Origin of the sequence: Heyndrickxia sp. NPDC080065 (assembly GCF_050281185.1) — a bacterium.
GTDB lineage: Bacteria > Bacillota > Bacilli > Bacillales > Bacillaceae_C > Heyndrickxia.
Window position 1 is genome coordinate 1 of record NZ_JBNNWS010000013.1, and the last position, 57,671, is coordinate 57,671.

The 57,671-nt window shown below is 35.0% G+C and carries 55 protein-coding genes, 1 tRNA gene, 1 pseudogene and 2 other annotated features (1 of these 59 running past the window's edge); of the genes and pseudogenes, 53 read left to right on the top strand and 4 right to left on the bottom strand.

What is annotated here, in order from left to right; all coding sequences use genetic code 11:
* Nucleotides 1–75 precede the first annotated feature (75 nt).
* From ACQKP0_RS16120 to yihA, 14 genes and pseudogenes are all read left to right on the top strand, one after another.
* Nucleotides 76–165 (top strand): annotated as a pseudogene (locus ACQKP0_RS16120) (DNA-binding response regulator); the annotation flags it as partial.
* 272 nt (nt 166–437) lie between these two features.
* A complete protein-coding gene (locus ACQKP0_RS16125; protein WP_427406862.1) occupies nt 438–896 on the top strand; it encodes a MarR family winged helix-turn-helix transcriptional regulator in 459 nt (152 codons plus the stop codon).
* Nucleotides 897–906: 10 nt separating this feature from the next.
* The gene (gene racE, locus ACQKP0_RS16130) at nt 907–1,710 is read left to right on the top strand and encodes a glutamate racemase (protein ID WP_427406863.1); all 804 of its coding nucleotides are present in this window, start codon (nt 907–909) and stop codon (nt 1,708–1,710) included.
* Nucleotides 1,711–1,816: 106 nt separating this feature from the next.
* Nucleotides 1,817–2,875 (top strand): GerMN domain-containing protein, encoded by a 1,059-nt coding sequence (locus ACQKP0_RS16135; protein WP_427406864.1) that lies wholly within the window; start codon nt 1,817–1,819, stop codon nt 2,873–2,875.
* A 94-nt stretch (nt 2,876–2,969) separates the two neighbouring features.
* Nucleotides 2,970–3,728: a ribonuclease PH gene (gene rph, locus ACQKP0_RS16140; RefSeq protein ID WP_427406865.1), complete on the top strand. Its 759-nt coding sequence runs from the start codon at nt 2,970–2,972 to the stop codon at nt 3,726–3,728.
* A 4-nt stretch (nt 3,729–3,732) separates the two neighbouring features.
* The gene (locus ACQKP0_RS16145; protein WP_427406866.1) at nt 3,733–4,347 is read left to right on the top strand and encodes an XTP/dITP diphosphatase; all 615 of its coding nucleotides are present in this window, start codon (nt 3,733–3,735) and stop codon (nt 4,345–4,347) included.
* Nucleotides 4,344–4,853, top strand: coding sequence for a metallophosphoesterase (locus ACQKP0_RS16150; RefSeq protein ID WP_427406867.1), 510 nt, complete (start codon nt 4,344–4,346; stop codon nt 4,851–4,853). Before ACQKP0_RS16145 ends, ACQKP0_RS16150 begins: the two co-directional genes overlap by 4 nt.
* Before the next feature lie 139 nt (nt 4,854–4,992).
* Nucleotides 4,993–5,066, top strand: a tRNA-Arg gene (locus ACQKP0_RS16155).
* A gap of 382 nt (nt 5,067–5,448) precedes the next feature.
* Nucleotides 5,449–6,462 carry a tetratricopeptide repeat protein gene (locus ACQKP0_RS16160; protein WP_427406868.1) on the top strand — a complete coding sequence of 338 codons (1,014 nt, stop codon included), beginning with the start codon at nt 5,449–5,451 and terminating at the stop codon, nt 6,460–6,462.
* Nucleotides 6,463–6,609: 147 nt separating this feature from the next.
* Entirely contained in the window at nt 6,610–7,896 is a 1,287-nt protein-coding gene (gene tig, locus ACQKP0_RS16165; protein ID WP_427406869.1) for a trigger factor, read from the top strand.
* A gap of 510 nt (nt 7,897–8,406) precedes the next feature.
* A complete protein-coding gene (clpX, locus tag ACQKP0_RS16170; protein ID WP_427406870.1) occupies nt 8,407–9,675 on the top strand; it encodes an ATP-dependent protease ATP-binding subunit ClpX in 1,269 nt (422 codons plus the stop codon).
* Nucleotides 9,676–9,827: 152 nt separating this feature from the next.
* On the top strand, nt 9,828–11,495 hold the full coding sequence (lonB, locus tag ACQKP0_RS16175) for an ATP-dependent protease LonB (RefSeq protein ID WP_427406871.1): 1,668 nt from the start codon (nt 9,828–9,830) through the stop codon (nt 11,493–11,495).
* A gap of 278 nt (nt 11,496–11,773) precedes the next feature.
* Nucleotides 11,774–14,098, top strand: coding sequence for an endopeptidase La (lon, locus tag ACQKP0_RS16180; RefSeq protein WP_427406872.1), 2,325 nt, complete (start codon nt 11,774–11,776; stop codon nt 14,096–14,098).
* Complete coding sequence (yihA, locus tag ACQKP0_RS16185; protein WP_427406873.1) at nt 14,095–14,676, top strand: ribosome biogenesis GTP-binding protein YihA/YsxC; 582 nt, start codon at nt 14,095–14,097, stop codon at nt 14,674–14,676. Before lon ends, yihA begins: the two co-directional genes overlap by 4 nt.
* A 69-nt stretch (nt 14,677–14,745) precedes the next feature.
* Here the strand turns inward: yihA and ACQKP0_RS16190 are convergent, their stop codons facing one another.
* Nucleotides 14,746–15,231: a LiaI-LiaF-like domain-containing protein gene (locus ACQKP0_RS16190; protein WP_427406874.1), complete on the bottom strand. Its 486-nt coding sequence runs from the start codon at nt 15,229–15,231 to the stop codon at nt 14,746–14,748.
* Between the two features lie 222 nt (nt 15,232–15,453).
* Between ACQKP0_RS16190 and hemA the strand changes: the two genes are divergently transcribed.
* The 8 genes from hemA (at nt 15,454) to ysxE (ending at nt 24,353) form a co-directional block, all read left to right on the top strand.
* A complete protein-coding gene (hemA, locus tag ACQKP0_RS16195) occupies nt 15,454–16,782 on the top strand; it encodes a glutamyl-tRNA reductase (protein ID WP_427406875.1) in 1,329 nt (442 codons plus the stop codon).
* A 139-nt stretch (nt 16,783–16,921) separates the two neighbouring features.
* A complete protein-coding gene (locus ACQKP0_RS16200; protein ID WP_427406876.1) occupies nt 16,922–17,755 on the top strand; it encodes a cytochrome c biogenesis protein in 834 nt (277 codons plus the stop codon).
* Nucleotides 17,756–17,768: 13 nt separating this feature from the next.
* Complete coding sequence (gene hemC / locus ACQKP0_RS16205; RefSeq protein ID WP_427406877.1) at nt 17,769–18,698, top strand: hydroxymethylbilane synthase; 930 nt, start codon at nt 17,769–17,771, stop codon at nt 18,696–18,698.
* A 2-nt stretch (nt 18,699–18,700) separates the two neighbouring features.
* Nucleotides 18,701–19,501: a uroporphyrinogen-III synthase gene (locus ACQKP0_RS16210; RefSeq protein WP_427406878.1), complete on the top strand. Its 801-nt coding sequence runs from the start codon at nt 18,701–18,703 to the stop codon at nt 19,499–19,501.
* Nucleotides 19,498–20,475 carry a porphobilinogen synthase gene (gene hemB, locus ACQKP0_RS16215; RefSeq protein WP_427406879.1) on the top strand — a complete coding sequence of 326 codons (978 nt, stop codon included), beginning with the start codon at nt 19,498–19,500 and terminating at the stop codon, nt 20,473–20,475. Before ACQKP0_RS16210 ends, hemB begins: the two co-directional genes overlap by 4 nt.
* A 51-nt stretch (nt 20,476–20,526) precedes the next feature.
* Complete coding sequence (gene hemL, locus ACQKP0_RS16220; RefSeq protein WP_427406880.1) at nt 20,527–21,816, top strand: glutamate-1-semialdehyde 2,1-aminomutase; 1,290 nt, start codon at nt 20,527–20,529, stop codon at nt 21,814–21,816.
* Nucleotides 21,817–22,001: 185 nt separating this feature from the next.
* Nucleotides 22,002–23,297, top strand: coding sequence for a LysM peptidoglycan-binding domain-containing protein (locus ACQKP0_RS16225; protein WP_427406881.1), 1,296 nt, complete (start codon nt 22,002–22,004; stop codon nt 23,295–23,297).
* Between the two features lie 24 nt (nt 23,298–23,321).
* A complete protein-coding gene (gene ysxE / locus ACQKP0_RS16230; RefSeq protein WP_427406882.1) occupies nt 23,322–24,353 on the top strand; it encodes a spore coat protein YsxE in 1,032 nt (343 codons plus the stop codon).
* 31 nt (nt 24,354–24,384) lie between these two features.
* On the opposite strand, the gene ACQKP0_RS16235 is transcribed toward ysxE, so the two are convergent.
* Entirely contained in the window at nt 24,385–24,576 is a 192-nt protein-coding gene (locus ACQKP0_RS16235; RefSeq protein ID WP_427406883.1) for a hypothetical protein, read from the bottom strand.
* A 174-nt stretch (nt 24,577–24,750) separates the two neighbouring features.
* Nucleotides 24,751–25,020 (top strand) — a binding site (T-box leader).
* Nucleotides 25,021–25,090: 70 nt separating this feature from the next.
* Here ACQKP0_RS16235 and ACQKP0_RS16240 point away from each other — a divergent pair.
* From ACQKP0_RS16240 to pheA, 22 genes are all read left to right on the top strand, one after another.
* Nucleotides 25,091–27,736: a valine--tRNA ligase gene (locus ACQKP0_RS16240; RefSeq protein WP_427406884.1), complete on the top strand. Its 2,646-nt coding sequence runs from the start codon at nt 25,091–25,093 to the stop codon at nt 27,734–27,736.
* 99 nt (nt 27,737–27,835) lie between these two features.
* Complete coding sequence (locus ACQKP0_RS16245) at nt 27,836–29,122, top strand: bifunctional folylpolyglutamate synthase/dihydrofolate synthase (RefSeq protein ID WP_427406885.1); 1,287 nt, start codon at nt 27,836–27,838, stop codon at nt 29,120–29,122.
* 168 nt (nt 29,123–29,290) lie between these two features.
* Nucleotides 29,291–30,994, top strand: coding sequence for a sensor domain-containing diguanylate cyclase (locus ACQKP0_RS16250; protein ID WP_427406886.1), 1,704 nt, complete (start codon nt 29,291–29,293; stop codon nt 30,992–30,994).
* 97 nt (nt 30,995–31,091) lie between these two features.
* The gene (locus ACQKP0_RS16255; RefSeq protein WP_427406887.1) at nt 31,092–31,850 is read left to right on the top strand and encodes a prepilin peptidase; all 759 of its coding nucleotides are present in this window, start codon (nt 31,092–31,094) and stop codon (nt 31,848–31,850) included.
* Nucleotides 31,851–32,013: 163 nt separating this feature from the next.
* Entirely contained in the window at nt 32,014–33,000 is a 987-nt protein-coding gene (locus tag ACQKP0_RS16260; RefSeq protein ID WP_427406888.1) for a hypothetical protein, read from the top strand.
* Between the two features lie 146 nt (nt 33,001–33,146).
* Nucleotides 33,147–33,710, top strand: a complete 564-nt coding sequence (locus ACQKP0_RS16265; RefSeq protein WP_427406889.1) for a Maf family protein — start codon at nt 33,147–33,149, stop codon at nt 33,708–33,710.
* A gap of 49 nt (nt 33,711–33,759) precedes the next feature.
* On the top strand, nt 33,760–34,452 hold the full coding sequence (radC, locus tag ACQKP0_RS16270; protein ID WP_427406890.1) for a RadC family protein: 693 nt from the start codon (nt 33,760–33,762) through the stop codon (nt 34,450–34,452).
* A 181-nt stretch (nt 34,453–34,633) separates the two neighbouring features.
* Complete coding sequence (locus tag ACQKP0_RS16275; protein ID WP_427406891.1) at nt 34,634–35,653, top strand: rod shape-determining protein; 1,020 nt, start codon at nt 34,634–34,636, stop codon at nt 35,651–35,653.
* A 112-nt stretch (nt 35,654–35,765) separates the two neighbouring features.
* Nucleotides 35,766–36,617 carry a rod shape-determining protein MreC gene (mreC, locus tag ACQKP0_RS16280; protein WP_427406892.1) on the top strand — a complete coding sequence of 284 codons (852 nt, stop codon included), beginning with the start codon at nt 35,766–35,768 and terminating at the stop codon, nt 36,615–36,617.
* Nucleotides 36,617–37,135, top strand: coding sequence for a rod shape-determining protein MreD (gene mreD, locus ACQKP0_RS16285; RefSeq protein WP_427406893.1), 519 nt, complete (start codon nt 36,617–36,619; stop codon nt 37,133–37,135). The genes mreC and mreD overlap by 1 nt, the downstream gene beginning before the upstream one ends.
* An 81-nt stretch (nt 37,136–37,216) precedes the next feature.
* A complete protein-coding gene (gene minC / locus ACQKP0_RS16290) occupies nt 37,217–37,897 on the top strand; it encodes a septum site-determining protein MinC (RefSeq protein WP_427406894.1) in 681 nt (226 codons plus the stop codon).
* Between the two features lie 2 nt (nt 37,898–37,899).
* The gene (minD, locus tag ACQKP0_RS16295; protein ID WP_427406895.1) at nt 37,900–38,706 is read left to right on the top strand and encodes a septum site-determining protein MinD; all 807 of its coding nucleotides are present in this window, start codon (nt 37,900–37,902) and stop codon (nt 38,704–38,706) included.
* Between the two features lie 207 nt (nt 38,707–38,913).
* A complete protein-coding gene (locus tag ACQKP0_RS16300; RefSeq protein WP_427406896.1) occupies nt 38,914–39,684 on the top strand; it encodes a peptidoglycan DD-metalloendopeptidase family protein in 771 nt (256 codons plus the stop codon).
* The gene (locus ACQKP0_RS16305; RefSeq protein ID WP_427406897.1) at nt 39,677–40,543 is read left to right on the top strand and encodes a M50 family metallopeptidase; all 867 of its coding nucleotides are present in this window, start codon (nt 39,677–39,679) and stop codon (nt 40,541–40,543) included. The genes ACQKP0_RS16300 and ACQKP0_RS16305 overlap by 8 nt, the downstream gene beginning before the upstream one ends.
* A gap of 106 nt (nt 40,544–40,649) precedes the next feature.
* A complete protein-coding gene (locus tag ACQKP0_RS16310; protein ID WP_427406898.1) occupies nt 40,650–42,125 on the top strand; it encodes an Rne/Rng family ribonuclease in 1,476 nt (491 codons plus the stop codon).
* A gap of 82 nt (nt 42,126–42,207) precedes the next feature.
* Nucleotides 42,208–42,287 (top strand) — a sequence feature (ribosomal protein L21 leader region).
* A 13-nt stretch (nt 42,288–42,300) separates the two neighbouring features.
* Complete coding sequence (rplU, locus tag ACQKP0_RS16315) at nt 42,301–42,609, top strand: 50S ribosomal protein L21 (RefSeq protein ID WP_427406899.1); 309 nt, start codon at nt 42,301–42,303, stop codon at nt 42,607–42,609.
* Between the two features lie 12 nt (nt 42,610–42,621).
* Nucleotides 42,622–42,951 (top strand): ribosomal-processing cysteine protease Prp, encoded by a 330-nt coding sequence (locus tag ACQKP0_RS16320; RefSeq protein WP_427406900.1) that lies wholly within the window; start codon nt 42,622–42,624, stop codon nt 42,949–42,951.
* 12 nt (nt 42,952–42,963) lie between these two features.
* Complete coding sequence (rpmA, locus tag ACQKP0_RS16325) at nt 42,964–43,254, top strand: 50S ribosomal protein L27 (protein ID WP_427406901.1); 291 nt, start codon at nt 42,964–42,966, stop codon at nt 43,252–43,254.
* 129 nt (nt 43,255–43,383) lie between these two features.
* On the top strand, nt 43,384–43,917 hold the full coding sequence (locus ACQKP0_RS16330; RefSeq protein ID WP_427406902.1) for a Spo0B C-terminal domain-containing protein: 534 nt from the start codon (nt 43,384–43,386) through the stop codon (nt 43,915–43,917).
* 81 nt (nt 43,918–43,998) lie between these two features.
* A complete protein-coding gene (gene obgE / locus ACQKP0_RS16335; RefSeq protein ID WP_427406903.1) occupies nt 43,999–45,291 on the top strand; it encodes a GTPase ObgE in 1,293 nt (430 codons plus the stop codon).
* 168 nt (nt 45,292–45,459) lie between these two features.
* Nucleotides 45,460–45,915 carry an ACT domain-containing protein gene (locus tag ACQKP0_RS16340; RefSeq protein WP_427406904.1) on the top strand — a complete coding sequence of 152 codons (456 nt, stop codon included), beginning with the start codon at nt 45,460–45,462 and terminating at the stop codon, nt 45,913–45,915.
* 32 nt (nt 45,916–45,947) lie between these two features.
* On the top strand, nt 45,948–46,799 hold the full coding sequence (gene pheA / locus ACQKP0_RS16345; protein WP_427406905.1) for a prephenate dehydratase: 852 nt from the start codon (nt 45,948–45,950) through the stop codon (nt 46,797–46,799).
* Nucleotides 46,800–46,904: 105 nt separating this feature from the next.
* Here pheA and ACQKP0_RS16350 read toward each other — a convergent pair whose 3' ends face one another.
* A complete protein-coding gene (locus ACQKP0_RS16350) occupies nt 46,905–47,450 on the bottom strand; it encodes a transcription repressor NadR (protein ID WP_427406906.1) in 546 nt (181 codons plus the stop codon).
* A gap of 228 nt (nt 47,451–47,678) precedes the next feature.
* A complete protein-coding gene (locus ACQKP0_RS16355) occupies nt 47,679–48,806 on the bottom strand; it encodes an IscS subfamily cysteine desulfurase (RefSeq protein WP_427406907.1) in 1,128 nt (375 codons plus the stop codon).
* A 96-nt stretch (nt 48,807–48,902) separates the two neighbouring features.
* Here ACQKP0_RS16355 and nadB point away from each other — a divergent pair, with 96 nt between their 5' ends.
* From nadB to ruvB, 9 genes are all read left to right on the top strand, one after another.
* Nucleotides 48,903–50,486, top strand: coding sequence for an L-aspartate oxidase (gene nadB, locus ACQKP0_RS16360; RefSeq protein ID WP_427406908.1), 1,584 nt, complete (start codon nt 48,903–48,905; stop codon nt 50,484–50,486).
* A complete protein-coding gene (gene nadC, locus ACQKP0_RS16365; protein WP_427406909.1) occupies nt 50,455–51,294 on the top strand; it encodes a carboxylating nicotinate-nucleotide diphosphorylase in 840 nt (279 codons plus the stop codon). The genes nadB and nadC overlap by 32 nt, the downstream gene beginning before the upstream one ends.
* A 21-nt stretch (nt 51,295–51,315) precedes the next feature.
* Nucleotides 51,316–52,425, top strand: a complete 1,110-nt coding sequence (gene nadA, locus ACQKP0_RS16370; protein ID WP_427406910.1) for a quinolinate synthase NadA — start codon at nt 51,316–51,318, stop codon at nt 52,423–52,425.
* Nucleotides 52,426–52,604: 179 nt separating this feature from the next.
* The gene (gene safA / locus ACQKP0_RS16375) at nt 52,605–53,747 is read left to right on the top strand and encodes a SafA/ExsA family spore coat assembly protein (protein ID WP_427406911.1); all 1,143 of its coding nucleotides are present in this window, start codon (nt 52,605–52,607) and stop codon (nt 53,745–53,747) included.
* Entirely contained in the window at nt 53,740–54,708 is a 969-nt protein-coding gene (locus ACQKP0_RS16380) for a phosphotransferase (protein WP_427406912.1), read from the top strand. Before safA ends, ACQKP0_RS16380 begins: the two co-directional genes overlap by 8 nt.
* A 273-nt stretch (nt 54,709–54,981) precedes the next feature.
* A complete protein-coding gene (locus ACQKP0_RS16385) occupies nt 54,982–55,701 on the top strand; it encodes a YhcN/YlaJ family sporulation lipoprotein (RefSeq protein ID WP_427406913.1) in 720 nt (239 codons plus the stop codon).
* Between the two features lie 186 nt (nt 55,702–55,887).
* Nucleotides 55,888–56,415 (top strand): BofC C-terminal domain-containing protein, encoded by a 528-nt coding sequence (locus ACQKP0_RS16390; protein WP_427407032.1) that lies wholly within the window; start codon nt 55,888–55,890, stop codon nt 56,413–56,415.
* A gap of 98 nt (nt 56,416–56,513) precedes the next feature.
* The gene (gene ruvA / locus ACQKP0_RS16395; RefSeq protein ID WP_427406914.1) at nt 56,514–57,119 is read left to right on the top strand and encodes a Holliday junction branch migration protein RuvA; all 606 of its coding nucleotides are present in this window, start codon (nt 56,514–56,516) and stop codon (nt 57,117–57,119) included.
* Nucleotides 57,120–57,183: 64 nt separating this feature from the next.
* A protein-coding gene (gene ruvB, locus ACQKP0_RS16400) for a Holliday junction branch migration DNA helicase RuvB (RefSeq protein WP_427406915.1) crosses the window boundary here: on the top strand, nt 57,184–57,671 show its 5' end (the start). 514 nt of this gene lie beyond the right edge of the window; the window shows 488 of its 1,002 coding nt (coding positions 1–488); the start codon lies at nt 57,184–57,186; its stop codon lies beyond the right edge, outside the window.

The window sequence follows — 57,671 nt, forward strand, 5'->3', positions numbered from 1 at the left end:
GTTGTTTATCCTGATGGTAAGTTGGACTTTAATTACAAATTTGAGCTTTAGTTTTTTATGTGTTTGTGATTGGTATACATCACAAATGCCATGCAAAAGCTTGGAGTCAAGGGGCGTTCTCAAGCTGTGGTTGAGTTACTTCGCATGGGAGAATTAAAGCTTTAACCTGAAACCGACTGCAAATAGGCAGTCGGTTTTGTTATGGAGCTAAATATTGGATCTTAAGATAATAAATCGTTCTTGAATTTTTAATAAAAAAAAGCGACAATATTTTTAATAGATATATTACAATATATTATATTAACCAGGAGGCAACAATGTTAGGCAATCTGGAATTGGAATAAGTAAAATGACTTACCCTCAATTTACGAAAATCCATCCTCCAACCTCTGACCTCTAGCCTCCGACTTTCTGAATTGATAGGGGGTTCTTCATTAATGAATAATGAAGGAAAAGTGCAACAACATGAAAATGAAGTTGTTGCAACAATAGAAAAAGATCTGCGATATATCGCAGCGATTATCAAACAAAAAGGAAGAGAGCTATTAAGCAGCTATACTATTACACCTCCACAATTTGTAGCCTTGCAATGGTTATTTGAAGAAGGAGACATGACAATTGGAGAATTATCAAATAAAATGTATTTAGCCTTTAGCACAACGACAGATTTAATTGATCGAATGGAAAAAAATGAATTAGTCGTTCGTGTAAAAGATCCGCATGATCGAAGAGTGGTGCGTATACATCTCCTTGAAAAAGGAGAAATAATGATTGATGAGGTTATTCAAAAGCGACAAGGGTATTTACATGATATTCTTATGAATTTTTCAACAGATGAGGTCATTCATTTAAAAGACAGCCTCATAAAATTACATCATGAAATGAAAGCAGAATGAGGCGAGATAGTTGAACCAACCAATTGGATTAATTGATTCGGGTGTAGGAGGATTAACGGTAGCAAAAGAAGTGTTAAAACAATTACCAAATGAAAGTATAATATATGTTGGTGATACTGCGCGTTGTCCGTATGGTCCTAGACCCATAGAGGAAGTTAAAGCTTTTACATGGCAAATGACAAGATTTTTATTAAAAAAAAATATTAAGATGTTAGTTATTGCATGCAATACTGCTACAGCAGTAGTGTTAGATGAAATTCGCTCGCAATTGAAAATTCCGGTATTAGGTGTTATTTATCCTGGTGCAAGAGCCGCGCTTAAGACAACTAAAAGTTTTAAAATTGGTGTTTTAGGAACTATCGGTACCATTGGAAGCGGGGCCTATGAAAAAGCATTAAAATCAATTAACAGAAAGATAAGTGTTACTTCACTTGCGTGTCCAAAGTTTGTGCCATTAGTTGAAAGTGGAGAATATAAAAGCTCAATTGCAAAAAAAATTGTAGCAGAATCCTTATCTCTTATTCAAAAAAGTGATATAGATACATTGATACTAGGTTGTACCCACTATCCATTATTAGAAGGCTTAATAAAAAATGTAATGGGAGAAAATGTACAAGTTATTAGCTCTGGAGACGAAACAGCTAGAGAAATAAGTACGATATTATATTTTCGTCATATTATGAATACAGATGAAACTTCACCTAAGCACCATTTTTTTACAACAGGATCAAGCAGCATTTTTTCTAAAATCGCATCGACTTGGCTTGAACAAGATATTACAGAAGTAGAAACCATATATTTAGGAGAGGAATAACTCCTAAATATATGGTTTTATTTATTTTTTAACATGAAAAAACGGTCTATTTTATAAAAAGGCTCGTATACATAATAGTACAAACTGTTCTTAGGGGGAGTACCTTATGTCTAAAAAAACAAAAGCTACTGTAGCAATTACTTTGCTAGCATCAAGTGTTTACTTGTCAGGCTGTGGGTTATTTGGCGGCGGGAAATTGGACAAAATTGATCCACCACCAAAGGTTACATCTTTAAGTAAAGGTGAGTCTTTGGATGAAGGGAGTAAAAATAAGTTAACTGCTGCTGAAAAAGAAAATTCAATCATGACAGAGTTATATTTGATTGATAAAAATGGTTATGTCGTTTCCCAAACCTTGCCATTACCGAATGAGAAAGGAATTGCGACGAAAGCATTAGAATATTTAGTAGTTGATGGACCAGTTCAAGACATGATCCCAAATGGTTTTCGTGCTGTAATTCCAGCTAATACTAATATTAGTGTAAATGTGGTGAAAGATGGAACAGCTATTGTCGATTTTTCAAAGGACTTTAAGAATTATGATAAAAAAGATGAAGAGAAAATCCTTCAATCGATTACATGGACATTAACCCAGTTTGATTCTATCAAAAAAGTCCAACTCCAAGTAAATGGTCATCCTTTGAATGAGATGCCGGTAAATGATACTCCTATTAATCCGGATGGTCTAACAAGAGCAGATGGTATTAATAATGACTTTTCTGATGTAATAGATATTACGAATACACATGCATTGACCGTTTATTATTTAGCTGATAATGCAAAATATTTTGTTCCTGTTACAAAGCGGGTATCAAATACCGAAACAAATGATGCTAAAGCAATAATTAATGAGTTGGTTAAGGGGCCTGATCAACGTTCAACGTTAGTATCCGCATTTAACCCTGATGTAGCTTTGTTAAATGATCCTGTAATTCAAGAAGGGAAAGTAACCTTGAACTTTAATGAAAATATACTCGGCGGCTTTGAAGAGAAAATAATTTCTGATAATGTATTAAAACCACTCGTTTATTCTTTAACAGAGCAAAAAGGAATAAAAAGTGTTGCGGTAGAAGTAAATGGCAGTACGAAGCTGCTTGATGAAAATGGGAAACCATTAACAGAACCGGTTACTCGACCCGAAAAGGTAAACACAGGTAGTTTTTAATCATAGAAATTTGATATACTATATACTGTATATAAGGAGGTTGGCAGTTTGCCGCCTCTTCTTTATTAGTTTAAACACAAGGGAGGTTCTACTATTGAGAGTTGACGGTAGAGAGAAAATACAATTAAGACCAATACATATAGAAACAGACTATTTAATGCATCCTGAAGGCTCTGTACTTATCATTGTTGGAAATACAAAGGTAATTTGTACTGCGAGTATAGAAGAAAGAGTACCCCCATTTATGCGTGGAAGCGGCAAGGGCTGGATTACCGCAGAATACTCAATGCTGCCACGAGCAACGGATCAACGCAATATACGTGAATCTTCAAAAGGAAAAGTGTCTGGACGTACGATGGAAATCCAAAGACTAATTGGGAGAGCTTTACGTGCTGTAGTAAATTTAGACAGCATTGGTGAGAGGACTATTTGGATTGATTGTGATGTTATACAAGCGGATGGCGGAACTCGTACAGCTTCTATAACAGGTGCTTTTGTTGCAATGACACAGGCACTAGCAAAACTACATGAGAATAAAGTAATAAAAAATTTCCCTGTAACCGACTATTTAGCAGCAACAAGTGTGGGGATCATTCAAAATATTGGAACTGTACTAGACTTAAACTATGCCGAAGATAGTCAAGCATTGGTTGATATGAATGTAGTCATGACTGGTGCAGGTAAATTTGTAGAATTACAAGGAACAGGAGAGGAAGCAACGTTTTCTCAAGATGAACTACAACAATTACTTGATGCAGCAAAACATGGGTTAACAGAGCTGTTTACTATTCAAAAACAGGCTCTTGGCGAAATTTCAGCAAAAATAGAAAAAAATAAAAATGGTGAGGAATAGCATTATGGAAAATCAAGTAATCATTGCGACTAAAAATAGTGGCAAGGCTAAAGAATTTGAAAAAATGTTTTCAGAATATAACATAAAAGTGAAGACATTACTCGATTTCCCAGAGGCTATAGATGTAGAGGAAACTGGTTCAACGTTTGAAGAAAATGCAATATTAAAAGCAGAAACCATTTCAAAACAATATAATATCATGGCGATTGCAGATGATAGTGGACTCGTTATTGATGCTTTAGACGGCAGACCAGGGATTTTTTCTGCAAGATATGCAGGAGAAGAGAAAAATGATGAAGCGAATATTGAGAAAGTATTAAAAGAGATGGAGCATATCCCTGCGGAGGATCGAACAGCAAGATTTTATTGTGCTTTGGCACTTGCTAAACCAGATGAAAAAACGATTACAGTTTCGGGAACTTGTGAAGGAAATATTATCAATGAAAGAAAAGGTAATAATGGATTTGGTTACGATCCGATCTTTTTTATCAAAGATAAAGGACTTACGATGGCTGAACTACCATCATCAGAAAAAAATCTTATTAGTCATCGAGCAAAGGCCTTACAAAAGCTTAGAGTTGTATTAAAGGATATACTGGATATTGGTGATGAACAATGAAATTATTAATTGTAAGTGATAGTCACGGATTGCATGAAGAATTGAAACAGCTCAAAGAGAGATACGAAAAGACCGTAGATGCTATGATTCATTGCGGTGATTCAGAACTGATGGCAAGTGATGATGAAATTAAAGGATTTCTAATAGTCCGAGGCAATTGTGATTATGATAAGCATTTTCCTCTTGATATTTTACAAAATATTGATGGAAATAATATTTTTATTACCCATGGTCATCATTATAATGTGAAAATGACGCTCTTGAACCTTTCATATAAAGCAAAAGAAGTAGCAGCAGACTTTGTATTCTTTGGGCATTCGCATACTCTTGGGGCAGAAATGATCAACGGAACCTTATTTTTAAATCCAGGCAGCTTTTTAATGCCGCGCGGACGAAAAGACAAAACCTATGCGATCGTTGAAAAAAACGAAAATATAATTACTACGAAATTTTTTAACCACAATGATGAAGAATTAGTAGAACTCCGACAGACTTTTAACATATAATTATCTTTAATTGCAGCCATTTTAGGCTGCAATTAAAAAAAAAAATAAAAATCGAAAAAACTATTGACTTATTGTTGCTACACTACTATAATAAAAAATGTCCTGATAATAACAACGACAAAAAATACTAAAATATTATGTCCCAGTAGCTCAGCAGGATAGAGCAACAGCCTTCTAAGCTGTGGGTCGGGGGTTCGAATCCCTCCTGGGACGCTAAAATTAAAAAGAAAAATCCTTGATGTATCAAGGGTTTTTCTTTTTTTGTTTTTACAACGCAATACTCTAAATCCAAGGATTTTTCTCTTTTTTGAATAAGTTTTGTGATATCTTTACTAAGCTTAATCAACTTTTACCAGTCAAATAATATTATAACTCTATAACACTTATCATATTTCTGTTTATATCGGTCAAATCAAAGCGTTTTGGTTCGCCGTTTCTCAAATCGGATACTTTCACGTTTTTTTCTTCTATGGTTGGAGAACATTTTTGCTTGAGGCTAATCATGGCGCTTCCGCATTTAGAATTTTGAAATTGATCTCATACATATGCTAAACTAATTAGGCTCTCTTAATTGTAATAAAAGGCGGTTTCGTACATGAAGAAAAAAGATAAAGGGTCGAAGGATCAAAATATTGTTCTTTTTCCTGGGCTTAAGGATCGTCTTCTTGAATTCGGTCTGAAGCATTTAGATAATCATCAATATGATGAAGCGGTGAATCTACTTAGACAAGCGTATGAAATAGATCCGGAAAATGAAGAAATTGGTATGGGATTTCTATTAGCGCTATATGAAAGTAGCAATTATGAAGAAGCAAAAGATGTTTGTAAGGAACTTTTACATAAAGGAATAGGGAGCTATTTTGAGATTATTGACGTATATTTAATGATTTTGATCCAACTAAGCAATCATAATGAAGTCGTACATACAATTAAAGCATTACTAGATGAAAATGAAGTGCCGATGGAAAAAGTGGACCATTATGAAAAATTACTGCAATTTAGTCAAAATCGAGTGATAACGGACAAACAACCCATAGATACACATCTGAATAAGAAAATGGAACCATTATTTTTGAATGGGGATATGAAGGAAAGTATTTTTAAAATTGCCGGATTAGCCAATCAAAATATTTTTCCTCATCTTACTGAGTTAACAAATTATCTTGAAAATGAGTCAGCACATCCTTTTTTACAAACGATGGTACTAAACCTGTTGAGAGAGCACGGTATTGATAAAAATATTGTAGTGAAGAAATTTCATTATGAAGAAACATTGATACCGGTCAATCTGAATGCGGTTTTTGAGACACCATTTTATTTAGTATTAATTGACTATATGAAAGAAAAAATTGAAAACGAAAATCCGACTTTATTTAATCAAATCAAAGAAATGGCGGACCGTCACTTATTCCTGCTTTATCCGTATGAATTGATTCCTAATAAAAAAAATTTATGGACAGCTGCGTATCACAGTTTTGGTCATGAGTTATATGGAGAAAGTATGGATTTGAATAGAAAAGCAAAAGACTATGAAGTTGACGTTTCTAGTCTAGTAAATGCAATTGGATTTATAAAAAAACTAGAAGAAATTTCTTTACCGATTGTATAGCTCCTTCTTGAAACAGAAAAAACGTATGTTATAATGAAAGGGTTGTAATGTATTTTCATTTAAATCAGTAATGGCAATAACTTAGAAAGTTTATCTATTAAAAATGTTCATTACACTATCAAAATATAGATTGTTGGAGGGAAAGGTATGTCAGCAAAATGGGAAAAACTCGAAGGAAACCAAGGCGTATTAACTGTAGAAGTTGATGTGGAAACTGTAAACACTGCATTGGATGGTGCCTTCAAAAAAGTCGTGAAACAAGTAAATATTCCAGGATTCCGTAAAGGTAAAATTCCTCGTGGAATGTTCGAACAACGTTTCGGTGTAGAATCATTATATCAAGACGCATTAGATATTATTTTACCTGAAGCATATGCACAAGCAATTGATGAAACTGGAATTGAACCTGTGGATCGTCCTGAAATTGATATTGAGCAAATGGAAAAAGGTAAAGAACTAATTTTCAAAGCAACTGTTACTGTAAAGCCTGAAGTAAAATTAGGTGACTACAAAGGGTTAGAAGTTGAAAAGCAAGATACTGAAGTAACAGATGAAGATGTAGAAAATGAATTAAAAACACTTCAAGAGAAACATGCAGAGCTTGTTCTTAAAGAAGAAGGAACTGCTGAAAACGATGATACAGTTGTTATTGACTTCGAAGGATTTGTGGATGGAGAAGCATTTGAAGGCGGAAAAGGAGATAATTACTCTTTAGTTCTAGGTTCTGGAAGCTTCATCCCTGGTTTTGAAGATCAATTAGTTGGTGTAAAAGCTGGAGAAGAAAAGGATGTAGAAGTTACATTCCCAGAAGAATATCATGCAGCTGAATTAGCAGGTAAAGCAGCTACATTTAAAGTAACTGTTCATGAAATTAAAACAAAAGAACTTCCTGAATTAGATGATGAGTTCGCAAAAGATGTTGATAGCGAAGTTGAAACAATTGCTGAACTTAAAGAAAAAACTAAAAAGAACCTAAAACATTCGAAAGAGCATGAAGCAGAACATGCCGTTCAAGACGCAGTTGTAGAAAAAGCAGCTGAAAATGCGGAAATCGATATCCCTGAAGCAATGATCAATAATGAAGTTGATCGTATGATGCAAGAATTCGAACAACGCCTTCAAATGCAAGGGATGAATCTTGAACTTTATTTCCAATTCTCTGGTCAAGACGAACAAGCACTGCGTGATCAAATGAAGGAAGACGCTACAAAGCGTGTTCGTAGTAACCTTACTTTAGAAGCAATTGCTGAAGCTGAAAAAATTGAAGTTTCAGATGAAGAAGCAGAAGAAGAAATTACAAAAATGACAGAAATGTACAATATGTCTGCTGAAGATATCAAAAAAGCACTTGGTGGATTAGACACAGTTAAAAAAGACGTGAAAATCCGTAAAGCAGTAGAATTTCTTGTACAAAACAGTAAAACTGTTGCATAATATATAGAAAAGCGAAAAGCACCATGGTCAGCCCCGAAGAGCAAATGTTATTTGCCACGAGGCGTTGGAGCTGGATCAATAAAAATAAAAAAAGAATAAACAATATAAAAACAAGGCGCGACTTTTTCGTGCCTTGTTTTATAAAAAATACATACATATTTTTAAGCTTATTTCAAAAAAATGTACATATGAAGAATATAAAACTTATTTTCGGGAAACTCTTGAGTAAGTAGGAATTTACCTCTTCAATGGCGAAAATAATAAGAGTAAGGCTTAAAATTTCCTGTCCAATATAGAAATATGATACAATCCAATACATAATTAATTTTAAAGAAAACGAATAGCTACTTTTTTGAAAAGTATTAAATAACTGGTTCTGCAAAAAGGTGAACCTCAAAACTTTATTATGGTTTTACTGAAGTTAGCTAGACTTTACACAATATATGCTTTTCAAAAAATTGGCAAATTATGAAGTAAGAAAGAAAGTTTTTTAATAAGGGGTGAATCTCATTGTTTAAATTCAACGATGAAAAACAACAATTAAAATGTTCGTTTTGTGGTAAAACACAAGATCAGGTCCGAAAATTAGTTGCAGGACCAGGTGTTTATATATGTGATGAATGTATCGAGCTTTGTACCGAGATCGTTGAAGAAGAACTTGGTACTGAGGAAGAAGTTGAGTTTAAAGATATTCCAAAGCCGCAAGAAATTAGGGAAATCTTAAGAGAATATGTTATTGGACAGGATCAAGCCAAAAAATCACTTGCTGTTGCAGTATACAATCATTACAAACGAATTAATACAAACAGCAAGATTGATGATGTTGAGCTGGCAAAAAGTAATATTAGTTTAATTGGACCTACGGGAAGCGGAAAAACCCTACTTGCACAAACTTTAGCAAGAATTTTAAATGTTCCTTTTGCCATTGCAGATGCTACTTCTTTAACTGAAGCTGGGTATGTAGGAGAAGATGTTGAAAACATCCTTTTAAAATTAATACAAGCAGCTGATTATGATGTTGAGAAAGCAGAAAGAGGAATTATTTATATTGATGAAATTGATAAAGTTGCACGTAAATCTGAAAATCCATCGATTACAAGAGATGTTTCGGGTGAAGGTGTACAACAAGCCTTGTTAAAAATTTTAGAAGGTACAGTTGCAAGTGTACCACCTCAAGGTGGCCGTAAACATCCACATCAAGAATTTATTCAAATCGACACAACCAATATATTATTTATTTGTGGCGGAGCATTTGATGGTATTGAACAAATCATTAAACGCCGTTTAGGCCAAAAAGTTATTGGTTTTGGAGGCGAGAATAAACAACAAGACATCGATGATAAAAAATTATTATCAAAAGTATTGCCAGAAGACCTTTTGAAATTTGGATTAATCCCTGAATTTATAGGGCGTTTACCAATTATTGCAAGCTTAGAGCCGCTTGATGAAGAAGCGCTAATTGAAATTTTAACTAAACCAAAGAATGCTTTAGTTAAGCAATATAGAAAAATGCTTGAGCTTGATGATGTCGAATTAGAGTTTGAAGAAAGTGCATTAAAAGAAATTGCTCGCCGTGCAATTGAGAGAAAAACTGGAGCACGTGGATTACGCTCTATTATTGAAAGTATCATGTTGGACGTAATGTTTGACTTACCGTCGCGAAAAGATATTAAAAAATGTATCGTTACAAAAGAAGCCGTTCTTAACAACGAACCGCCTAAACTAGTTCTTGAAGATGGAACTATTGTAGAAGGTGACGAACAAACGAAAACAGCTTAATCAAGGAAAAAGTCTAGTAGATGCTTTATTTTACTAGGCTTTTTTAGTTTTGTGCGTAATAAATGCACATAAAAAATTGGTTTATTCCCACACCCTCAAGGAAATACTAGCTTATATATATTTATTCTATAAAGCATCTTGGAGGGAATACGATGAGTTGGACAGGGATAGCATTATTAATTCAATTATTTTTTGGAGTGATTATCGGTTTATATTTCTGGAACTTGCTTAAAAGCCAAAAAACACAAAAAATATCTATAGATCGGGAATCTCGTAAGGAAATGGAGCAATTACGAAAAATGCGTTCCATTAAGTTAACTGAACCGTTAGCAGAGAGGGTACGCCCATCCAACTTTGAAGATATAGTTGGGCAAGAAGATGGCATTAAATCATTAAAAGCAGCTCTTTGTGGACCAAATCCGCAACATGTAATAGTATATGGTCCTCCAGGCATAGGGAAAACAGCTGCAGCTAGATTAGTACTTGAAGAAGCGAAGAGAAATGCAAAATCTCCTTTTAAACAAGGAGCAGTTTTTATTGAACTAGATGCAACCACAGCAAGATTTGATGAACGTGGCATTGCTGATCCTCTAATTGGCTCAGTACATGACCCGATATATCAAGGTGCTGGGGCCATGGGGCAAGCCGGTATTCCACAACCAAAGCAAGGTGCTGTGACAAATGCACATGGTGGTGTTCTATTTATTGATGAAATTGGAGAACTTCATCCGATTCAAATGAATAAGCTTTTAAAAGTATTAGAGGATCGAAAAGTCTTTCTAGACAGTGCTTATTATAGTGCAGAGAATTCACAAATCCCTTCGCATATTCATGATATTTTTCAAAACGGGCTACCTGCAGATTTCCGTTTAATTGGGGCAACTACTAGAACACCAAATGAAATCCCTCCTGCTATCCGTTCAAGATGTATGGAGGTGTTTTTTCGGGATTTGGAACAAGATGAAATTGCTAAGGTTGCTAAAAAGGCTGCTGAAAAAGTCAATTTATCAATTTCTGATTCTGGATTACATATTCTTGCCTCATATGCCAGGAATGGACGTGAAGCGGTTAATATGGTTCAAATAGCTGCTGGGCTAGCAATCCAAGAGGAACGAAGTTTTATAAATGATGCAGAAATTGAATGGATTATTCAATCTAGCCAATTAACACCAAGATTTGAAAAGAAAATTGGAGAAAAATCTACTATAGGCCTTGTGAATGGATTAGCAGTTACAGGCCCTAATAGTGGAATATTACTTGAAATTGAAGTAACCGTAATTCCTGCGAAAGAAAAGGGAACAATTAATATTACAGGAATTGTAGAGGAAGAAAGCATTGGCGGTCAGGGGAAATCAATTCGAAGAAAAAGTATGGCCCGAGGTTCTATTGAAAATGTAATTACTGTTTTGAGAACAATGGGTGTGCCCGCTGACCAATATGACATTCACGTTAATTTTCCTGGTGGCATCCCGATTGATGGACCATCTGCAGGAATTGCTATGGCAACAGGTATTTATTCCGCAATATATAAGATCCCTGTTGACCATTCAGTTGCAATGACTGGTGAAATAAGTATACATGGAAATGTAAAGCCGGTTGGAGGAATCTTTGCAAAAGTAAAGGCTGCAAAACAAGCAGGTGTCAAAACCGTCATTATTCCAGCTGAAAATATGCAGTCAATTTTAAAGGAAATTGATGATATTACGATTATCCCTATTTACCAATTTGAAAAAGCCATTGAATTAGCTTTAATCAATAGATTTGAAGGAGAATCTTCTTTTACTAATACAATTGAGGAAATGGACAAAAAAAGTGTGTGAAATTTCGAATCGATTTGGTTCACTCCAAATCGATTTTTTTTTAATAATTCCTTTAGAATGTACAATACTAAGGAAGGTTATAAGATTTCATTATTTTAATTTCATAACACAATTAAATAGGTGATAGGTTCAATCATCTATGTGTTCTTTAAAATGGACACGGTTATTTAAATACGTTAGAATTGTAAAAAGATTCACCAATAAATCCTATTTAAACAGGGGTATATTGGTAACAATAAGTACGAAACGTCAGGGTTTTTATTTGGAGGTGCACGATTTTGACAAAGAAAAAAGAATACACCGTTCCTCTTCTTCCATTACGAGGATTGCTTGTGTACCCAACGATGGTCCTTCATTTAGATGTAGGACGTGAGCATTCAGTCCAAGCGTTAGAATTAGCAATGATGAATGATCATCTCATTTTTTTAGCAACACAAAAGGATGATTCTATAAATGAACCAACTGAAGAAGATCTTTATCATATGGGTACATTAACAAGGGTAAAGCAAATGCTTAAATTACCTAATGGAACCATCCGTGTATTGGTAGAAGGATTATTTCGAGCAGAAATAAAGAAATTTTATGATAACAATAATTATTTTTCAGTTACACTAAAAACATATGAAGGCAACGACAAAAACGATGTAGAAACAGTGGCATTGATGAGAACCATGCTTGATTATTTTGAGCAATACATAAAGCTTTCAAAGAAAATTTCTGCAGAAACTTTTGAAACTGTTGCAGATATCGAGGAACCAGGCAGAATGGCAGATATTATTGCTTCTCATTTGCCTCTAAAATTAACTCAAAAACAAGAAATATTAGAAACGGTCGAAATAAAAGACCGCTTAAATAAAGTTATTGAAATTATTCATAATGAAAAAGAAGTTTTAAATTTAGAAAAGAAAATTGGTCAGCGTGTTAAAAAGTCTATGGAACGGACACAGAAAGAATATTATCTGCGTGAACAAATGAAAGCCATTCAAAAAGAACTAGGTGACAAAGAAGGCAAGACTGGTGAAGTCGCCGAAATTACTGAGAAAATTGAAACCGCAGGAATGCCAGAACACGTTAAGAAAACGGCATTTAAAGAATTAGACCGGTACGAAAAAGTGCCATCAAGCTCGGCTGAAAGCTCAGTAATCCGCAACTATCTTGATTGGTTAATCGCACTTCCATGGTCAAAAGCAACAGAGGATGATTTAAATATTACGAAAGCAGAAAGTATTTTGAATCGAGAGCATTATGGTCTCGAAAAGGTGAAAGAGCGTGTTCTTGAATATTTAGCCGTTCAACAACTAACTCAAGCGATAAGAGGACCAATTCTTTGCTTAGCTGGACCTCCAGGTGTTGGTAAAACGAGCTTAGCGAAATCGATTGCAGAGTCCTTAGGTAGAAAGTTTGTAAGAGTATCCCTCGGTGGTGTTCGAGATGAATCAGAAATTCGCGGTCACCGAAGAACATATGTAGGTGCGATGCCCGGTAGAATTATTCAAGGTATGAAAAAGGCAGGTACCATCAATCCAGTATTTTTATTGGACGAAATTGACAAGATGTCAAATGACTTTCGCGGTGATCCTTCTGCTGCAATGCTGGAAGTATTAGATCCTGAACAGAACAATAGTTTCAGTGACCACTATATTGAAGAAATGTATGATCTATCAAAAGTAATGTTTATTACGACCGCAAATGATCTATCTGCTATTCCAGGACCATTACGAGATAGAATGGAGATCATCTCGATTCCCGGTTATACTGAACTAGAAAAAATTCATATAGCTAAAGATCACTTGCTACAAAAAGAAATGACCGAACACGGCTTAGCGAAAGGACAATTGCAAGTGAGAGACGATGCTTTTCAAAAAATTGTCCGTTACTATACACGCGAGGCCGGGGTAAGAAGTTTAGAACGTGAAATTGCCTCTATCTGTAGAAAAACAGCTAAAATTATTGTCTCTTCAGAGCGAAAACGAGTGATCGTAACTGAAAAGAATCTTGAAGAGTTTCTAGGAAAGCTAAGATTTAGATATGGACAAGCAGAAATAGAAGATCAAGTAGGTGTAGCTACAGGGTTAGCCTATACGACAGTAGGGGGAGATACATTACTCATTGAAGTTTCTCTTTCTCCAGGAAAAGGTAAATTGGTTTTGACAGGTAAATTAGGAGACGTGATGAAAGAATCAGCTCAAACGGCTTTCAGCTTTGTTCGTTCTAAAGCAGCCGAATTTAACCTAGAAGAAAACTTTTACGAAAAATATGATATTCACATTCATGTTCCTGAAGGTGCTGTACCAAAGGATGGGCCATCTGCAGGAATTACGATTGCAACTGCGTTAACCTCTGCATTAACTGGTATACCAATTCGCAAAGAAGTTGGGATGACAGGAGAAATTACTCTACGTGGACGTGTATTGCCGATAGGTGGATTGAAAGAGAAAACATTAAGTGCCCATCGAGCAGGGCTTACAACAATTATATTACCAAAAGACAATGAAAAGGATATTGATGACATTCCTGAAAGTTTGAGAAATGATCTTAAATTAATACCTGTTTCACATATGGATGAAGTCTTGAAGGTAGCTTTAGTAGGTGATAAAAAATGAAAGTAAATCAGGCAGAATTAGTTATAAGTGCTGTAAGAAAAGAACAATATCCAGACGAACATTTTCCCGAATTTGCACTGGCGGGTCGTTCAAACGTAGGAAAATCTTCATTTATTAATAAAATGATCAATCGAAAAGCTTTGGCGAGAACATCGTCAAAGCCAGGAAAAACCCAAACTCTAAATTTTTATAAAATTGAGGACTCATTATTTTTTGTAGATGTTCCTGGTTATGGATTTGCTAGAGTTTCAAAAACGGAACGTGAAGCATGGGGGAAAATGATTGAAACATACATCACAACTAGAGAACAGCTTTGTGCTGTTCTCCTAATTGTTGATTTACGGCATCCTCCAACAAAAGACGATGTATTAATGTATGATTTTCTAAAGCACTATGAAATTCCTTGTGTTGTCATTGCCACAAAGGCAGATAAAATTCCCAAAGGAAAATGGCAAAAGCATTTAAAAGTTACAAAAGAAACACTCAATTTTGACCCAAACGATGATATGATACTTTTCTCCTCCGAAACAGGCGAAGGAAAAGACAAAGTTTGGGGAACTCTAAAAAAATGGATGTAAAAAAAGACCCAACTTGGGTCTTTTTTCTTGTCTAGCTCCAGCGCCTATCGGCTAGCGGATTTCTTGGTATTATTTACGTTTAAAGAATAAAAGATAGAGTCCGATTGCTATTAATAAAAAGGGCCAAAAATTTAAAATAGAAGCAAACTTAGTATCTAATAATCCCATCCATTTGAACACTTCATTATAGAATAAAAGAATAATAGATATAATTAAAAATAAAATTCCATGAAACAAGCCATTTCTTGTTTTTTGGAAACGTAATAAAAAGCCTAATGAAATAATTAAAATAAACACACCAATATGATCAGGCCATATGGAAAGCTTCCCGGCAATATGAAAATGAAGACCGAAACCGACAAGAATAACACCAGGTAAAATTGCTTCATAATCTTTTCCCCCGTATCCTTGTCCTAAAAAACCAATACCGACAAGAATAAGAAGTGTTGGCCATGTATAATAGTCTTTAAACATTTCAATATGATTTTGTTGGAGAAAAAAATACAAACCAAACCCTAGTAAAATGATTCCTGGGAAAATTTTTTGACTTTTCATAATTAACCTGCTTTCGTTTCATTTACTTGATTCCGTTATGAATTTTTGATACGGTACTAATGGACTTAATTAATATATAATTCCTTTAGTAATTACTATAGCATAGGTTTCATTTTCTTTTCACATTTATTAAGTAGAGCAGAAATTGGACATGATATAATATATATATAGGAAATTGAAAGTCAGCCTTCTTTCAAAATTTTTTGGGGGTGCAATTTTAAAATGTACATCGTAGCAGTTGGGTTAAATTATAAAACAGCCCCTGTAGAGATACGTGAAAAGCTAAGCTTTAATGAAGCAGATTTATCTGCTGCAATGACAGCTTTAAAAAATAAAAAAAGCATATTAGAAAATGTAATTGTTTCTACATGTAATCGAACAGAGGTGTATGCAGTTGTTGATCAGCTGCACACGGGACGGTATTATATTAAAGATTTCTTGTCTGAATGGTTTCATATCGATAAAGAGGAATTCTCCCCATATTTGTTTATTTATGAACAAGAAGGAGCAATGGAACATTTATTTAATGTTATTTGTGGTTTGAATTCCATGGTTCTTGGAGAAACGCAAATTTTAGGCCAAGTAAAGAATAGCTTCTTTATTGGTCAAGAAGTTTCTTCAACAGGGACAATATTTAATCAACTTTTTAAACAAGCTATAACAGTAGCAAAAAAGGCTCATTCAGAAACTGAGATTGGATCTAATGCTGTGTCTGTAAGTTATGCAGCAGTGGAGCTTGCTAAAAAAGTCCTAGGTGATCTAAAAAATAAACATGTCCTAGTAGTGGGCGCTGGAAAAATGGGAAAGCTTGCTATAGAAAATTTATATGGAAGCGGAGCAACGAAAGTTTCCGTTATCAATCGTACATTTGAAAAAGCTCAGGATCTTGCAAAGCAATTCCATGGAAAAGCAAAAACTTTGCAGGAACTTCAGTGTGCGATTATGGAAGCAGATATTTTAATCAGCTCAACGGGTGCTAAAGATTATGTCGTAACAAAAGATATGATGATGGCTATTGAAAGAATGAGAAAAGGTCGGCCTCTTTTCATGGTTGATATCGCTGTTCCACGTGATTTGGATCCAAAAATAGCAGAGCTTGAAAGTGTCTTTTTATATGATATTGATGATTTAGAAGGCATTGTTGAAGCTAATCTTGCTGAAAGAAAAAAAGCAGCTGAAAAAATAATGATTCTTATTGAAAAAGAAATTGTTCAATTTAATGAGTGGGTTAACATGTTAGGGGTTATTCCTGTCATTACAGCATTACGGGAAAAAGCGTTATCCATACAGGAAGAAACTATGAAAAGTATTGATCGAAAAATGCCTAATCTTACAGAACGCGAACGAAAGATTTTAAGTAAGCATACAAAAAGCATTGTGAATCAATTGATAAAAGACCCTGTATCACAGGCAAAAGAGATTGCTGTACAGCCGAATGCTGCAGAACAGCTTGAATTATTTAAGAAAATATTTAATATCGAAGGTCATAATGAACAACCAGTAAAAACAAGTGAAAAAGCTTCGCTTCAATTGAATGTTCAGCCTTTATAATAATGCAATAATACTTTTTTTTATATAAAATATAAAGGAATAAGGAAATCGGCTAATATCCGATTTCCTCAAATCTACCTCTGACCTCTATCCTCTAGAAGATCGTAATGCGATTTTCTGAAGAAAGGTTGAATGTTCTATGTTTGATATTGTTATGACAAAGCTTCATGAGCTAATGATCATATTATATGCGATTAGTATTTTACTTTATTTTATAGACTTTTTACATCAGAATCAGAAGGCTAACCAATATGCTTTTTGGCTGCTTGCAATTGTTTGGGTTCTTCAAACAATTTTTTTGTTTATGTATGTGTTTCGAACGGGGAGGTTCCCAGTCCTCACATTATTTGAAGGACTTTATTTTTATGCATGGGTGTTAATTACTTTATCACTCGTCATTAATAAGATATTAAGAGTAGATTTCACCGTTTTTTTCACAAATATCATTGGATTCATTATTATGGCTATTCATACATTTGCACCAGTGCAGATGCCGAGTGTGGCAATGTCGGAAAGATTAATTTCTGAATTGTTATTTATCCACATTACCATGGCTATTTTTTCATATGCGGCTTTTTCCTTTTCATTCGTCTTTTCTTTATTGTATTTACTGCAGTATAAATTATTGAAGAAAAAGAAGTGGAGTCATCGCCTATGGCGATTAAATGATCTTTCAAAGCTTGAAAAGATGTCATATGTATTAAATATGATCGGTGTACCTATGCTGATATTAAGCTTAATACTCGGTTTACAGTGGGCATTTATTAAGCTATCAACTTTCCATTGGTACGATTCGAAAATCATTGGTTCCTTCATTGTATTAGTGATTTACAGTTTTATTTTATATTTTCGCGAGCGTAAAAATATGTTTGGAAAATCATTGGCATTGTGGAATGTTGCTGCATTTCTTGTCGTATTGATTAATTTCTTTTTAATTAGTCGCTTATCAGCATTTCATTTTTGGTATTCGTAGGAGGATATAATAAGTGAGAAAAATAATTATTGGTTCAAGAAGAAGTAAGTTAGCGTTAACACAAACAAAATGGGTTGCTGAACAGTTGAAAAAACTAGGTGTCCCTTTTGAATTCGAAGTGAAAGAGATTGTTACGAAAGGGGATAAAATATTAGATGTGACTCTTTCAAAGGTTGGCGGCAAAGGTCTTTTTGTAAAAGAGATTGAACAAGCATTACTAAATAAAGAAATTGATATGGCTGTACATAGTATGAAAGATATGCCAGCGGTCTTGCCTGAGGGACTAACCATTGGTTGTATACCAGATCGTGAAGATCATCGAGATGTTTTAATTTCCAAAGGTCATATGACACTTCGTGATTTGCCAAAAGGAGCGAAGGTTGGCACAAGCAGTTTACGTCGCAGTGCTCAATTACTTGTTGAGCGTCCAGATTTAGAAATTAAATGGATACGAGGGAATATTGATACAAGATTAGAAAAGCTTGAAAATGAGGATTATGATGCTATTATTTTAGCGGCAGCAGGACTTTCCAGTTTAGGCTGGAGCAGTGAGGTAGTAACAGAATATCTAGAACCGGAAGTTTGTTTGCCAGCTGTTGGGCAAGGCGCATTAGCGATAGAATGCCGGGAAGATGATAAGGAATTGCTTGAGCAATTATTAAAATTAACTTCGCCGGAAACGAAAAAAACAGTAACTGCCGAGCGGGCATTCCTTCATAAAATGGAAGGGGGATGTCAAGTTCCGATTGCTGGCTTTGCAAAGATGACAGAAGATCATCAAGTTGCATTAACTGCACTCGTTGCTGATCCGAATGGTCAAACGATTTTTAAAGAAACAGTTGTCGGTGATAATCCCGAAGCTGTTGGTGAAAAAGCTGCGGAATTGCTTACAAGCCAAGGTGCAAAAGAGTTAATTGATCGTGTGAAGCAGGAGTTAGAGTAATCATGATTGATGGATTGCCACTACAAGGCAAAAAAATTTTAGTCACACGGGGTGGAGAAAAAGGGAATAACCTTGCGAGTAAAATTACGGAATTCGGAGGAGTTTCTTTTGTTACTCCCTTAATTGATTTTGAGTTAAACCAAGATTTGAATGCTGCTACATATATAGAAAAGCTTGATTTCTATGATTGGATTATATTTACAAGTCAAAATGGTGTAGATTTTTTTTTCAAAGAGCTTAAACGTCTTTATCCCGGATTAACTCCATCCAAGATAAAAAATCATATTGCTGCAGTTGGCAGTAAAACAAAGAAAGCCATTGAAAAATATCATGTATATGTAGATTTTTATCCTAAAAAATTTAGTGCAGCAGATTTTCTAGTTCAGTTTATAGAAGAAGTGCCTTTACCGAATCAAGTATTGATTCCTAAAGGAAATTTAGCTAGTAAGACCATTGCTGAAGGACTAGAGAAAAAAAAGGTAATCGTAGATGAGTGGATTGTATATAACACATTTTTTCCTAAAGAGAATAAGGAAAAGTTAGTCGAGATCTTACAAAAAAACGATTTCAATTATGCCACTTTTACTAGTCCTTCTACTTTCCATCATTTTATGGAAATCGTAAAGGAATATTCATTACAAAAACAAATTAGCGGTATAGAGTTTGTTACCATTGGGGCTGTCACAAAGAAAACGGTTGAGGATTACGGGTATTCGGTAGCAGTCAGTCCAGAGATATATACGATTGATTCAATGCTTGATCGTTTATGTAGATTAACCATTCAGGAGGAGGAAATTAAATGAAAGACTTGCAGTTTAAACGTCATAGGAGACTACGTTCTTCAGCAAATATGAGAGCTTTAGTGCGTGAAACACATTTACATGTAGAGGATTTTATTTATCCGATTTTCGTCGTTGAAGGAGAAAATATTAAACACCCAGTTTCATCGATGCCTGGAGTTTACCAGATCTCACTCGATCATTTAAAAGCTGAAATGGATGAAGTAGTAGATTTGGGAATCAAATCAGTTTTATTATTTGGAATACCGTTAGAGAAGGATGCCGAAGGATCAGGGGCATTCCACAATCATGGGATTGTACAAGAAGCAACTCGTTTTATTAAGAAGGAATATCCTGAAATCATTATTATAGCCGATACTTGTCTTTGTGAATATACTGATCACGGTCACTGTGGAGTGATTGAAGAAGGAAAAATCCTTAATGATCCAAGCCTTGATTTGTTGGCAAGGACAGCGGTCAGTCAAGCTGAAGCAGGGGCTGATATTATTGCACCATCAAATATGATGGATGGTTTCGTTGCGGCTATCCGTAAAGGTTTAGACGAAGCTGGATATGAGGACATTCCAATTATGTCATACGCTGTTAAATATGCTTCTTCTTTTTATGGTCCTTTCCGTGATGCGGCCGGCAGCGCTCCACAATTTGGGGATCGAAAAACATATCAAATGGATCCTGCTAATCGACTTGAAGCTCTTAGGGAAGCTCAATCAGATGTCGAAGAAGGTGCAGATTTCTTAATTGTGAAGCCAACCCTTTCTTATCTGGATATAGTTAGAGATGTAAGAAATGAATTCCAATTACCTGTCGTTGGTTATAATGTTAGTGGAGAATATTCATTAGTTAAAGCTGCTGCCGAGAATGGCTGGATTGATGAAAAAACAATGGTGTTAGAAATGCTAACGAGCATGAAACGTGCTGGTTGTGATTTAATTATCACATATTTTGCTAAAGATGCTGCTAGATGGTTAGCAGAATAAAGAAATTTTTTGTTAATTAAATATACTTGTGACCTAATGGGGGTTGTAAAATTGCGTTCATATGAAAATTCTAAAAAAGCATTTCAAGAAGCAGTAACACTTATGCCTGGAGGAGTTAATAGTCCTGTTCGTGCATTTAAGTCGGTCGATATGGATCCGATTTTTATGGAAAAAGGCAAGGGATCGAAAATTTACGATATTGACGGTAATGAGTACATTGACTATGTCTTATCATGGGGACCACTTATTTTAGGACATACGAATGAGCAAGTTGTGGAAGCATTGAAAAAAGTGGTAGAGGAAGGGACAAGCTTTGGGGCACCAACTTTGGCTGAAAACAAGCTGGCAACCCTTGTTAAAGAACGTGTACCATCCATTGAAATTATCCGTATGGTCTCTTCGGGTACTGAAGCAACGATGAGTGCTTTAAGACTTGCCCGTGGATTTACAGGTCGAAATAAAATCTTGAAATTCGTAGGCAGCTATCATGGTCATGGGGATTCACTATTAATAAAAGCAGGTTCTGGTGTTGCTACTTTAGGTTTACCTGACAGCCCAGGAGTCCCTGAAGGAATTGCAAGCAATACGATTGCTGTTCCGTATAATGATTTAGAAGGAGTCAAAACGGCATTTCAACAATTTGGAGAAGATATTGCTTGTATTATTGTTGAACCAGTTGCAGGGAATATGGGAGTAGTCCCTCCTCAGCCTGGGTTTTTAGAGGGATTACGTGAAATCACTACACAATATGGCGCACTATTAGTTTTTGACGAAGTCATGACTGGTTTCCGTGTTGATTACAATTGTGCTCAAGGTTATTACGGGATTACTCCTGATTTAACATGCTTAGGTAAAGTTATTGGTGGAGGTCTTCCTGTTGGAGCTTTTGGCGGAAAAGCAGAAATTATGGAGAAAATTGCTCCTAGCGGTCCAGTTTATCAGGCAGGAACATTATCAGGAAATCCATTAGCGATGACAGCTGGATATGAAACACTTGTACAGTTAACACCAGACACGTATAAGGAATTTATTAGAAAAGCAGATAAGCTTGAACAAGGATTACATCAAGCGGCTCTTAAATATGAGATTCCACATACAATTAACCGTGCAGGATCGATGATTGGTATTTTCTTAACGAATGAAAATGTCATTAATTATGACACAGCTAAAACATCTGATTTAGAGCTATTTGCTGCATATTATAGAGAGATGGCAAATAACGGAATATTTTTACCTCCATCACAATTTGAAGGCCTATTCTTATCTACCTCACATACAGATGAAGATATTGAAAAGACAATCGAAGCGGTGGAAAAAACCTTCAAGACAATTAAAGGATAATAAATTGTACGAACCACACCATTTTTGGTGTGGTTTTTACTGTAAATAAACAAAATATAGATATTCTAAAAGAATATCGTTCTCATCCTTAATTTACATAAAAACATATCATAATCTCCCTCCGTTATTCATAAAGTGTAAATGACATAGTCAGTTTGTGATGGAATCGAAGGGAGGAATCCACCTTGTCTCAAAGTCAATCGTCATTACGATTTTCATTAGAAGAGTCTGTTTGGTTTAAAAAAGGACAGGAAGTAGAAGAACTTCTATCCATTTCATTGGATCCGCATATAACGATTCAAGAACAAGAGCAGTACGTTCAAATTATTGGAAGTCTGCAATTATCGGGTGAATACAAGGGCTGTGGTGAAGATGAATATGAACAGGAACTAGATTTACATGGAAAATTTGCACATTATGTAGATTATCGTTCAGAAGTTGAGGTTTATCATTTTGAACATCGATTTCCAGTGGACGTCACTATCCCGAAAAATAGAATTGATCATTTAGAGGATATTGATGTAAATATTGATGCATTTGATTATGAACTCCCTGAAAAAGGAAAGTTGAAACTAAATGCGGATCTCTCAATTTTGGGAATACGGAATGAAAACACAATGAATGAGGAACGAGAAGAAGAAATCCCTATATCATACTATCCAACAGAACCGCACTATCAAAATGCTGCGGAGGAAGTAGAAGAACTCGAAGAAGCAGAACTTGTAAGAGCAGAAGTAGAAGGATCACAAGAAGAAGTGGTGGATAGATTAGAAGAAGCTTTTCAGGAAGAATTTTCAAGATCTGAAGAGGAGTCATTAGAAATACAATTTGAAGATAACTTCCAAGTGCCTTTAGGGATAGAGGAAGAATCTGAACAGGAGTATAAGCTTTCACGGTTACCTTTAATTGAAAATGAGCACGAGGAAATCGAATCCATTCAAGAAGAAGATTTATTTCAGCCATTCATTATTGAAGCTAGGAAACAACCGACGGATCAAGAAAAAGAAGAGGACTTTATAAGTAATGAAAACCAGCAAGATGAACTCTCCATAAACCTTGGAATGTTCGAAGCGAATGTAGAGTCTAGCTCAAATGAATTATACCAGCAATCTCGTCAAACAGACTACGAGTCTTCGAACGAAAGCTTTAACGAATCATCTGCTATAGAGTCCTCTTCTAATGAACATCCTCATGATGAAGACGATCAGGAAGAAATAGATAAAAGCCAAAAGAAGAAAAAGAAAAAGTTTGGGAAATATGAATCTATTTCATTGGCAGACTTTTTTGCTAGAAAAACAGAAGAAAAAGCGGCAAAATTAAAGGTTTGTATTGTGCAGCATGGAGAAACTTTAGATTATTTGGCAGAAAAATATGATATAAATGTCCAACAAATATTAAGAATGAACCACTTAGAAATGAACCAGGATGTTTATGAAGGGCAAGTTCTATATATACCTTCTTATGCCTATAAAAAAGAATGATACCGCGCCTAAGCAGGTGATAGAATGGATAGGACTACATCTACTGAAATAAATAACATCATGAAGCAATATGGGATGAAGGCGAATTTTTTTGAAAAATACGGAAAAAGCTTTAAAGTGTCCACTAGTGAAGGGAATTTTGCTTTAAAAAGAATTTCCCCTTATACAGGAACTGGTTTTGTTAAAAATGTACAGTTACTTTACCACCGCGGTTATAATCGAATTGTTCCTATTTATCCTACATTGGATGGAAGATATGCAGTTCTTGATGAACAATACTTATATTATTTAATGCCTTGGCTTCCTAATGAAGAAAAAGAAGATCGTAGTGAAAAACATCAAAAAATGTTTAGAGAATTAGCAAGGCTTCACACTTTATCAGTAAAAGAGGTTCAAATTACTAAAGAACAACGGAAAGAGCATTTCGATCAAACCAATGAACAGTGGGTAAGAGAAACAGAGTTTTTTGAGGAATTTCTCGAACGAAGTGAACAAAAATGGTATATGTCACCATTTGAGTTAATGTTTTGTACATTTTTTCAAGACATTATTCAAGCATTAAATTTTTCAAAAAAACAACTTGAACAATGGTATGAGGATTCAAAAGATGTAGAAAAGGGAAGGACCGTTGTTGTACACGGAAAGGTCTCTACAGAGCATTTTTTATATGATGAACGTGGCTACGGGTATTTTACAAACTTTGAAAATTCTAAAGTTACTTCACCAATCAATGATTTATTACCGTTTTTAGCAAGAACTTTAAATACGTATCCAAAGCGGTTGGATGATAGTGTGGATTGGTTATATACGTATTTAGGGCATTTTCCCTTTCGCGAAGATGAAAAGAGATTATTCCTTGGTTATTTAGCGCATCCCGGCCCTATTTATCGAATTGTTGAGGAATATTTTTTTAAGAAAACAAAGAAAAGTGAAATGAAATATGTAAAACAATTGCAAAGAAATTATTGGCTCCTGAAAAATACCGAATACGTAGTTATGCGTATTAATCAAATTGCAGCACAAAAAACAAATGCAGAAAATAGCGGCCCTTCTTAAAAATAATTTAAGTAAGGGCCTTTTTTATATCTTATATCCACTCATTATGGTATGCTAAGGCGATTAAAATAAAAATTGCTAGCAATAAAACGTCAAATGCTGTTGGTAACAAGACCGTACGAATGGCTTGAAAAATAGTAAAGGGTATTATTAACTGTTTACAAATACCTTTAATCGTTTTACCCCAGGTTTGTAATGTATATCGATTAAAATTTTTCTTCATGCCTTTCACCTTCCTATAATCGATCCATTTTATACTAATGTATGAAATATAGGCAAATCGGTGTCATCTGGGTGAAAGGAGTATAATTGCAAGAATATTTTTCACAAAAATGGGCAATAATAATTGACGAAATGACTAAAAATTAGATATTATAATAAATAAATTAAATGACTTGAAAATACATTGATTGGGAAAAGTACAATGGGATACTGCTTAAAATGAGGTATTAAATACTTCTTCAGAGAGGGAGATCAATAGCTGAAAGATTTCCTAAGAGTGAACATTGGAATGTCGCCCATGAGTAGCTTCTGTGAAACGATAATGGAGTAATTGAAGCCGGTGGAAAGCCGTTATCATGTTTAAGTGCCAGGTATATAGTAGTTTTACATACTATTTCCTGTGAAAAAAGGTGGTACCGCGAAAATCGCTCCCTTCGTCCTTTTGACGTGGGGAGTTTTTTATTTTGATTAAAGGTATCTGAAATCATCATTTATTAGGAAGTGAGGAAGTTAGAATGGAAACAAAAGAAATTCAAATGTCCACAAAATATGATCCGAACACGATTGAGAAAAATCGTTATGAATGGTGGGTAGAGGGCAAATTCTTTGAAGCAAAAGATGATCCCAATAAAGAACCATATACAATTGTTATTCCACCTCCAAATGTAACAGGTAAGCTTCATCTAGGCCATGCCTGGGATACAACATTACAAGATATTTTAACAAGAATGAAACGGATGCAGGGATATGATGTTTTATGGTTACCGGGCATGGACCATGCAGGTATTGCTACACAAGCGAAGGTAGAAGGAAAATTAAGAGAAGAAGGAATCTCGAAATATGACCTTGGAAGAGAAAAATTTGTTGCAGAGACTTGGAAATGGAAAGAGGAATATGCAGGATTTATTCGTAAGCAATGGTCTAAAATCGGATTGGGATTAGATTATTCTCGTGAAAGATTTACTCTTGATGAAGGATTATCTGATGCTGTACGGAAGGTATTTGTTTCACTTTATAAAAAAGGACTCATCTATCGCGGTGAATACATTATTAACTGGGATCCTGCTACAAAAACGGCTTTATCGGATATCGAAGTAATTTATAAAGATGTTCAAGGTGCATTCTATCATATGAGATATCCATTAGCAGATGGTTCAGGACATATTGAAATTGCAACGACTCGTCCTGAAACTATGCTTGGAGATACTGCAGTAGCGGTTCATCCTGAAGATGATCGTTATAAACATTTAATCGGAAAGAAGGTTATTTTACCAATAACAGGTCGTGAAATTCCGATTGTTGGTGATGATTATGTTGATATGGAATTTGGTTCAGGTGCGGTAAAAATTACTCCTGCGCATGATCCTAATGACTTTGAAATAGGAAACCGTCACAATTTAGAACGTATTCTAGTTATGAATGAAGACGGTACGATGAATGACAAAGCTGGTAAATATGAAGGTATGGATCGTTTTGAATGCCGTAAACAAATCGTAAAAGATTTACAAGAAGATGGTGTTTTATTTAAAATTGAAGAACATTTGCATTCGGTTGGACATTCTGAACGAAGTGGCGCTGTTGTTGAGCCATACTTGTCCACACAATGGTTCGTTAAAATGCAGCCATTAGCAGATTCGGCAGTTGAACTACAAAAATCAGATTCCGGTGTACATTTTGTTCCTGAAAGATTTGAAAATACGTATTTACGTTGGATGGAAAACATCCGTGATTGGTGTATTTCACGTCAGCTATGGTGGGGACATCGAATTCCAGCTTGGTATCATAAAGAAACTGGCGAAGTATATGTTGATACCCACCCACCACAAGATATTGAAAACTGGGAACAGGATTCAGATGTGTTAGATACTTGGTTTAGTTCAGCCTTGTGGCCATTTTCTACTTTGGGCTGGCCGAATACAGATGCGGAAGATTTTAAACGATATTATCCTACGAGTGTTTTAGTAACGGGATATGACATTATCTTTTTCTGGGTTGCAAGAATGATCTTTCAAGCAAAAGAGTTTACTGGACAAATACCTTTCAAAGATGTGCTCATTCACGGTCTTGTACGTGATGAAAACAATGTAAAGATGAGTAAATCTCTTGGAAATGGTGTCGATCCGATGGATGTTATCGACAAATATGGAGCAGACTCATTAAGATATTTCTTATCTACAGGCAGCTCACCAGGCCAAGACTTGAGATTCAGCATGGAAAAGGTAGAGTCAGTTTGGAATTTCGCAAATAAAATTTGGAATGCATCACGCTTTGCATTAATGAATATGGACGGTTTAAGTTATGAAGAAATTAATATAGATGGAGAAAAATCAGTTGCGGATAAATGGATTTTAACTCGTCTTAATGAAACAATCGAAACGGTTACAAAACTTGCTGAAAAATACGAATTTGGTGAAGTGGGTAGAGCTCTTTACAACTTCATTTGGGATGACTTCTGTGATTGGTATATTGAAATGGCTAAATTACCGCTTTATGGTGATGATGAGGCTGCGAAACATACAACACGTTCAATCCTTGCATATGTATTAGACAACACAATGCGTCTCTTACATCCATTTATGCCATTTATTACAGAAGAAATTTGGCAAAACTTGCCTCACAAAGGTGAATCTATTACAATTGCCAGCTGGCCGGTAGCGAAAGATGAATTGCAAGACGATGCTGCAGCTGAAGAAATGAAGCTTTTAGTTGAAATTATCCGTTCAGTAAGGAACATCCGTGCGGAAGTTAATACACCGCTTAGCAAAAAAATTAAGCTAATGTTAAATGCAAAAGACGAACAAGTGTTAAATGCACTAATGAAAAATCAATCATATATCGAGCGCTTCTGTAATCCTGAAGAACTCGTAATTAACAAAAATATGTCTGCTCCAGATAAAGCGATGACTGCAGTTGTAACAGGTGTAGAATTGTTCTTACCGCTTGAAGGCTTAATAAATATTGAAGAAGAAATTGCACGTCTTGAAAAAGAATTAGAAAAATGGACAAAAGAAGTAGATCGAGTACAGAAAAAATTAAGCAATGAAAAATTTATCAGTAAAGCTCCACAAAATGTAGTTGATGAAGAACGCGCTAAGGAAGAAGACTATTTAGAAAAACAAGCTACAGTTAAAGCAAGAATTGAAGAACTAAAAGGAAAATAATCAAAAAATCTTGGAAGGCGAATTCGATATAGAATTCGTCTTCCAATTATTCTATTATGAAATTTAACTTATGCAAAAGAAGAAAAAGAGGGACACAAAATGCATACATATAAAGAAGCGATCAATTGGATTAATTCGAGACTGCGCTTTGGCATCAAACCTGGATTAGAAAGAATGCAATGGATGATGAGAAAATTAGGTTCCCCAGAAAAAAGAATAAAAGTCATCCATGTAGGTGGAACGAATGGAAAGGGTTCAACCGTCACATATTTACGTTCAATATTAAACGAAGCAGGATTAACTGTCGGCACATTTACATCACCATATATTGAAAGCTTTAATGAGAGAATAAGTGTAAATGGAATACCGATCCGAAATGATGAGATCGTAGAGCTGGTGGAGGTTATCCAACCATTTGCAGAAGAACTAGAATCAACAGATCTGGGAGCAATGACAGAATTTGAAGTCATTACAGCGATGGCTATATATTATTTTGCTAATATGAATCCAATGGATATTACGATATTTGAAGTCGGACTTGGAGGACGTTTGGACTCTACAAACATTTTAACTCCAATAATAAGTATTATCACAAACATTGGTATGGATCATACCAATATTCTAGGCAATACTGTACAAGAAATTGCAACAGAAAAAGCGGGAATCATTAAAAAAGGTATTCCAATTATTACAGGTGCCAAACAAGAAGAGGCATTAAAAGTATTTTTGGACAAGTCAAGTGAAATGGCCGCTGATATTTATATCAGCGGCGAACATTTTACATTTGATGAGGCTAAAACTCTGGAAAAGGGAGAACAGTTTGCCTTCATATCCTCAAACGTTAAAATGAATGATTTAAAAATCTCGATGCTGGGCAAACATCAAATTGAAAATGCAGTATTAGCAGTTGAAGCAGCTAACTTTTTAAAAGTTGAAGAAAACTTTATTCGAGAAGGCTTGAGAAAAGCGTTTTGGCCTGGAAGAATGGAAATCATTTGTGAAAAACCGCTAGTATTACTAGATGGTGCTCATAATCCTGAAGGAATCACTTCATTAATATCTGCATTAACTGAGCATTTTCCAAAACATAGGAAAAAAATTGTCTTTGCTGCACTAAGAGATAAAGACTTGAAAAAAATGCTGCATTTATTAGGATCAATTGAAGCGGAAATTTATTTTACACAGTTTCTTTCACCACGTGTAGCAACTGCAAAAGAATTACTGGAGATTAGCTCACTGCCAAATGCGGAAATGGATGATAATTGGCAGACACTTGTGGGAAAAGTCTATCATTCCTTAGATGAGGATGAAATGCTCATAATATCAGGTTCCCTATATTTTATTAGTGAGGTAAAACCTTATTTCAAAAATATTTTTCTAGACTAAGAATCTATCTGAAAGAAAACAATTTATTCAAAATCAACAAAATATAATGACAGTAAACCTATGATTTGGTAAAATATTTTAAAAGATTGAGTCTTATTGACTATTTTTCAATTATAAAATATAAACTGATAATCTTTGCAGTTTTACCTTAATTACAGGGGGATTAAAATGAGTAATAAAGCTAATAAAACGAAGCTCCTTTTTATATGCTGGCTATTAATAGTTCCCACAGGATTATTCGTTGCTTATCATTTTTTTCCTTCTGTACAGATGAATCTATATTTAATTCTATCTTTTTTAGTTTTCGCAGGAATAATCTCTTATTTTCCTATCATCATAGATGAAACCCCCATCTTTTTGGCTCAATGGGTCACATTAGTTGCCTTTTTATTACATGGATTATTTTATGAAATCCTTTTCATGCAATTCTCTATTGTTATGCTAATGTTTTCTTTAAAAATAAAAAAAGATGATCAATATCGATACTACTTGAACTCGATCATGTTTTTCATTATTTCCTTTATTAGTGGGATCGTTTTTTATGCTTTAGGCGGGGAGATTAGACACACTTCTGTTTCAGATATGATAGTCCCTCTATTTGCCTACCAACTAGTGAATTTTTCATCAAATCAATTGCTTCATCATTTGTCAGGGATTTTTTTAGGTAAGAAGGAACGTTTTTTTACTAAGGATATGCTATGGGATTTCTTTACGGTTACAATGGTTTTTCCACTTGGAATAGGCTTATATTATTTATATATAGATATTGGCTATGCTGCCTTTTTATTAATTGGGATCCCGTTTATTAGTATTGCTTATGTTTTAAGAATGTATAATTCATCAGAAAGAATAAATGAATATCTTCAACGGGCAGCAGAAATAGGACATCAATTAACTGAAAGACTACAAGTCAATGAAGTCTTGGATTTATTTATTCAAAAAATATCACAGATGCTTCCGGTTGACTATGCCTATATTCTCGATGTAAAAGGAGAAGAGCTTGTTCTATTAAGAGGCGTGGAAAAAGGAGAACAAAGACCAAATATTATTCCTCCAATTAAGAAAAATGAAGGAATTAGTGGAATGGTATGGGGCAGAGAGAAGGCTGTGCTTTACCATGAAAAAATTGAATGGGAGCATGATGCACAAGGGTATATGCCAGAAGGTGCAGAAAGTATCTTATGTGTTCCTATTTTTAGAGAAAAAAAAGTAGAAGCTGTTTTGTTTTTAGCTTCTACAAGAAAAAAACAATATGAAAAATATCAGATTGCTATGTTCGATATCTTGTGCTCATACTTTGGTGTCGCAATGTCAAATGCAAGACACTATGAAAAAACGAAAATGATCAGTGAATACTGCCAGCTTACCAAATTATTTAACTATCGTTATTTCGATGAGCTTCTTTCAAAAGAATTTGAGCTGCTTATGAAGGGTGATCGAATTGAGCTTTCTTTAATTATGCTTGATATCGATCATTTTAAGAAAATAAATGATACTTATGGTCATCAAAGCGGGAATGAAATTCTTGTCCAAATGGCTAAAAGGATTAAAAGTCTTATAGGAAATCGGGGTACAGTTGCAAGATATGGTGGAGAAGAATTTGTCATTCTTTTACCTGATACGAATAAGCAAGCTGCCCTAAGATTGGCTGAGATTGTAAGATTAACAATTGCAAATCGCCCATTTAATATTCAAAACTTTTTAGATTTAGATGTAAATCATGAGAGCGTGAATATTACTGTAAGTATCGGTGTTGCTACTGCCCCTTACGATGCGGATGATTCCCTCGCACTCATCCGCCATGCGGACCGTGCATTGTATATTGGAGCTAAGAGAGCTGGGAAGAATCGGGTTGCTGAATATGTGAAATAATGTCAATTAATGACGGTTTGGATTTATATAAAACCTATCATCATGATTAACAACTATAGTATAATAACTCTAAAAATGAGGAGTTTAATTGTTTATAATGAATAATATTTGGATTATTTATTTTGCCGTTTTAGGGCTTTTGTTTGGGTCGTTTTTTAATGTCGTTGGCCTTAGGGTAACGGAAAAAAAGTCCATACTTGTCCCCAGATCCCATTGTCCACATTGTAAGCATGAATTAAAATGGTTCGAATTAATACCTATCTTTTCTTTTTTATTGTTAAGAGGAAAGTGTCGTATATGTGAAAAGAAAATATCGCTTTTATACCCAGTAATGGAATTCATTACAGGCTTCCTTTTTGCTTTTACCTTTGCAAAATTTGGATGGAGTACAGATTTGCTGTTAGCCATGTTACTCATTTCACTTATAGCTATTATTACAGTTTCAGATTTTGTATATATGCTAATTCCTGACAGTATTCTATTATTCTTTGGATTTATTCTTATCGTAGTAAGAATTTTTTATCCATCAGATCCGTGGTGGGATTTTATTGTAGGGGCTGTATTTGGATTTGTTCTTCTTCTGTTAATTGCTATTATTAGTAAAGGTGCAATGGGTGGTGGTGATATTAAACTCTTTTTTGTCATAGGTCTTGTGCTTGGGGTTAAGATGACTTTTCTTACGTTTATACTCTCCACTTTACTAGGCGCCTTATTTGGAGTTTTGATGATAATAGCAGGAAAATATAAAAAGAGAAAGCCGATTCCGTTCGGGCCATTTATAGGTGTAGCATCTATTATTTCTTTTTTATATGGAAATTCAATAATTTATTGGTATTTTAATATTTTTTGGTATTAAATATAGTGAAAAAGCAAAGTTGGTTCTCCATTTTATATACCAGTTTTCAAATATTGACGAAATATAACGAAATCCTTCAGAACCAAGACGACAAAAGTCTTGTTCTTTTTTTTTGTCCTTATGGTAGCATATAAAAAATATCGCGAACGGAAAGGGGAAAAAAATGGACAAGCATGCGAAAAATCAAATTCGAATTAAAATTAATGGGGAAGAACGTCCATTTAAAGAAAAGATGGAGATCCATGATTGGAAGTCAGGAAAAGAGGAGACGGCGGCTGGGGCAGAGAACGCTTCCGAAGAAGATCAATTTGATTGGGTGTTACCTGAAATTGAAGAAAATCAGGTAAATGAGTTTAAAAAAATTCATTATTCAAAAACGAATTATACACCTTCTTCAACAAAATTAATCAAAAGGAAGACAAATCGTCCGTTTTCGATGTTACTTTTTTCAATTATTACTGCGATAACGATTGGTGTATTAATTGGATTTTTCATGTTGAAGATTGTCATTTATCAAAGCAATACAGCGCAAAAGGCTAGTACTACTGGTACTAATACCTCTTCGGTAAATAATAGTGGGAAAACATCAATAATTCGTTTACCAGCACTAACAACAGCACTTGTCCAAGGTGGAGTATATGAAAATCCTCAGCCCATTGTCAATGATATAAAAGGAAAAGGAATACCGGCAATCGTTTTACCAATAGAAAATAAAAATTATATTTATATAGGTGTTGCCGGGGAAATCGGGACGGCTAAAGCTCTTGCATCAAAGTACGAAGAACAGGGGGTAAGTGTGTATACAAAGGAACTAACATTTAATGATAAAAGCATTTCCATCAGTACAAAGGATGAAGAAACTTTTATTACTATATCTATACCCCTTTTCCAAACTCTTGCTGAAGAAATTGCCAATTCTTATGTTTCCGGAAAAATGAATAAAGATTCCATTGCAGAGATAAAGACAAAAATAGAGCAAATCGCAAACTTTAAAGGTATAAAAAATAAACAGATAGAGACATTAAGAAAAAACCAAGTTGCAAGCTACCAATCATTGCTCAGTTATCAAAGCAATCAAGATAATCAAGAACTGATGAAAGCTCAGGATGCATTATTAACTTATTTGCAAGAAATCAATCGTTTAAAGTGAAAAATGATAGAGGAGTGTTCTTTATGGAACCCCCCTCTTGTATTTTTCATTCATCAAATTTCGTTTTTTTTCGTTGTGTACGGTCATTATTTTTGATAGGATAAAATTGTATCTCCCTATTATTACTGGAAGGAAAGGAAAGTTCCATGACAGATTTAATTTTAGCTTCATCATCTCCTCGAAGAAAAGAACTCCTTGCAAAATTACAAATCCCTTTTTCTGTTGTAACAAGTAAAGTAGATGAAAATTTTTCACAGAATCAATCTCCTGAGGAGGTAGTAGTTGAACTAGCCCTTAGAAAAGCCGAAGCTGTATCAACACAATATCCAGATTCAGTTATTATTGGAGCTGATACCGTCGTAGTTCTTGAACAAAAAATTTTAGGTAAGCCAGATGACCGAGACCAAGCAAAAAAAATGCTACAAAGCTTATCGGGAAAAACGCATACAGTTTTAACCGGAGTTGCGATTGTTGATAAGGAACAAAGTCAATTATTTTTTGAAAAAACAGATGTGACATTTTGGGAGCTTACTTCAAATGAAATTGACCAATATTTAAATAGTGGTGAGCCTTTTGATAAAGCGGGCGCTTATGGAATACAAGGTCTTGGATCGTTATTTGTTCAATCGATTCAAGGTGATTTCTTTTCTGTAGTGGGTCTGCCTATTTCCAGATTAAAAAGAGAGCTAAGCAGCTTTATAGCTATTTAAAGGTCATCTAACCAAATGAGCCCGCCAAAGTTGAACATCATATGGAGGGATGCGTAATTTGGAAAAATTAATGATAAGAGATTATCCTGTCGAAGAAAGACCGCGAGAAAGACTCATACAAAATGGAGCAAAGAGTTTATCGAATCAAGAGCTCCTCGCTATTTTGCTAAGAACTGGAACAAAGGAAGAATCGGTCATTCAAATGGCTAATTGTCTCCTGAAAAATTTCGAAGGTCTGAAATTATTAAAAGATGCATCATTAGAGGAAATTATGTCCATAAAAGGAATCGGTTTTGCCAAAGCTGTTCAGATTTTAGCGGCCGTTGAAATTGGAAGAAGAATAGGAAATCTAACCTATCATGACCGCTATGTCATTCGAAGTCCAGAAGACGGAGCAAACTTTGTTATGAATGATATGCGTTTTCTATCCCAGGAACATTTTGTTTGTCTCTATTTAAACACCAAAAATCAAGTCCTACACCAACAAACCATCTTTATCGGCAGCTTAAATGCCTCAATCGTACACCCACGCGAGGTTTTTAAAGAAGCCTTCCGACGATCAGCCGCATCGATTATTTGCATCCATAATCACCCATCAGGCGATCCCGCACCATCACGTGAAGATATAGAAGTGACTAAGAGATTAGTGGAATGTGGAAAAATTATTGGAATCGATATACTTGATCATATTATTATCGGGGATAAAAAATACGTCAGTTTAAAAGAAAAAGGGTATTTATAGCACTATGATTTTTGCTCTGTATACGATATAATAATGTTTATGATTTTTGCAGTGCCTTTTTTGCTCATGTAAAAATGTAATATATTTTCATTTCAAAATACACATGATAAAGAAATAGTGAATGGATAAGGAAAAAAGACAAGCCTTATGAGCATTTCAGATAAGAAAGGGAGATACATCAATGTTTGGAAGTAGAGATCTTGGTATTGATCTAGGTACAGCAAATACATTAGTTTTTATTAAAGGTAAAGGAATCGTCGTTCGTGAACCTTCCGTTGTTGCGATACATACGGATACAAAGCAGATTGTCGCAGTAGGAAATGATGCGAAAAACATGATAGGCCGTACTCCAGGAAACATTGTAGCAACAAGACCAATGAAGGATGGGGTTATTGCTGATTATGAAACAACCGCAACGATGATGAAATATTATATTAAGCAAGCAACAAAAAATAAAGGCGGCGGCTTTTCTAGAAAGCCATATGTAATGGTCTGTGTGCCATCAGGGATTACATCTGTTGAAGAAAGAGCTGTTATTGATGCAACACGTCAAGCAGGTGCACGCGATGCATTTCCAATTGAAGAACCATTTGCTGCAGCTATTGGTGCAAATCTTCCTGTTTGGGAACCAACAGGCAGCATGGTAGTTGATATCGGTGGAGGTACAACCGAAGTCGCAATTATCTCATTAGGCGGAATCGTTACAAGCCAATCCATCCGTGTTGCCGGCGATGAACTAGACGAATCGATTATTAGCTATATTCGTAAAACCTATAACCTATTAATTGGTGATCGTACTTCTGAAGCAATTAAAATGGAAATTGGTTCTGCTGGAGACCCAGAAGGTATTGAACCGATGGAAATTCGTGGACGAGATTTGCTTACAGGTTTGCCGAAAACCATTGAGATAACTGCAGAAGAAATTGCCATGGCACTCCATGATACAGTGTATGCAATTGTAGATGCAGTTAAAGGGACATTGGAGCAAACACCACCTGAGCTTGCTGCAGATATTATGGATCGTGGTATTGTGTTAACTGGCGGTGGAGCTTTACTTCGTAATTTAGATAAAGTTATTAGCAAGGAAACAAGTATGCCTGTTTTAATAGCTGAAAATCCTCTTGATTGTGTTGCTATTGGAACTGGAAATGCCTTAGAGCATATTGATTTATTTAAAAACAAAGTAAAAGACAGTAAGTGATTTGGGGCATTTTTGCCCCTGTCCTCTTTTTTTGAAACAAATAGACACTGATAGTCGTCTAATAATAGGCAGAACGAAAATGTAATTAGATTTTGTTAATGGGGTGGACAACATGCCACAATTCTTTTTAAATAAAAGGTTAATCATCTTGCTTATCAGTATCATACTTCTCGTGGCATTGATTGGATATTCTTTACATGACCGTAAAAATATTTCTAAGCCAGAACAATTTGTAAGAGATGTTGTTGGATTTGGCCAATCAATTATTGCTATTCCAGCGCATGGGATTTCTGATTTCTTTGATAGTATTAAAGATATAAAGAATACATATACCGAAAACAAAAAACTGAAAGCACGCTTAGATGAGCTTCCAAATTTATCTGGTGAAAATGCAAGACTAAAGAGACAAAATGAGGAATATAAACAAATTTTGGGGAATTTGAGCGAATATAAGTCCATTCCCGCGACAGTAATTCGTCGGGATGCTGATCTATGGTATGACCATATTGAGATAAATAAAGGTGATGCCAATGGTGTCAAGAAAAATATGGCTGTTATTACTTCAAAAGGATTACTTGGAAAAGTAATTAGTACCTCAAGTTTTTATTCAACCGTTGAATTATTAAGCTCAGGGAATCCGAAAAATCGTATATCTGCTGAAATTCAAATTAAAGGGAATAAAAGAGTGTTTGGATTAATTGAAGGATATGATGAAGAGAACAAAGTATTATTATTGAAAAAACTCCCTTATGATGTCAGTGTCAAAAAAGGAGATAATGTGCAAACTTCCGGTTTAGGAGGAATTTTTCCGAGCGGTTTACAAATCGGTACGGTTGAAAAATTGGTTCCTGATGAAAATGGATTGACACAAACAGCCTATGTGAAGCCATATGCAGATTTTTACGATATGGAATTTGTGCAAATTGTCGATCGTACTGCGGAGCCTGGTGGGGGGGGACAATGATGAAGCGCATTGTTCTTCCTCTTCTTGTTAGCTTGTGTTTTTTTAGTGAGAGTTTGTTTGTACAATTTTTTCCTCGGGATGTATTTGGTGGACGTTTTATTATCGCACCACATTTTCTATTAGTAATGTTATTATTAATGGGGATTTATTATCTTCGAAATCAAACCTATTTATATGCTTTTATTTTTGGGTTGATATTTGATATTACCAATACAGGTATTATGGGAGTATACTTATTCCTTTTTCCGTTAGCGGTTTATATTACATCAAAAATGATGAAAGTCCTCCAATCCAATATTCTTATCGCTGCTTTTGTTACAATTTTTAATGTTGCGGTTGTAGAATTTCTCGTTTATGGGCTAAATATATTAATCAATCATGTAACAATCCCAATGGTGAATTTCATAAATTTAAGACTTGGGCCAACATTGATCGCTAGTTTAGTTTTCTTTATAATATTTTCTTATCCGCTAAAAATATTTTTAGAACGTCGAAAAAAAGAAATATTGGATGTATAAATTTTGATAAATTCTCACTAAAAAAAAGGAAAAACACTGATCATTGTCGAATATTATAGCCACTGAGGTGAGCAATTTGCGATGAAAAAAAGTCAAAATGTCATGATTAAGGGGACGAAGGATGGATTAATTCTTCAATTGAATGATCAATGCTCGTATCTTGAATTAAAAGACGAAATTGAAGAAAAACTATTAATTCATCAGGTAGAAACGGAAGATAATCCACTTATTTCTGTTAAAATCCAAGTGGGAAATCGATACATATCAAAAGAACAAGAGGAAGAATTAAAAGAGTTAGTGAGAAATAAGCGTAATTTAGTTGTTGAAGAAGTTCAAAGTAATGTAATTACTAAAGAAAGTGCGAATCATTTACATGAAGAAAACCAAATTTATTCGATAACGACAATTATTAGATCTGGCCAAGTATTAGAAGTCCCGGGAGATTTATTATTAGTCGGAGATATAAATCCTGGGGGAACAGCTATAGCTGGCGGAAATATTTTTGTTATGGGAGCATTAAAGGGAATTGCGCATGCAGGCTATAATGGTAATAAAGAGGCTGTTGTGGCTGCATCCTTAATGATTCCTACACAAATAAGAATTGCGAACTTCATTAATCGCGCTCCCGATCATTACAGCAGAGAAGAACATCATGAGATGGAATGTGCATACATAGATGAAACTAATCAAATCGTTATTGATCGTGTTCAAGCATTAAAGCATCTTAGACCAAATATTAATAGATTTAAAGGGGGACACTAATCATGGGTGAGGCGATCGTTATAACTTCAGGTAAAGGTGGAGTTGGTAAAACGACCACATCTGCTAATTTAGGCACGGCATTAGCCCTCCAGGGAAAGAAGGTATGTTTAGTTGATACCGATATTGGCCTTCGAAACCTGGATGTTGTGTTAGGCCTTGAAAATCGAATCATCTATGATTTAGTAGATGTTGTAGAGGGCCGTTGTAAACCCCACCAAGCATTAGTAAAAGATAAAAGATTTGAAGATCTGTTATTTCTTCTTCCGGCAGCACAAACTAGCGACAAAACAGCGGTAAATCCGGAACAAATGAAAAAACTGATTGATGAATTGAAACAAGAATACGATTATATTATTATTGACTGTCCTGCTGGGATAGAACAAGGATATAAAAATGCTATTGCAGGTGCTGATCAAGCAATTGTTGTCACAACACCGGAAATATCTGCTGTTCGTGATGCTGATCGAATTATTGGTTTACTAGAAAAAGAGGAACATATTGAAGCACCTAGATTAATTATTAATAGAATTCGTAATCATTTGATGACAAATGGGGACATGCTTGATATTGATGAGATAACTACACATCTATCAATCGATTTAATTGGAATTGTCTTAGACGATGATGAAGTGATCAGATCTTCAAATCAAGGTGAACCAATTGCATTAAATCCAAACAGTAAAGCATCGCTAGCCTATCGTAATATAGCAAGAAGAATACTAGGTGAATCAATCCCTTTACAACAATTGGATGATCCGAAAACAGGAGTTTTTGCGAAAATTAAAAAGCTCTTTGGAGTAAAAGCTTAACATTAAACCTTCCATATGCATGGAAGGTTTTTTTAATCTAGTCATCGTTAATGATTATTGTTGATAAAATCACCTGAATGGTATGCGTGAAGCGATTTTTTTACATAGTAAAACTAGCTGAACGCATACTATACATGGTTTTTTTGTCATATCACATTCTTAGACGACATAGAATAGTACAAACTGTTAAGGGAGAATGGTGATGGGATGGGAAATCGAGCGGATGAGATTCGGAGGCAGATGGCAAAAAAGCGGAAAATGAAATCATATCCAGTAAAAAAAAGAGACAATTCAAAGAATCCTATTGTTACAGATTGGGAGGATAGCGATGCTTATCCGATTTTTGAGGCGGAACCTCCTAATAAAATACATCCTTTATGGAATAAAGAACTTTTCCTTTTTAAAATCTTAGCTTCAGCAGTTTTGGTTCTAATTGTAGCAATTTTATTTAAAACTTCAACTCCAAAACTAGATAACGCTAGAAGCTTTGTTAAGGATACGATGGAAACGGAGTTTCAATTTGCCGCTGTATCAAATTGGTATGAAAAACAGTTTGGAAAACCGCTTGCCCTCTTTCCTGTAAAAAATGGGGACAAGGTGGATTCAAGTGTGGCAAAGGAGGAGTATGTCATGCCTGCATCGGGGAAGGTTCTTACAAATTTCGCAAAAGATGGCCGGGGAGTTATGATTGAAACGAAAAATAATGAATCTGTTGATGCAATGGATGGTGGTAAGGTCATATTTGCCGGAAAGAAGAATGACTTAGGAAATACGGTTATTATTCAACATTCTGATAAGACAGAATCCTGGTACGGAAATCTCGAAACAATTGATGTTCATCAATATGAGTATGTAGATACAGGTAAAAAGGTTGGGACTGTTTCAAATAAAGATGATGGGCTGTCTGGTGAGTTTTATTTTGCTATTAAGCAAGGGAAAAAATTTATTGATCCAATACAGGTGATAAAATTTGAATAATTTCATAGGGCTGTTACGAAAAATTCATATTCATCCGTTATTCTGGATTGTTGTGGGAATTGCTGTCTTAACTGCCCGTTTTCAAGATTTAATAATCTTATTTAGTATTATATTTGTCCATGAAATGGGACATGGAGCGATGGCCCATTTTTTTTCGTGGAAAATAAAAAAAATTTCCATATTGCCATTCGGTGGTGTGGCGGAAATGGATGAGCATGGAAATAGACCGTTAAAGGAAGAATTGCTTGTTATTGCAGCAGGTCCTATTCAGCATGTATGGCTTTCGGCTCTTATGTATCTGCTCTTTAAAGTAAATCTTGTATCGCTAAGCTTTTTCGAGATGTTTATGAGCTATAATATGATGATTTTAGTTTTCAATTTACTCCCTATTTGGCCCTTAGATGGCGGTAAATTTTTGCATATTCTTTTTTCTGTAAATAAACCATTTCTAGAATCTGTACGTGTTAGCTTAATTAGTTCTTTCATTTTTCTTATTGTATTTCATTTATTATCAATTATCATATCTCCATTTAATTTAAATATCTGGATTGTGGTGATTTATTTATATTTATCATTATGGGCAGAATGGAAGCAAATGAATTTTGTATTTATGAGGTTTTTATTAGAAAGATATTACGGAAGAAAAATGGTGTTTGAGCGTTTGCGGCCATTAAAGGTAAACGGAGACGATTATTTATATGAAGTGCTTGAAAAGTTTCAACGAGGGAGAAAACACCCCCTTCTAATTTTGAAAGATGGCAAAGAAATAGGAAATCTCGATGAGAATGAGTTATTACATGCTTATTTTGCTGAAAAGCAAATTGATGCCAGGGTAAAGGATCTTATGTATATTTATTGACAAAGGTTCTCTACATCCTTGACGAATCATATAATGATATTTAAAGTGTATATAGAGTCTGCCCAATTGGGTAGGCTCTATCCCTTATTCGGGCAGGTGAATAAACATGAATGAAATCATCATAAACTATCGAACAACGGAAAAACGGTTTGCTATTAAAGAAAACAATATAGTCTCTAGAATTTTTATTGATCAACCACAAGATCAAACAAAAGTTGGAAATATATATATTGGAAAAGTCGTTGATATTAAGAATGGAATGAACGCTTGCTTTATTGATATAGGTGGAGAAAAGCATGGATTTGTTCATCGAGATCAGCTTCCATCATTTTTGCAAAGTGATGATCCAAATAAACAATATCACCCCATTTCAAAATTTATGAATAAAGGGGACAGCATCCTTGTTCAAGTGAAAAAGGATGAAACAAATATTAAAGGTCCTCTTCTAACAGCTATTATAGAGCTTGCAGGTGAAAAAACGATTTATTTACCAGAAGGTGAGTACATAGCAGTATCAAAAAAAGGAGAGGAACGAATAAGAGAGCAGTGGAGGCAATTTGCTCATCAACAAAAAATAGATCACGAAGGCTTTATTATTAGAACAGATGCCCTACATTCGAGTGAAAATGAGTGGCTAACTGAATTAAACAAACTTCGTCAGAGATATCAGAGTATAAAAACTCAAGCCAGGATGTTAAAGGCTCCAGCACTAGTATATAAAACATCATTATTTGAAAAAGAACTTCTGAATGAATTAATTCGATCAAAAAAAGGAAAAGTTATTTCAGATAATCAAGAGCTATTGCAAAATTTAAAGCTTCAACTTCAAGATACACTAGATTGGGATTTTAGCATGTATTTGAGTGAAGAAAATATTTTTTCTTTTTATAAAATTGAATCAGAAATAGAGAAGGCGCTTAAAAGAGTGATTTGGCTTGAGAATGGGTCAAACCTTGTTATTGATGAAACGGAAGCCCTTATTAGTATCGATGTGAATACTGGGAAATTTTCTGGTACGAAAAATATACAAGATACAGTGCTGAAAACGAATATACTTGCTGCAAAAGAAATTGCCAGACAACTGTTATTAAGAGATTATGGCGGGATGATTTTAGTAGATTTTATTGATATGAAAATTGAGAAACATCGACAGCTAGTGTTAGGGGCGCTTCAAGAAGAGTTAAAAAAGGATTCGAAATATACTAGGATTGTTGGTTTCACAACTCTCGGAATCCTGCAAATGACAAGAAAAAAAACGAAAAAATCATTGTCAGAAACCCTTCAAACCACTTGTCCAGTTTGCTTAGGAAAAGGGAAAATTGATAGTCCCGAGACTATAGCCTTCCGACTGGAAAGGGAGTTATGGGAAAAGCCATTTAATGAACATGAGGCAGTTTTCATTGAATTAACAGAAGATGTAAAATCAGTCTTTTGTGGTGAAAATAATATTCATTTGGAGCGTATTGAAAAAGCGTTAAATATACATATAATTTTATCTGTTGTTCATTTTTGCCGTCCTATTTATTATATTCGCCAATTTGGAACAATAAAAGAGCTTTCAGAAAAGCAACATTCTTTGTAAATACAGTCTTCTGGAAAGTTAAATAAACATTATTGACATAGTTGACTGATTTTGATAAGATTTTAATGTTATGTTTGTAGCACCCGTGCTACAACCGCACAATTCAGGTATTAAGTTTTGCTTTTTACAAAACGCCTGAAATTGGCGAGTCTGAGTTAATTAAGGAGGTGCAAGTATGTACGCTATTATTGAAACTGGTGGAAAACAAATCAAAGTTGAAGAAGGCCAAGCTATCACAATCGAAAAATTGAATATTGCTGAAGGTGAAACTGTTACTTTTGACAAAGTTCTTTTCGTAGGTGGCGACACTGTAAAAGTTGGTAGTCCTTTAGTTGCCGGAGCTACTGTTACTGCAAAGGTTAAAAAGCAAGGTCGTTCTAAGAAAATGATCGTTTTCAAATACAAGCCAAAGAAAAATTATCACAAAAAACAAGGTCACCGTCAACCATTTACACAAGTTGTTATCGAAAAAATCAACGCGTAAGGGTGACTGAACATGATACATGTTCATTTTAAGCAAACATCTGATGGGAAAATTTCATCTTTTAAGATGAAAGGACATGCGGATTTTGCTGAAAGAGGCCAAGATATCGTTTGTGCAGGAGCTTCTGCTGTTTCCTTCGGTGCAATAAATGCAATCATGGAATTAACAAAGGTGAAACCGATGATCAAGCAATCAAAAGGTGGATTCCTCGAGTGTCGAGTTCCTGATCATTTGTCTATCGAGGTAGATGATAAAGTACAGCTACTGTTACAAGGTATGGTCATTTCTTTACAAACGATCGAACGAGATTATGGTAAATATATCAATATAACCTTCGGGTAGGAGGTGGAACAAATGTTAAGATTAGATCTTCAATTTTTCGCATCTAAAAAGGGAGTAGGTTCTACAAAGAACGGTCGTGACTCTATTTCAAAACGTCTTGGCGCTAAGCGTGCGGATGGTCAATTAGTAACTGGTGGATCCATTCTTTACCGTCAACGCGGTACTAAAATCTATCCAGGTGAAAACGTTGGCCGTGGCGGAGACGATACTTTATACGCAAAAGTTGACGGAATCGTACGTTTTGAACGTATGGGCCGTGACAAGAAAAAAGTTAGCGTATATCCTGTAGCACAAGAAGCTTAATTAATTTGACGATTAAAAACTCTAATCGAATAATCGGTTAGAGTTTTTTTTTTTAGGAAATGCATAAAATACCCACTTTTGATATACTAGCAAAGAACGATTAAGAAATGAAATAGGGGAGTCAATTAAATGGAAAACTGGACGATTGTTGAGGTGCTTCGACACGCACGTCATGATTGGATGAATAAGCTTCAATTAATAAAAGGGAATATTGCATTGGAGAAATTAGACAATGTAGAAAGAATTATGGATGATATAATTTTAGAAGCACAGCAAGAGTCTAGACTATCAAATTTAAAGCTCCCGCGATTTGCTGAAATCCTTCTTACGTTTAATTGGGAATCACATCCTTTTCAAATTGAGTATGAAATACTAGATGAAAATGGTGGATTGACAGTTGAGGATCATATGTTATCAACTTGGATTCAATCATTTTTTCATGTCCTAGAGGAAATCGTTATTCCATATCAAGAAAACAATTTATTCCTTTCTTTTGAACGTTTTCATGAGAATACGCGTTTCGATTTTGAATTTAATGGAACAATAAAAGAACAGGAGCAGCAAAAATTACAAAAGTGGTTTAAGGATCAAGTAAACGTTGTGAAAAATGTAAATATAAGAGAAATAAGTCTATCTCATTTTTCTGTCGAATTTCTTTTATAATTTTACGTGAAATAGATTTTATTGAATACTCATTAATGCTACATAAGTATGATTATTACAAAATATAAAGGTGGTACTTCTATGTTTGTCGATCAAGTGAAAATTTTCGTTAAAGGTGGCGATGGAGGAAACGGGATGGTCGCCTTTCGCCGAGAAAAATATGTACCAAAGGGTGGACCTGCTGGTGGTGATGGTGGCAGAGGCGCTAATGTCATTTTTGTCGTGGAAGAGGGCTTAAGGACATTAATGGATTTTCGTTACCAGAGACACTTTAAAGCGAAACGTGGAGAACATGGGATGTCAAAAGGGCAGCATGGTCGAGGAGCTGAAGATATGATTGTAAAGGTTCCTCCTGGTACAGTGGTAATTGATGATGATACGAAAGAAATTATTGCTGATTTAACTGAACACGGTCAACAAACGGTTGTCGCTAAAGGTGGACGTGGTGGGCGTGGTAATATTCGATTTGCTACTCCAGCTAATCCTGCTCCAGAAATTGCTGAAAATGGTGAGCCAGGTCAAGAACGTTATATCGTCCTTGAATTAAAAGTACTAGCAGATGTTGGATTAGTAGGCTTCCCAAGTGTCGGAAAATCTACGCTTCTTTCTATCGTTTCTGCTGCAAAACCTAAGATTGCAGATTATCATTTTACTACAATTGTACCAAATTTAGGGGTTGTAGAAGCCGAAGATGGACGCAGCTTTGTAATGGCTGATTTACCCGGCCTAATTGAAGGGGCCCATCAAGGTGTCGGACTTGGTCATCAATTTTTACGCCATATAGAGAGAACCAGAGTTATCGTTCATGTTATTGATATGTCCGGACTTGAAGGCAGAGACCCTTATCAGGATTATTTAACGATCAATCAGGAACTAAAAGAATATAATTTGCGGCTAATGGAAAGACCGATGATTATTGTAGCGAATAAAATGGACATGCCTGATTCGGAAGAGAATCTTGCAAAATTTAAAGAACAACTGAAAGAGGATCACCCGGTATTTCCAATTTCCGCAATAAGCAGGAAGGGTTTACGTGATTTATTGTTCACCATTGCTGATTTATTAGAAACAACTCCAGAATTTACTCTAAACGAACCTGTAGAAGAAGAAAAGGAAATAAAACGAGTTGTATATAAGCATGAAAAACAAGAACCCGATTTTGATATCACAAGGGAGCCTGATGGCAGCTTTGTTGTAACCGGTGAAAATTTGGAAAAATTATTTAAAATGACAAACTTCACTCGTGATGAATCGATTAGACGTTTTGCACGACAATTGAGATCAATGGGGATTGATGAGGCACTTAGACAGCGTGGGGCGACTAATGGAGACATTGTAAAAATCATGGAATACGAATTTGAATTTGTTGAATAAGTAGAATTTCCTAAGAAAACGTTAAAAAGCAATTGTGAAGTTTGGAAGTTTAAGATGAAAATAAGCCTCCTCCATTTCCAATTGCTTTACTTTTACTTTTCTACTATAAAAAAACAGTAAGAATTAAAAAATGCAGGGCTTCTTATTTTTGTATAGGAGGAAAGCTCATTGGGGAAAAAAGAGAAGGATTATAAATTTATTTTAGTACGAGAAGATGTATTGCCTGAAGCAATGAAAAAAACGTTAGAACTAAAAGAGCTTCTTGAACGTGGGAAAGCGGAGTCAGTTGCAGATGCTGCGCAAATTGTTGATCTTAGCCGGAGTGCATTTTACAAATATCGTGACACCGTTTTTCCTTTTCATACAATTGTAAAAGAAAGAATCATTACCTTATTTTTTCATTTAGAAGATCGTTCAGGTACTCTTCATGAGCTGTTAGGGATTATTGCTAATCATTCTTGTAATGTATTAACGATACATCAAACAATCCCTATCCAAGGGCGTGCCAATGTAACCATCTCACTAGAAGTAACAGATATTACTATTGATCTTGATGATTTGCTTTCTAAACTACGTCGATTGGACTTTATTGATAAAGTTGAAATTCTAGGTTCGGGAGCATAAAGATATGAAAATTATGGGGGAGAGGAAAAAAGATGAGAGCAGGGTATTTAGGTCCGAAAGCAACTTTTACTGATATTGCCGTTCAAAATGCTTTTCCGGATGCAGATCGAATCGCCTATACAACGATACCAGATTGCTTAAAGGCTGTTAATTGTAAGGAAGTCGATATTGCGATTGTCCCGTTTGAAAACGCATTAGAAGGATCTGTTCATTTAACCATTGATTACTTATTTCATGAAACAAACCCGCCGATACGTGCAGAAATTATTGTACCGATCCAGCAGCATTTAATGGTGCATCCAACACAAGTGAATAACTGGAATGAAGTAGAAAGAATATTGTCACACCCACATGCACTTGCCCAATGTCATAAATTCTTGCATCATCAATTTCGAGGCGTAACATTGGAACAAATGACCTCAACTGCTGCAGCTGCAAAATACATAAGCGAACATCCGGAATTAAAAATAGCAGCAATTGCAAATGAATTAGCTGCAGAAAAATACAATCTTCAAATTGTAAAAGAAAATATACATGATTATGATTTTAATCACACACGTTTTATTGTACTGGCACACAATGACACAGTAGTATTGCCAAAACTTGCTGCTGAATATCAGAAAACGACGATTATGGTTACTCTCCCTTCTGATCGGGCAGGGGCATTACATCAAGTATTATCAGCCTTTGCATGGAGACAGATCAATTTAAGTAAAATTGAATCTAGACCGTTGAAAACGGGTTTAGGTCATTATTTTTTTATGATTGATATAAACGAATCGATTGAAGACGATTTAGTTAAAAATGCATTAGCTGAAATCGAATCTCTCGGGTGTAACGTAAGGATACTAGGAAGCTATTCTTCCTATAATGTAAAACAATAAAGGTGCCCATTTGTGTCTTGATAAACATTTAATATTAACATATTGGATTAATGGGAATCTCCCAATATATTGAAGTTTGTTGTCTGACACTTTGCGGGGTCTCCATTATTCATTTGTATCTATTAAAAAACCAGCCTTTTTTAAATTTGCTTCAACGTCTAATAGCTGTTGTTCTTTCTTAGCGACGATTGTGTGGAGATGAACGCCTTGAGTGAGATTTGATAAATAAACAGCTTTTGTAGATTGAATTTTTTCGATGAATTGCTTTACTTCACTGCGATTAGAAACCATTATTGATGCGGTCAAATCGCCATAAACAGGGTGTTCTATTTTTACATCCTTTACTGTCACTCCGTGGTCGACGATAAGATTAAGTTCATTTTCTACTTGATCTGGACTATGAAAGCAAGCAACTGTTTTTTCAAATGTATCGGTTGTTGCTGCATGTTGGAGGTATAAATAGCCTTGGCTTGTTGCAACAATCGGTTCATTTTTCGCTTTTAAAAGGGTAATGTCATTTACAATTACTTGTCGACTGACATTTGCACGATTCGCTAAGTCGCCTCCAGTTATTGGCTCTTTACTTTCTTTTAATATATTTAATAGGAATTCACGTCTATCCTTGCCTAGTAATTTTCTTTCTTCTGCCACTACATAAACTCCCTTCAGCATTCTTTTATATACGGATTCTATCATAAAGTCAGTTATGAACCAACTATTCAGTTAAACCTTGTTGCTTTTCAATCGAAAATCTAAATACACCATCCTGCTACTGCTACTATAGATTTGACGACATTTTACGAAAAGATGCCCCTAATCTTAAGCTTATTAAGTTTTTAGCTATAGTAAAAAAAGCACCAATATATACGAAAACTGCCATCAGTAATTTGTTAAATTGTTTAGAAAAGCTGCTAGTGCTTTCAAATCTGTTGTAGTTGTATTTTTCCCCATGGAAATCCTAATAAATTCTTTTGCTTTGTTATAAGGTATTCCTAGTGCATTCATCGTATTGGATGGCTTCTGTTGTCCTACATGACATGCACTTCCAGTTGAAATAGCAAATCCATTCCGATTACATTCAAGCATAACATACTGTCCTTCTATCCCATTTAAACCTAATCCAATAATATGCGGTAATTGTTTCTGTAAGTCAAAAGATTGATAGATAGTAAATTTATCTTGTTTTAAAGCTAACTCATCTAAAAATATTTTTCGAAGAGTAGAATAATGTTCTAATTGATTTCCGTGCTGAGACTCCTTTTTAGCTGCAGTAACGAAAGAAGCAATTCCAGGTAGATTAATAGTACCGCCTCGAAAGCCTTGTTCATGATGAAAGCCTGGAAAAACGGGATTTACATAGACAGACGGATTTATATAAACGGCTCCCACCCCTTTAGGACCATAAATTTTATGACTGGAGACCGTTAAACAATCAATATAGGGAATGATGGATGTTAATTCCAATTTCCCAAACGATTGAACACAATCACAATGGAATAATATTCCTCTATCTTGAACTAAGTTTGCAATTTCTCTGATCGGTTGGATCGTCCCAATTTCAGAATTTACATGCTGTACACTTACTAAAATTGTATCTTCCCTGATGTTTTTTTGTAATAATTCTAGGTCAACTATTCCATCTTGATTAAAAGCAATTTCACTAATTTCAAAGCCGTTATCCATAAGATATTTCATCGCAGAATGAACTGAAGAATGCTCTCCCATTGAAGTAATAATATGCTTCCCATGATGTTCCTGCGTTTTTGCTAAAGAGATGATACTGAGAAGATTACTCTCTGTCCCTCCTGAAGTAAAATAAATGCTTGCCATTGGCACAGTTAATATGTCTGCAAGCTCATTTCGGCATAATTGTAAAATATTTTCAGCTTTCGTTCCGATATCATGTAAGCTGTTCGTATTCCCATAAGCTTGTGTAGACAACTGATAATAAACTTCCAATGCCTCATGGTCAATTGGTGTTGTAGCAGAATAATCAAAGTAGATCATTAATTTGTGCCTCCTTTAAAAACCACTTGCCTTAATAATAATTTTATGTAAATATAGGTGTCAAGACACCTGTTAAAACAAAAGAGGGGTAATTTTATGGAAAATGCAGATGTAATTATTATTGGTAGTGGCATTGCAGCTATGCAGCTTGCTCAAAATTTATCTTCGTCCTTTTTTGTGAGACTTATCACAAAGTCAACATTAAAAAATAGTAATTCCTATATAGCACAGGGAGGAATTGCGGCATCGGTTTCTAATGATGACGACTATCTTCTCCATTTCCAAGACACAATCGAAGCGGGGAGAAATTTTCATAATGAAAAGAAAGTATTGGAATTAGTGAAGGAAGCCCCAAACATTATTAATCAGTTAATTGAGTCGGGTATCCAGTTTGATGTGGATACAAATGGAAATATTTGTTTAGGGAAAGAAGGTGCACACAGTCGTAATCGAATTTTACATTGTGGAGGAGATGCAACTGGGAAACATATTATGGAGCATTTTCTTAATTCAGTTCCAAAAAATATAAGCATATCAGAAAATGAATTCGTTTTTGAGTTAATCATACATCCAAAGCTTAAAACATGTGTGGGGGTAAAAACGAAAAATGTAGCTGGTGATACAAAAATCTATATGGCTTCTCATATCGTACTTGCGGTAGGTGGAGTAGGAGGGCTATACACATATACCTCAAATGACACTTCTATTGCTGGAGATGGGATTGCACTTGCATATTTAGCAGGTGCGGAATTAACCGATTTGGAATTTATTCAATTCCACCCAACACTACTAAGTATTAATGGAAAAACATGTGGACTTATTTCTGAGGCAGTGAGAGGCATGGGAGCCGTTTTAATGAATGATTCAAATGAAGCGTTTATGGATGGTAAGCATCATTTAAAAGACCTAGCTCCAAGACATATAGTTGCACAAGAAATTTTCAATCAAAGATCAATGGGGCGTGAAGTATTTTTAGATATTAGTATGATCGAAGATTTTAAGGGGAAATTTCCTACCATTTCGACCATTTGTGAACAGTACAACATTGACATTTCAAACGGTAAAATCCCTGTAGCTCCTGGCTGCCATTTTTTTATGGGTGGAGTCGTTATTGACGGGGTAGGCAGAACAACGGTTGATCGGTTATATTCAATCGGAGAAACAGCTTGGAGTGGTGTTCATGGTGCCAATCGTTTAGCAAGCAATTCCTTATTAGAGGGTCTTTATTATGGGAAAAAATTAGCAGAATACCTAAATAAGCAAAAGCGTGAAGCTATAAACGGAAACAATATTATAACTTACGTCCAAGAATATAAAATAGAAGATTTGTTCCTGCCAAATAAATGTGATATTCAACAAAAAATGATGAAAAATGCAGGGATTATCCGTAATAGATTACAACTCTTACAATTACGAAAATGGCTGGGAAAATATGATATTGAAGGTCTCAATCTAAATAACCTAACCACTCATGACATTCAAATTATTTTTATGTTGATTGCTTCAAAATTAATTACTCACGCTGCCCTTATAAGAACAGAGAGCCGCGGAGGTCATATTAGAGAAGATTTCCCATTAGAAAATACTAGCTGGGGAATGAAACATATTTTTCATACCAATAAATTCACCGAAGTTAGGAGGGTTCATCATGAATGTAATCAAATTAAGGTCAATGCTTAATGAATTTTATAATGAGGATATTGGTGATTGTGATCTAACAAGTGAAAGTATATTTACTATACATGAAATAGGTGAATTGACCTTTATTGCTAAACAAACAGGAATCTTCTGTGGAGGAGTAGTCATCAAAGAGGGGTTTAAAGTGGTAGATTCAGATGTTTCTGTATCGATGAGAATACAGGATGGCGACCGAGTAAAAGTTGGGGATATTCTAGCAGTTGCAAAAGGCAGAGTCCAAAGCTTATTAAAAAGCGAGAGAGTCATATTAAACCTTGTCCAAAGAATGAGCGGAATTGCAACGTTAACTGCTGAAGCTATATTACGGATAAATGGAACAAATGCAAAAATCTGCGATACAAGAAAGACGATGCCAGGGATTCGAATGCTAGATAAGTATGCAGTTGCAGCTGGGGGTGGAGTCAATCATCGGAAAGGCCTATATGATGCTGTCATGATAAAAGATAATCATATCTCTTTCGCAGGATCAATTGCTAATGCCATTCAGAAAGTGAGAGAGAAAGTAGGTCACATAGTTAAAGTTGAGGTGGAAATTGAATCAAAAGAACAATTAATTGAGGCGATAGAGCATAATGCAGATATTATTATGTTCGATAATTGCGTTCCTGAGCAAATTCAAAACTGGCTTCCTTTAGTACCTAGTTGGATTGCTAGTGAAGCATCCGGAAATATAACTTTAGATAATTTACGTGCGTATGCTGAGACAGGAATTCAATATATTTCATTGGGTTGTTTAACACATTCAGTTAAAGCCTTTGACATTAGTGCAAGGGTAAAAATAAATAGTTAGGTCCGATGGGAGGATTTTAGAATGTCATTATTAAATGTAATTAAGGAAAAGTCGAACATGATGATGCCTGAGCATTATAAAAAAATGGATAGAAGGGAGATGGAGGAAAGGGTCAAAGAAATTAAAGAATTATTAGGAAAGAAGTTATTCATCCCTGGTCACCATTATCAAAAAGATGAGGTTATTCAATTTGCTGATACATCGGGTGATTCTCTCCAACTTGCACAGGTGTCAGCATTAAATAAAGAGGCTAAATATATTGTTTTTTGTGGTGTACATTTTATGGCTGAAACCGCAGATATATTAACAAGCTCTAAACAACAAGTGTTTCTGCCTGATATGCGAGCAGGTTGCTCCATGGCCGATATGGCAAATATTCATCAAACAGAAAGAGCTTGGGATAAGCTCCAATCTCTATTTGGAGATACGATCCTGCCATTGACATATGTAAATTCTACTGCAGCTATTAAAGCTTTTGTTGGAAAAAATAATGGAGCAACTGTCACCTCTTCCAATGCCCATACGATGGTTAAGTGGGCACTTAAACAAAAGCAAAGAATATTATTTCTTCCAGATCAGCACCTTGGAAGGAATACCGCTTTTGATATTGGAATACATTTATCTGAAATGGCTGTATGGGATCCAAATAAAAATGAGTTAATCAGTGAAGGGAAATTGGAAGATATTAAAGTAATTCTATGGAAAGGGCACTGTTCTGTCCATGAAAATTTTACTGTTCAAAATATAAAAGACATTCGTGAAAAGCATCCAAATATGAAAATAATCGTTCATCCTGAATGCCGAAGAGAAGTTGTTTCATTATCAGATGATAATGGGTCCACAAAGTATATTATCGATACTATAAAAAATGCTAAGTCTGGTAGCGAATGGGCAATTGGAACTGAAATGAATCTAGTAAATCGGCTTATTCAGCAGCATAGAGATAAACATATTATTTCATTAAATCCTCATATGTGCCCATGTTTAACAATGAACAGAATTGATCTTCAACACTTATTATGGAATTTAGAATGTATTATTGAAGGTCATCCTATTAATCGGATACAAGTAGACGGCGAAACAGCTGGTTACGCAATATTGGCACTAAATCGTATGTTGAAATTAGCATGATGTTTTGGGATTATGAAAAATGTCTCCCTTAAAGCACAATCAATAAATATTATATTGCCTTCTCCTTTACGAGAAGGCATATTTTTTTATAATCAAACATAATTTTTTTATGAAGATCATTAGCATTTTGCCCATTTTGACATAAACTATATGGACTTATGCCTGAGGAGGGGATATGAGTGAAGATCCATATTGTTCAAAAAGGCGATACCCTTTGGAATATTGCTAAAAAATATGGTGTAAATTACGAAGAATTAAAGAAGATGAATGCCCAATTATCAAATCCGGAAATGATAATGCCTGGTATGAAAATAAAAGTACCTACTACGGGAGGAACGATTAAAAAGGAAATGGGGCACCAACATAAGGAAGTACCAAAAGCTGTACCACCCAAGGCAGTACACCCATATAAGGAAGTACCAACACCTGTACTTCCTGTACAAAAGGAGATTATAAAAGAGATGCCAAAAGAAAAAATAGTTGAAAAAAAAGAAACAATCTATACTCCTATTATGCCACAACCAGCTATCCCTGAAATTGACATTAATAACTACTATTCAATGAATATGTCACAAATGCAGGCACAAATGCAAGCACCTTCACCATTACCGGCTGAACAAGAAGTTCTAATTCCAGTTCAAGGGGAGTGTTATGAGATGTATCCAAGTTTACCTCATATGCCTATCGGTGGCCCTGTTTCATATCAAACACCATACAGTTATCAAGCACCGATGGGTCAATATCCAATGCCGCAATATCAAAGTCCAACTGTTGGATATGGGACCCCTGCTATGCCATATGTATCACCTGAACAATATTCGCCATATCAACAAACACAATATATGCCACAAGCATATGGAACCTATCCAACAATGGCACCGGCACATGGTGGATGGGGGCACGACGATTTTGAATCATCATCATCTTCTTTACCAATGATGTCTAGCCCTGCAATGCAGCCCGGAGGTTATTATCCAGCGCCAGATGGTCAGTATACCGGTATGCAGCCAATGACGTATCCTAATGTATATCAAGGTCAATATCCGCCAGCACAAGGAGGTCAGTACACTACTATTCCAGGTATGCCTTATGTTCCATTCCGTCAACAAGCTCAACAAGGACAAAACATGAATTATCAAGAAATGAGACATGATAATCAACAGCCTTATGGACATCAACTTGCACAATATCCGCCTGGATATTATCAAGGATATCCACAAGGTGTACCAAATAGTCCTTATTATCAATATGGCCAGGGATATCCAGCCTATCCAGGAGGATATCAATTACCTCGCAAAGAAAATTGTGATGATTGTGAATAGAAGCAGATTTGGAGACGGATTAGAAGATCGTCTCCTTCTTTATTTATCAGCTTTTACCGGAGAAGTATTTAAAAGTGTCAAAAAAATTAAAACGGGCATTTGGATTTGTTTTACTAGTGAGCGGGAATGGATATTGAAAGAGTTTTCTTCCATAACGAAAATGAATAATCAAATAAGTTTTATTGATCATTTATTTAAGTACGGTTTTCATTTTACTTATAAGTTCCATCCGATCCATCGTGAAAAAATCTTCTTTTTTGAGAATAAAATATTTGGATTAATTGAATATATTAAAAAGGAATACTCATTTACATATCAAACATCTCAAGAAAGAAATGAAGCCTTGATATTATTAGATCATTTTCATAAAACAACAGCAATGTTCCTAAATGAGTTTGAATCAAAACTTCAAATATTTGATCAAATTCGAAAGTGGGAAATTCGATTAAATGAGTTTATAGTTAATATTCCACTGGTTAAGAAATTTATCCAGCCCTATTATATAGAAGTTTATTTAGAATGGGCAAAATGGTCTTTTGCAAATATGAAGAAGCATCAGGCATATTTCAATAAAAAGCCTAATTGTATTATTCATGGTGATGTTGCGCACCATAACTTCCTAATAGGGAAAAATCAGCAATTATATATAATTGATTTCGATTTAATTCATTTGGCTTTGCCAAACATAGATTATTTACAATTTTCAAATCGAATTTTACCTAATATATCATGGTCATGTAATGAATTATATCGATATGAAATATTAAAAGAGTATTTAAAAGATAAGCCTTTTTTATTTGCATTAGTTTTTCCGACAGATATATTAAGGGAATGGAATCGCTATATTAAATGGATAAATAATAGTAAAGATGATGGGTATTTAAAATATTTAGACAAAATTACAATTAAACAATTTAAACAAAGACAAACTTTTGTAAATGAAGTAATAAAAAGGATTTGATAATCTGTGTTCAAAAAGGAGGACAAAAAGAGCCGAGAAGTTCAAGGAAGCGCAGTCTCTGAGCACCGGAACGTATGCTTTTAATACGTGAGGAGCGGAGGAGCAAGCTGACGCCGAAATTCGACAGCTATTTTTCCCGGACTTTTTGAACAACCTTCAAAAAGGGATATTTAGGGGATACATCCAACTAGTATTAGAATAGAATGATCTACGCCTCACAAACTATTAGTGAGCATTTTTTGCTCGATGCCTAATGTTAGGAGGAGTATTGGTTTGCAAAAAAAACTTATAGTCCCTATTTCGATTCTAGTGATCAGTGGTTTGGCAGGCTGCAGCCAGGATCAAAATGCAAAATATAATCAAACCAAAAATCAATTCCAACCGGTTGGATATTATACAAATGATGTAAATGTGGTTGATCATGATGGACCAATGACTGAGCTGATGGATTATTCCTTTGGTCGGGTAGATAATATTAAAAATAATAATTACTTTCTTCCATCAGGGCAAAAGAGTGATTATGATCGCCATATTAACTCACCATTAGACGAATATAATTCAAATAATTTTGGTGTTAACCGAAATAGGCATCTCCGGGATATTAATTATCATGGACATTTAAATAAAAGAAATGCCAGAGGCAAATCTTCATATTATACAGCTTATGAAGGCAGATTAGCCGAAAGAATTTCACAGAAAGCAGCATCAGTAGCAAATGTGTCTAATGCACGTACCATTATTGATGGAGATAAAATATTGGTATCCCTTGTCCTGAAGAAGGATAAAAATGTAAAAAAAACAAAATTAGCGGTAGAACAAGCTGTTTATCCTTATATACGGGATCGAAAATATTTTATTACTTCTGATATAGGGACATATTATCGTGTACGTGATTTAGATAATGATTTAAAAGATGGTGGTCCTCGAGATAAAATTAAATTAGATGTTCATGATCTGATGCAATCGCAAAATATAAAACGTAATCAACAATAAAATTCCAATCATTGGGAGTTATTTCTTTCTCCCGATGATTGTCATTTGTTAGGGAGAATTACTACATATTTTATTTCATTAATAAATTTGGATATTCTTGTGAAAAAAAGGTCACACTATGCATACGAACACATAACCGTATTGTAGAGGTGACAAACTATGAGCTTGATTGTTCGAATCGTCTTCATGTGTGTATTCCTCTTAGGAGCTTCCTATTTTATATTTTTGCAAGATGATAGCGAACTGGTGCATGAATCAAATAAGAAAACTCATCCGAAGTCAATTGAAGTATTGTCAACATCAAAGCACAAAACGGTAATTTTAGAAAGAGTATATGTAGACGGAGAGGTTAGTGAAGAAATTCTTCATGAAAATGTACTCAAAATTGAAGAATTAAAATCAAAGTACAAAAATTGGCAAGTTATTCAAATGGATGAGGAACAAATTGTTTTACAGAAGAAGATGAATGACATATCCCCCTTGCTGAAAGCTAATGGTTATTTTGGAATATCTGAGGATGGTACTATATCGATTTTCAATGGAAAACCGAATAATGCTGATATAATTCAGTCGTTTTTTCAAATAGATATAAAAAAATTAGAAGGAAAGAAGCAAGAAGAACTAAAAAGAGGTATTCCCATCAAATCTAAAAAAGATTTTGACAAAGTATTAGAGGCTTTAAAACGCTATTCTATTCATACGATGAAAGAGTAAAAAACCGGCTAAAAAAGTCGGTTTTTTGTATGAATTTCTCCATGCTTTTTCAGATTATGGTACAATGTAGGTTAGAAAAAAATGGGGAGAGAAATAGTTTGTACGAATATATAGTTGGAACAGTAGAAATGGTTACCCCAGAATATATTGTTGTTGATAATAATGGCATAGGGTTTCAAATTTTAACCCCTAATCCATTTGTCTTTTCAATTAATAGGGAACCGATAAAAATTTACATATATCAGCATGTACGTGAAGATTTAATTGCATTATATGGATTTCATACACTTGCGGAAAAGACGTTATTTAAGAAACTATTAAATGTTTCAGGCATCGGTCCAAAAGGTGCATTAGCCATTCTTGCATTCGGCGAACCTACACAAGTCATCGAGGCTATCGAAAACGAAAATGAAACGTTTTTAACGAAGTTTCCGGGTGTAGGGAAAAAAACCGCAAGGCAAATGATACTTGACTTAAAAGGGAAGCTGCAAGATGTAGTTCCGGATTATTTCCCGAATTTATTCAACCAGGATGAAGTAGAAAAAGTAGCCAAATTTTCTGCTCAATACGAAGAAGCTCTTTTGGCGCTTAAAGCATTAGGATATTCAGACAAAGAAATTAAGAAAGTATCCCCAGCGCTTCAAAAAGAAAATTTATCAACAGACCAATACATTAAAGTTGCTCTGAAAAAATTAATGAAATAATCTATTTTGAACATTCGAGATCCACTGTTATATAAATAATATATCTTCTAAGGGAGGAAGTTGAATGGAAGATAGAGTGGTATCAGGGGAAGCAAGTGAACTGGAACAATCCTTTGAACAAAGTTTACGACCACAAAGACTGGTCCAGTACATTGGACAAGAAAAAGTAAAAAGTAATTTAGCGATTTTTATTGAAGCCGCAAAACAAAGACATGAAACATTAGATCATGTATTATTATATGGACCGCCAGGATTAGGCAAAACAACATTAGCAGTGGTTATTGCTAATGAAATGGGAGTAAATGTTAGAACAACCTCAGGCCCGGCTATTGAACGTCCAGGAGATTTAGCTGCGATTCTTACGGCACTAGAGCCAGGGGATGTCCTTTTTATCGATGAAATCCATCGTTTACCGCGTTCCATCGAAGAAATTCTTTACCCAGCGATGGAGGATTTTTGTTTAGATATTGTTATCGGCAAAGGACCAAGTGCTAGATCTGTTCGATTAGATTTACCTCCCTTTACCCTAGTTGGAGCGACTACTAGAGCTGG

What these genes read in the sequence shown, in the direction of transcription:
- ACQKP0_RS16125 (WP_427406862.1), top strand. Translation starts at nt 438, where the DNA reads ATGAATAATGAAGGAAAAGTGCAACAACATGAAAATGAAGTTGTTGCA.
- ACQKP0_RS16135 (WP_427406864.1), top strand. Translation starts at nt 1,817, where the DNA reads ATGTCTAAAAAAACAAAAGCTACTGTAGCAATTACTTTGCTAGCATCA.
- ACQKP0_RS16145 (WP_427406866.1), top strand. Translation starts at nt 3,733, where the DNA reads ATGGAAAATCAAGTAATCATTGCGACTAAAAATAGTGGCAAGGCTAAA.
- ACQKP0_RS16150 (WP_427406867.1), top strand. Translation starts at nt 4,344, where the DNA reads ATGAAATTATTAATTGTAAGTGATAGTCACGGATTGCATGAAGAATTG.
- ACQKP0_RS16160 (WP_427406868.1), top strand. Translation starts at nt 5,449, where the DNA reads ATGAAGAAAAAAGATAAAGGGTCGAAGGATCAAAATATTGTTCTTTTT.
- tig (WP_427406869.1), top strand. Translation starts at nt 6,610, where the DNA reads ATGTCAGCAAAATGGGAAAAACTCGAAGGAAACCAAGGCGTATTAACT.
- lonB (WP_427406871.1), top strand. Translation starts at nt 9,828, where the DNA reads ATGAGTTGGACAGGGATAGCATTATTAATTCAATTATTTTTTGGAGTG.
- yihA (WP_427406873.1), top strand. Translation starts at nt 14,095, where the DNA reads ATGAAAGTAAATCAGGCAGAATTAGTTATAAGTGCTGTAAGAAAAGAA.
- ACQKP0_RS16190 (WP_427406874.1), bottom strand. Translation starts at nt 15,231, where the DNA reads ATGAAAAGTCAAAAAATTTTCCCAGGAATCATTTTACTAGGGTTTGGT.
- hemA (WP_427406875.1), top strand. Translation starts at nt 15,454, where the DNA reads ATGTACATCGTAGCAGTTGGGTTAAATTATAAAACAGCCCCTGTAGAG.
- ACQKP0_RS16200 (WP_427406876.1), top strand. Translation starts at nt 16,922, where the DNA reads ATGTTTGATATTGTTATGACAAAGCTTCATGAGCTAATGATCATATTA.
- ACQKP0_RS16210 (WP_427406878.1), top strand. Translation starts at nt 18,701, where the DNA reads ATGATTGATGGATTGCCACTACAAGGCAAAAAAATTTTAGTCACACGG.
- hemB (WP_427406879.1), top strand. Translation starts at nt 19,498, where the DNA reads ATGAAAGACTTGCAGTTTAAACGTCATAGGAGACTACGTTCTTCAGCA.
- ysxE (WP_427406882.1), top strand. Translation starts at nt 23,322, where the DNA reads ATGGATAGGACTACATCTACTGAAATAAATAACATCATGAAGCAATAT.
- ACQKP0_RS16235 (WP_427406883.1), bottom strand. Translation starts at nt 24,576, where the DNA reads ATGAAGAAAAATTTTAATCGATATACATTACAAACCTGGGGTAAAACG.
- ACQKP0_RS16240 (WP_427406884.1), top strand. Translation starts at nt 25,091, where the DNA reads ATGGAAACAAAAGAAATTCAAATGTCCACAAAATATGATCCGAACACG.
- ACQKP0_RS16245 (WP_427406885.1), top strand. Translation starts at nt 27,836, where the DNA reads ATGCATACATATAAAGAAGCGATCAATTGGATTAATTCGAGACTGCGC.
- ACQKP0_RS16250 (WP_427406886.1), top strand. Translation starts at nt 29,291, where the DNA reads ATGAGTAATAAAGCTAATAAAACGAAGCTCCTTTTTATATGCTGGCTA.
- ACQKP0_RS16255 (WP_427406887.1), top strand. Translation starts at nt 31,092, where the DNA reads ATGAATAATATTTGGATTATTTATTTTGCCGTTTTAGGGCTTTTGTTT.
- ACQKP0_RS16260 (WP_427406888.1), top strand. Translation starts at nt 32,014, where the DNA reads ATGGACAAGCATGCGAAAAATCAAATTCGAATTAAAATTAATGGGGAA.
- ACQKP0_RS16265 (WP_427406889.1), top strand. Translation starts at nt 33,147, where the DNA reads ATGACAGATTTAATTTTAGCTTCATCATCTCCTCGAAGAAAAGAACTC.
- radC (WP_427406890.1), top strand. Translation starts at nt 33,760, where the DNA reads ATGCGTAATTTGGAAAAATTAATGATAAGAGATTATCCTGTCGAAGAA.
- ACQKP0_RS16275 (WP_427406891.1), top strand. Translation starts at nt 34,634, where the DNA reads ATGTTTGGAAGTAGAGATCTTGGTATTGATCTAGGTACAGCAAATACA.
- mreC (WP_427406892.1), top strand. Translation starts at nt 35,766, where the DNA reads ATGCCACAATTCTTTTTAAATAAAAGGTTAATCATCTTGCTTATCAGT.
- mreD (WP_427406893.1), top strand. Translation starts at nt 36,617, where the DNA reads ATGAAGCGCATTGTTCTTCCTCTTCTTGTTAGCTTGTGTTTTTTTAGT.
- minC (WP_427406894.1), top strand. Translation starts at nt 37,217, where the DNA reads ATGAAAAAAAGTCAAAATGTCATGATTAAGGGGACGAAGGATGGATTA.
- minD (WP_427406895.1), top strand. Translation starts at nt 37,900, where the DNA reads ATGGGTGAGGCGATCGTTATAACTTCAGGTAAAGGTGGAGTTGGTAAA.
- ACQKP0_RS16300 (WP_427406896.1), top strand. Translation starts at nt 38,914, where the DNA reads ATGGGAAATCGAGCGGATGAGATTCGGAGGCAGATGGCAAAAAAGCGG.
- ACQKP0_RS16310 (WP_427406898.1), top strand. Translation starts at nt 40,650, where the DNA reads ATGAATGAAATCATCATAAACTATCGAACAACGGAAAAACGGTTTGCT.
- rplU (WP_427406899.1), top strand. Translation starts at nt 42,301, where the DNA reads ATGTACGCTATTATTGAAACTGGTGGAAAACAAATCAAAGTTGAAGAA.
- ACQKP0_RS16320 (WP_427406900.1), top strand. Translation starts at nt 42,622, where the DNA reads ATGATACATGTTCATTTTAAGCAAACATCTGATGGGAAAATTTCATCT.
- rpmA (WP_427406901.1), top strand. Translation starts at nt 42,964, where the DNA reads ATGTTAAGATTAGATCTTCAATTTTTCGCATCTAAAAAGGGAGTAGGT.
- ACQKP0_RS16330 (WP_427406902.1), top strand. Translation starts at nt 43,384, where the DNA reads ATGGAAAACTGGACGATTGTTGAGGTGCTTCGACACGCACGTCATGAT.
- obgE (WP_427406903.1), top strand. Translation starts at nt 43,999, where the DNA reads ATGTTTGTCGATCAAGTGAAAATTTTCGTTAAAGGTGGCGATGGAGGA.
- pheA (WP_427406905.1), top strand. Translation starts at nt 45,948, where the DNA reads ATGAGAGCAGGGTATTTAGGTCCGAAAGCAACTTTTACTGATATTGCC.
- ACQKP0_RS16355 (WP_427406907.1), bottom strand. Translation starts at nt 48,806, where the DNA reads ATGATCTACTTTGATTATTCTGCTACAACACCAATTGACCATGAGGCA.
- nadB (WP_427406908.1), top strand. Translation starts at nt 48,903, where the DNA reads ATGGAAAATGCAGATGTAATTATTATTGGTAGTGGCATTGCAGCTATG.
- nadC (WP_427406909.1), top strand. Translation starts at nt 50,455, where the DNA reads ATGAATGTAATCAAATTAAGGTCAATGCTTAATGAATTTTATAATGAG.
- nadA (WP_427406910.1), top strand. Translation starts at nt 51,316, where the DNA reads ATGTCATTATTAAATGTAATTAAGGAAAAGTCGAACATGATGATGCCT.
- ACQKP0_RS16390 (WP_427407032.1), top strand. Translation starts at nt 55,888, where the DNA reads ATGTGTGTATTCCTCTTAGGAGCTTCCTATTTTATATTTTTGCAAGAT.